General features: G+C 68.2%; 54 protein-coding genes and 4 pseudogenes. 33 read left to right on the top strand and 25 right to left on the bottom strand.

The features are described 5' to 3' along the window. The first annotated feature begins 513 nt into the window (after positions 1-513). The 4 genes from ACZ7L9_RS21530 (at position 514) to ACZ7L9_RS21515 (ending at position 6539) form a co-directional block, all read left to right on the top strand. Positions 514-1800 (top strand): ABC transporter substrate-binding protein, encoded by a 1287-nt coding sequence (locus tag ACZ7L9_RS21530; RefSeq protein ID WP_471417063.1) that lies wholly within the window; start codon positions 514-516, stop codon positions 1798-1800. A 74-nt stretch (positions 1801-1874) separates the two neighbouring features. Further along, entirely contained in the window at positions 1875-2777 is a 903-nt protein-coding gene (locus ACZ7L9_RS21525; RefSeq protein WP_471417061.1) for a carbohydrate ABC transporter permease, read from the top strand. Continuing rightward, on the top strand, positions 2777-3697 hold the full coding sequence (locus ACZ7L9_RS21520; protein WP_471417058.1) for a carbohydrate ABC transporter permease: 921 nt from the start codon (positions 2777-2779) through the stop codon (positions 3695-3697). Before ACZ7L9_RS21525 ends, ACZ7L9_RS21520 begins: the two co-directional genes overlap by 1 nt. 25 nt (positions 3698-3722) lie before the next feature. Continuing rightward, positions 3723-6539, top strand: coding sequence for a fibronectin type III domain-containing protein (locus tag ACZ7L9_RS21515; protein WP_471417056.1), 2817 nt, complete (start codon positions 3723-3725; stop codon positions 6537-6539). Positions 6540-7057: 518 nt separating this feature from the next. Here ACZ7L9_RS21515 and argG read toward each other — a convergent pair. Next, entirely contained in the window at positions 7058-8506 is a 1449-nt protein-coding gene (gene argG / locus ACZ7L9_RS21510; RefSeq protein WP_471417054.1) for an argininosuccinate synthase, read from the bottom strand. A gap of 150 nt (positions 8507-8656) precedes the next feature. Here argG and ACZ7L9_RS21505 point away from each other — a divergent pair, with 150 nt between their 5' ends. The 3 genes from ACZ7L9_RS21505 to ACZ7L9_RS21495 all read left to right on the top strand — a co-directional run bounded on the left by ACZ7L9_RS21505 (position 8657) and on the right by ACZ7L9_RS21495 (position 11828). Then, the gene (locus ACZ7L9_RS21505) at positions 8657-10267 is read left to right on the top strand and encodes a phosphodiester glycosidase family protein (protein ID WP_471417052.1); all 1611 of its coding nucleotides are present in this window, start codon (positions 8657-8659) and stop codon (positions 10265-10267) included. A 55-nt stretch (positions 10268-10322) separates the two neighbouring features. Then, entirely contained in the window at positions 10323-11351 is a 1029-nt protein-coding gene (locus ACZ7L9_RS21500) for an alpha/beta hydrolase (protein ID WP_471417050.1), read from the top strand. A 216-nt stretch (positions 11352-11567) separates the two neighbouring features. Then, positions 11568-11828 (top strand): hypothetical protein, encoded by a 261-nt coding sequence (locus tag ACZ7L9_RS21495; protein WP_471417048.1) that lies wholly within the window; start codon positions 11568-11570, stop codon positions 11826-11828. Between the two features lie 343 nt (positions 11829-12171). Here the strand turns inward: ACZ7L9_RS21495 and ACZ7L9_RS21490 are convergent, their stop codons facing one another. The 6 genes from ACZ7L9_RS21490 to ACZ7L9_RS21465 all read right to left on the bottom strand — a co-directional run bounded on the left by ACZ7L9_RS21490 (position 12172) and on the right by ACZ7L9_RS21465 (position 19210). Continuing rightward, positions 12172-13455 carry a glycosyltransferase gene (locus tag ACZ7L9_RS21490; protein WP_471417046.1) on the bottom strand — a complete coding sequence of 428 codons (1284 nt, stop codon included), beginning with the start codon at positions 13453-13455 and terminating at the stop codon, positions 12172-12174. After that, positions 13452-14453 (bottom strand): ABC transporter ATP-binding protein, encoded by a 1002-nt coding sequence (locus tag ACZ7L9_RS21485; protein WP_471417045.1) that lies wholly within the window; start codon positions 14451-14453, stop codon positions 13452-13454. The genes ACZ7L9_RS21490 and ACZ7L9_RS21485 overlap by 4 nt, the downstream gene beginning before the upstream one ends. Then, entirely contained in the window at positions 14450-15247 is a 798-nt protein-coding gene (locus ACZ7L9_RS21480) for an ABC transporter permease (protein WP_471417042.1), read from the bottom strand. The genes ACZ7L9_RS21485 and ACZ7L9_RS21480 overlap by 4 nt, the downstream gene beginning before the upstream one ends. Then, positions 15244-16068 carry an ABC transporter permease gene (locus tag ACZ7L9_RS21475; protein ID WP_471417040.1) on the bottom strand — a complete coding sequence of 275 codons (825 nt, stop codon included), beginning with the start codon at positions 16066-16068 and terminating at the stop codon, positions 15244-15246. The genes ACZ7L9_RS21480 and ACZ7L9_RS21475 overlap by 4 nt, the downstream gene beginning before the upstream one ends. Next, positions 16065-17144 (bottom strand): polyamine ABC transporter substrate-binding protein, encoded by a 1080-nt coding sequence (locus tag ACZ7L9_RS21470; protein WP_471417039.1) that lies wholly within the window; start codon positions 17142-17144, stop codon positions 16065-16067. The genes ACZ7L9_RS21475 and ACZ7L9_RS21470 overlap by 4 nt, the downstream gene beginning before the upstream one ends. A gap of 251 nt (positions 17145-17395) precedes the next feature. Then, positions 17396-19210: an ABC transporter ATP-binding protein gene (locus ACZ7L9_RS21465; protein WP_471417037.1), complete on the bottom strand. Its 1815-nt coding sequence runs from the start codon at positions 19208-19210 to the stop codon at positions 17396-17398. Between the two features lie 302 nt (positions 19211-19512). On the opposite strand from ACZ7L9_RS21465, the pseudogene ACZ7L9_RS21460 reads away from it, so the two are divergent. The 3 genes and pseudogenes from ACZ7L9_RS21460 to ACZ7L9_RS21450 form a co-directional block, all read left to right on the top strand. After that, a pseudogene (locus tag ACZ7L9_RS21460) lies at positions 19513-19713 on the top strand (NF041680 family putative transposase); the annotation flags it as partial. Positions 19714-19850: 137 nt separating this feature from the next. Next, positions 19851-20090, top strand: coding sequence for a hypothetical protein (locus ACZ7L9_RS21455; protein ID WP_471417325.1), 240 nt, complete (start codon positions 19851-19853; stop codon positions 20088-20090). 31 nt (positions 20091-20121) lie between these two features. Continuing rightward, complete coding sequence (locus ACZ7L9_RS21450) at positions 20122-20631, top strand: GNAT family N-acetyltransferase (protein ID WP_471417313.1); 510 nt, start codon at positions 20122-20124, stop codon at positions 20629-20631. A gap of 363 nt (positions 20632-20994) precedes the next feature. On the opposite strand, the gene ACZ7L9_RS21445 is transcribed toward ACZ7L9_RS21450, so the two are convergent. Together ACZ7L9_RS21445 and ACZ7L9_RS21440 are read right to left on the bottom strand one after the other, a co-directional pair. Then, complete coding sequence (locus tag ACZ7L9_RS21445; RefSeq protein ID WP_471417034.1) at positions 20995-21315, bottom strand: hypothetical protein; 321 nt, start codon at positions 21313-21315, stop codon at positions 20995-20997. 173 nt (positions 21316-21488) lie between these two features. Continuing rightward, positions 21489-22574 carry a DUF5937 family protein gene (locus ACZ7L9_RS21440; protein ID WP_471417033.1) on the bottom strand — a complete coding sequence of 362 codons (1086 nt, stop codon included), beginning with the start codon at positions 22572-22574 and terminating at the stop codon, positions 21489-21491. A gap of 100 nt (positions 22575-22674) precedes the next feature. On the opposite strand from ACZ7L9_RS21440, the gene ACZ7L9_RS21435 reads away from it, so the two are divergent. Next, positions 22675-23916 (top strand): MFS transporter, encoded by a 1242-nt coding sequence (locus ACZ7L9_RS21435; RefSeq protein WP_471417031.1) that lies wholly within the window; start codon positions 22675-22677, stop codon positions 23914-23916. 112 nt (positions 23917-24028) lie between these two features. Here the strand turns inward: ACZ7L9_RS21435 and ACZ7L9_RS21430 are convergent, their stop codons facing one another. Together ACZ7L9_RS21430 and ACZ7L9_RS21425 are read right to left on the bottom strand one after the other, a co-directional pair. Beyond that, positions 24029-25240 carry a hypothetical protein gene (locus tag ACZ7L9_RS21430; RefSeq protein ID WP_471417029.1) on the bottom strand — a complete coding sequence of 404 codons (1212 nt, stop codon included), beginning with the start codon at positions 25238-25240 and terminating at the stop codon, positions 24029-24031. Between the two features lie 733 nt (positions 25241-25973). Continuing rightward, positions 25974-26654: an HAD family hydrolase gene (locus ACZ7L9_RS21425; protein ID WP_471417027.1), complete on the bottom strand. Its 681-nt coding sequence runs from the start codon at positions 26652-26654 to the stop codon at positions 25974-25976. Positions 26655-27203: 549 nt separating this feature from the next. Here ACZ7L9_RS21425 and ACZ7L9_RS21420 point away from each other — a divergent pair. Beyond that, positions 27204-27878: a ScbR family autoregulator-binding transcription factor gene (locus tag ACZ7L9_RS21420; protein ID WP_471417025.1), complete on the top strand. Its 675-nt coding sequence runs from the start codon at positions 27204-27206 to the stop codon at positions 27876-27878. Between the two features lie 259 nt (positions 27879-28137). Here the strand turns inward: ACZ7L9_RS21420 and ACZ7L9_RS21415 are convergent. Both ACZ7L9_RS21415 and ACZ7L9_RS21410 read right to left on the bottom strand, forming a co-directional pair. Continuing rightward, a pseudogene (locus tag ACZ7L9_RS21415) lies at positions 28138-28386 on the bottom strand (AzlD domain-containing protein); the annotation flags it as partial. 111 nt (positions 28387-28497) lie between these two features. Further along, a complete protein-coding gene (locus tag ACZ7L9_RS21410; RefSeq protein ID WP_471417023.1) occupies positions 28498-28677 on the bottom strand; it encodes an AzlC family ABC transporter permease in 180 nt (59 codons plus the stop codon). Between the two features lie 242 nt (positions 28678-28919). Between ACZ7L9_RS21410 and ACZ7L9_RS21405 the strand changes: the two genes are divergently transcribed. The 3 genes from ACZ7L9_RS21405 (at position 28920) to ACZ7L9_RS21395 (ending at position 30751) form a co-directional block, all read left to right on the top strand. Continuing rightward, complete coding sequence (locus ACZ7L9_RS21405) at positions 28920-29351, top strand: Lrp/AsnC family transcriptional regulator (protein ID WP_471417311.1); 432 nt, start codon at positions 28920-28922, stop codon at positions 29349-29351. 329 nt (positions 29352-29680) lie between these two features. After that, complete coding sequence (locus ACZ7L9_RS21400; protein ID WP_471417022.1) at positions 29681-30109, top strand: SRPBCC family protein; 429 nt, start codon at positions 29681-29683, stop codon at positions 30107-30109. A gap of 459 nt (positions 30110-30568) precedes the next feature. Beyond that, complete coding sequence (locus tag ACZ7L9_RS21395) at positions 30569-30751, top strand: hypothetical protein (RefSeq protein WP_471417020.1); 183 nt, start codon at positions 30569-30571, stop codon at positions 30749-30751. A 317-nt stretch (positions 30752-31068) separates the two neighbouring features. Here ACZ7L9_RS21395 and ACZ7L9_RS21390 read toward each other — a convergent pair whose 3' ends face one another. After that, entirely contained in the window at positions 31069-31773 is a 705-nt protein-coding gene (locus ACZ7L9_RS21390) for a DUF998 domain-containing protein (RefSeq protein WP_471417018.1), read from the bottom strand. Between the two features lie 425 nt (positions 31774-32198). On the opposite strand from ACZ7L9_RS21390, the gene ACZ7L9_RS21385 reads away from it, so the two are divergent. From ACZ7L9_RS21385 to ACZ7L9_RS21375, 3 genes and pseudogenes are all read left to right on the top strand, one after another. Further along, positions 32199-33161, top strand: coding sequence for a LamG-like jellyroll fold domain-containing protein (locus ACZ7L9_RS21385; RefSeq protein WP_471417016.1), 963 nt, complete (start codon positions 32199-32201; stop codon positions 33159-33161). Between the two features lie 63 nt (positions 33162-33224). After that, a complete protein-coding gene (locus tag ACZ7L9_RS21380) occupies positions 33225-35342 on the top strand; it encodes a PQQ-dependent sugar dehydrogenase (RefSeq protein ID WP_471417014.1) in 2118 nt (705 codons plus the stop codon). A gap of 101 nt (positions 35343-35443) precedes the next feature. Next, positions 35444-35637 (top strand): annotated as a pseudogene (locus ACZ7L9_RS21375) (L-threonylcarbamoyladenylate synthase); the annotation flags it as partial. A gap of 130 nt (positions 35638-35767) precedes the next feature. On the opposite strand, the gene ACZ7L9_RS21370 reads toward ACZ7L9_RS21375, so the two are convergent. The 4 genes from ACZ7L9_RS21370 to ACZ7L9_RS21355 all read right to left on the bottom strand — a co-directional run bounded on the left by ACZ7L9_RS21370 (position 35768) and on the right by ACZ7L9_RS21355 (position 38723). Next, the gene (locus ACZ7L9_RS21370; RefSeq protein ID WP_471417012.1) at positions 35768-36097 is read right to left on the bottom strand and encodes an antibiotic biosynthesis monooxygenase family protein; all 330 of its coding nucleotides are present in this window, start codon (positions 36095-36097) and stop codon (positions 35768-35770) included. A 100-nt stretch (positions 36098-36197) separates the two neighbouring features. Then, positions 36198-36812 carry a GNAT family N-acetyltransferase gene (locus ACZ7L9_RS21365; RefSeq protein ID WP_471417010.1) on the bottom strand — a complete coding sequence of 205 codons (615 nt, stop codon included), beginning with the start codon at positions 36810-36812 and terminating at the stop codon, positions 36198-36200. Between the two features lie 350 nt (positions 36813-37162). After that, complete coding sequence (locus tag ACZ7L9_RS21360; RefSeq protein WP_471417008.1) at positions 37163-37951, bottom strand: PDC sensor domain-containing protein; 789 nt, start codon at positions 37949-37951, stop codon at positions 37163-37165. After that, the gene (locus ACZ7L9_RS21355; protein ID WP_471417006.1) at positions 37905-38723 is read right to left on the bottom strand and encodes a FadR/GntR family transcriptional regulator; all 819 of its coding nucleotides are present in this window, start codon (positions 38721-38723) and stop codon (positions 37905-37907) included. Before ACZ7L9_RS21355 ends, ACZ7L9_RS21360 begins: the two co-directional genes overlap by 47 nt. 113 nt (positions 38724-38836) lie before the next feature. Here ACZ7L9_RS21355 and ACZ7L9_RS21350 point away from each other — a divergent pair, with 113 nt between their 5' ends. The 4 genes from ACZ7L9_RS21350 to ACZ7L9_RS21335 are packed head-to-tail and all read left to right on the top strand — an operon-like array spanning position 38837 to position 42889. Beyond that, complete coding sequence (locus ACZ7L9_RS21350; protein ID WP_471417004.1) at positions 38837-39874, top strand: ABC transporter ATP-binding protein; 1038 nt, start codon at positions 38837-38839, stop codon at positions 39872-39874. Between the two features lie 55 nt (positions 39875-39929). After that, a complete protein-coding gene (locus ACZ7L9_RS21345; protein WP_471417002.1) occupies positions 39930-41132 on the top strand; it encodes an ABC transporter substrate-binding protein in 1203 nt (400 codons plus the stop codon). A gap of 13 nt (positions 41133-41145) precedes the next feature. Next, positions 41146-42030, top strand: a complete 885-nt coding sequence (locus ACZ7L9_RS21340) for an ABC transporter permease (RefSeq protein WP_471417000.1) — start codon at positions 41146-41148, stop codon at positions 42028-42030. A gap of 43 nt (positions 42031-42073) precedes the next feature. Beyond that, the gene (locus ACZ7L9_RS21335) at positions 42074-42889 is read left to right on the top strand and encodes an ABC transporter permease (RefSeq protein WP_471416998.1); all 816 of its coding nucleotides are present in this window, start codon (positions 42074-42076) and stop codon (positions 42887-42889) included. A gap of 262 nt (positions 42890-43151) precedes the next feature. Here the strand turns inward: ACZ7L9_RS21335 and ACZ7L9_RS21330 are convergent, their stop codons facing one another. After that, positions 43152-43277 carry a hypothetical protein gene (locus ACZ7L9_RS21330; protein WP_471416996.1) on the bottom strand — a complete coding sequence of 42 codons (126 nt, stop codon included), beginning with the start codon at positions 43275-43277 and terminating at the stop codon, positions 43152-43154. A 588-nt stretch (positions 43278-43865) separates the two neighbouring features. Between ACZ7L9_RS21330 and ACZ7L9_RS21325 the strand changes: the two genes are divergently transcribed. The 3 genes from ACZ7L9_RS21325 (at position 43866) to ACZ7L9_RS21315 (ending at position 45162) form a co-directional block, all read left to right on the top strand. Beyond that, positions 43866-44297, top strand: a complete 432-nt coding sequence (locus ACZ7L9_RS21325; RefSeq protein WP_471416995.1) for a hypothetical protein — start codon at positions 43866-43868, stop codon at positions 44295-44297. 113 nt (positions 44298-44410) lie between these two features. Continuing rightward, entirely contained in the window at positions 44411-44923 is a 513-nt protein-coding gene (locus ACZ7L9_RS21320) for an NUDIX domain-containing protein (protein WP_471416993.1), read from the top strand. A 113-nt stretch (positions 44924-45036) separates the two neighbouring features. Continuing rightward, positions 45037-45162, top strand: a complete 126-nt coding sequence (locus ACZ7L9_RS21315) for a hypothetical protein (RefSeq protein WP_471416991.1) — start codon at positions 45037-45039, stop codon at positions 45160-45162. A gap of 120 nt (positions 45163-45282) precedes the next feature. Here the strand turns inward: ACZ7L9_RS21315 and ACZ7L9_RS21310 are convergent, their stop codons facing one another. Beyond that, positions 45283-45726: a large conductance mechanosensitive channel protein MscL gene (locus ACZ7L9_RS21310; RefSeq protein WP_471416989.1), complete on the bottom strand. Its 444-nt coding sequence runs from the start codon at positions 45724-45726 to the stop codon at positions 45283-45285. 328 nt (positions 45727-46054) lie between these two features. Between ACZ7L9_RS21310 and ACZ7L9_RS21305 the strand changes: the two genes are divergently transcribed. Then, entirely contained in the window at positions 46055-46396 is a 342-nt protein-coding gene (locus ACZ7L9_RS21305; protein ID WP_471416987.1) for a hypothetical protein, read from the top strand. 419 nt (positions 46397-46815) lie between these two features. Here the strand turns inward: ACZ7L9_RS21305 and ACZ7L9_RS21300 are convergent, their stop codons facing one another. The 3 genes from ACZ7L9_RS21300 to ACZ7L9_RS21290 form a co-directional block, all read right to left on the bottom strand. After that, complete coding sequence (locus tag ACZ7L9_RS21300; RefSeq protein ID WP_471416986.1) at positions 46816-47289, bottom strand: hypothetical protein; 474 nt, start codon at positions 47287-47289, stop codon at positions 46816-46818. A gap of 154 nt (positions 47290-47443) precedes the next feature. Then, positions 47444-47749, bottom strand: coding sequence for a hypothetical protein (locus ACZ7L9_RS21295; protein ID WP_471416984.1), 306 nt, complete (start codon positions 47747-47749; stop codon positions 47444-47446). 506 nt (positions 47750-48255) lie between these two features. Then, entirely contained in the window at positions 48256-48507 is a 252-nt protein-coding gene (locus ACZ7L9_RS21290; protein ID WP_471416982.1) for a RipA family octameric membrane protein, read from the bottom strand. 184 nt (positions 48508-48691) lie between these two features. Here ACZ7L9_RS21290 and ACZ7L9_RS21285 point away from each other — a divergent pair, with 184 nt between their 5' ends. Together ACZ7L9_RS21285 and ACZ7L9_RS21280 are read left to right on the top strand one after the other, a co-directional pair. Continuing rightward, positions 48692-50791: a hypothetical protein gene (locus ACZ7L9_RS21285; protein WP_471416980.1), complete on the top strand. Its 2100-nt coding sequence runs from the start codon at positions 48692-48694 to the stop codon at positions 50789-50791. Positions 50792-50835: 44 nt separating this feature from the next. Continuing rightward, the gene (locus ACZ7L9_RS21280) at positions 50836-51708 is read left to right on the top strand and encodes a hypothetical protein (protein ID WP_471416978.1); all 873 of its coding nucleotides are present in this window, start codon (positions 50836-50838) and stop codon (positions 51706-51708) included. A 241-nt stretch (positions 51709-51949) separates the two neighbouring features. Here the strand turns inward: ACZ7L9_RS21280 and ACZ7L9_RS21275 are convergent, their stop codons facing one another. Beyond that, the gene (locus tag ACZ7L9_RS21275; RefSeq protein WP_471416976.1) at positions 51950-52258 is read right to left on the bottom strand and encodes a hypothetical protein; all 309 of its coding nucleotides are present in this window, start codon (positions 52256-52258) and stop codon (positions 51950-51952) included. A gap of 404 nt (positions 52259-52662) precedes the next feature. Here ACZ7L9_RS21275 and ACZ7L9_RS21270 point away from each other — a divergent pair, with 404 nt between their 5' ends. The 4 genes from ACZ7L9_RS21270 (at position 52663) to ACZ7L9_RS21255 (ending at position 54467) form a co-directional block, all read left to right on the top strand. Beyond that, on the top strand, positions 52663-53046 hold the full coding sequence (locus ACZ7L9_RS21270; RefSeq protein WP_471416974.1) for an RHS repeat-associated core domain-containing protein: 384 nt from the start codon (positions 52663-52665) through the stop codon (positions 53044-53046). A 34-nt stretch (positions 53047-53080) separates the two neighbouring features. Beyond that, complete coding sequence (locus ACZ7L9_RS21265) at positions 53081-53290, top strand: hypothetical protein (protein WP_471416972.1); 210 nt, start codon at positions 53081-53083, stop codon at positions 53288-53290. A gap of 10 nt (positions 53291-53300) precedes the next feature. Continuing rightward, a complete protein-coding gene (locus ACZ7L9_RS21260; protein WP_471416970.1) occupies positions 53301-53744 on the top strand; it encodes a hypothetical protein in 444 nt (147 codons plus the stop codon). A 63-nt stretch (positions 53745-53807) separates the two neighbouring features. Beyond that, positions 53808-54467, top strand: coding sequence for a hypothetical protein (locus ACZ7L9_RS21255; protein ID WP_471416968.1), 660 nt, complete (start codon positions 53808-53810; stop codon positions 54465-54467). Positions 54468-54600: 133 nt separating this feature from the next. On the opposite strand, the gene ACZ7L9_RS21250 is transcribed toward ACZ7L9_RS21255, so the two are convergent. After that, positions 54601-54879, bottom strand: a complete 279-nt coding sequence (locus ACZ7L9_RS21250) for a hypothetical protein (protein ID WP_471416966.1) — start codon at positions 54877-54879, stop codon at positions 54601-54603. Between the two features lie 179 nt (positions 54880-55058). On the opposite strand from ACZ7L9_RS21250, the pseudogene ACZ7L9_RS21245 reads away from it, so the two are divergent. After that, a pseudogene (locus ACZ7L9_RS21245) lies at positions 55059-55794 on the top strand (helix-turn-helix domain-containing protein); the annotation flags it as partial.

Below are 55794 nucleotides of genomic sequence, written 5' to 3'. Positions count from 1 at the left end.
TCCCTCAAATTCAACGGATGTGACGACAGGATCCGGGCCCCGCGCCCGTACGGGGCAGCAGCGTCACGGTCGCGACCGTGGACGAGCTCGGCGCCCCTGTCCCGTCAGCGCCGGGGAGCCGTGCCTCTCCGAGAGCCGCTTCCGCCGAGCTGCCGGAACGCGCGGACGATCGCAGTTCCGGTACGTCCCTCCGTCCCTCGTGGCGCGAACTCCCGGCGGGCCACCGTCCGTTGCCCGCTCCACCGGCATCGGAGTCCGAGCCGTCACTCGGCCCCCGCGGACGTCCCGTCCGCGCCCGGCCATGCGTCAGTACGTCCACCGCGCCCCTCCCGTCGGGCTTCGCAGCCACCCGCCCGGTACGGGGGCCAGGAACGAACCGACGAACTCGACGCCGGCCAGAGCATCCCGCAAGACCAGTCAGGCACGCAAATGGCTGTCCGCAAGGGCAGCCTCGATCCACTCAGTGACACGAACAACGTTGTTCAGAGCAGAAATTGAGAGGACGTCATGGTCATGCGCAGGGCGAGACTCGCCGCGGCGGCCATCATCGCCGCCACCGGCATCATGCTTTCCGGGTGCAGCGGCAGTACTGGAGCGAGCACCAGCGGCCCGGCCGAAATCACCTTCTGGGGGTGGGCGTCGGGCTACGAGAAGTCGGTCGAGCTGTGGAACAAGTCGCACCCCGACATCCACGTGAAGTACGAGGCGATAACCGACGGCGGCGCGGGCGGCTACGACAAGATGCTCACCGCCGCCAAGGCGGGCAAGGCCCCCTGCCTGGCACAGGTCGGCTACGAGACCTTCTCGAGCTTCCTCGCCGCCGGTGTCCTGCAGGACGTCAGCAGCTACGTCAAACCGCAGCAGGACGAGTTCGCCGACTGGGTGTGGGGCAACGTCGGCGTCAACGGCAAGGCCTACGGCGTCCCCGTCGACACCGCGCCGATGGCGATGTTCTACCGCGCCGACCTCTTCAAGAAGGCGCACATCGAAGTACCCAAGACCTGGGACGAGTTCACCTCCGCAGCCGCGGCGGTGAAGGCCGCCGACCAGTCGTCCCGCCTCATGAACCTCCCCGCCGACCCCTACCTCTACGCCGGATTCGCCTGGCAGGGCGGTGCACCCTGGTTCGGCGTCGAGGACGACGCCTGGTCCGTCTCGCTCGACAGCGCAGCGAACGGCAAGGTCGCCGATTACTGGCAGGGACTCTTCGACCGGGACCTCGTCACCTCCCACCCCGCCTTCGACGCCGCGCTGTACTCCGCGTGGAGCAAGGGCAAGGTCTGGGCGGAGGTCGGCCCGGTCTGGTCCGCCTCCCTCATCCGGGACAACGCCGCCGGCTCCGCGGGCAAGTGGGACATCGCGCCCATGCCCCGGTGGGGCGCACAGGACACCGTCGGCAACTCGGGCGGCTCGGCCACGGCCGTGATGAAGGACTGCGCGAGGCCGAAGGAGGCCACCGAGTTCGCCCTGTGGATGTCGACCGACTCCGGTTCGGTGTCGAACCTGATCGCCTCCGCAGCCATCCTCCCCGCCTCCAAGTCAGGGCTCGCCAACAAGGCACTGGACGCCCCCCAGAGCTACTACGGCGGCCGCCCCATCTACCAGCTGTTCCGTCAGGAGGCGGCCAAGGTGAACCCCGACTGGCGGTGGGGCCCGGTCATGTCCACCACGGCCACGGCGCTCGGTGACGGTCTCGGCAAGGTGCACACCAAGAAGGGAACCTTCCAGGACGCCCTGAGCAGCGCCCAGAAGGGCACGGTCTCCGCACTGCGGTCCCAGGGATTCTCCGTGAGCAAGTAGCCCCGCGCGGGGGCCGCGCGTCGACGCGGCCCCCACTGGATCCGCAATCCCGCCACTCCACGGAAGAGGTGACCGTGTCCTCCTCGACGATCCGGCGGCGCCGACTGCGCGAACTGAGGCGAGCCGCGCCCTTCGTCATGCCGTTCCTCCTGCTCTTCTTCGTCGTCTACCTGGTACCCACCGGGTACTCCGTGGGCCAGAGCTTCTTCGCCGAAAAACGCTCCGGCCTCGGCCTTTCCGGAGCCGAGTCCGTCTTCGCGGGCTTCGACAACTACGTCCGGGTGTTCCACGACACGGACTTCATCTCGTCCCTGGGCCGGGTGGCCTTCGTCGGCGTCATCCAGGTGCCACTGATGCTCGCCATCGCGCTCTTCCTCGCCCTGCTCATCGATTCGTCGGCCACGAAGGGGCGCAGGTTCTTCCGGATCGCCTACTTCATCCCCTACGGGTTGCCCGGCGTGATCGCCGGTCTGGTGTGGTCCTTCCTGTACGCGCCCTCGCTGAGCCCCATCACCAGGTACCTCGGGTCGATGGGCGTTCACTTCAGCTTCGTCACCGACGGCGCACTGCCCTTCTCGATAGCCAACATCCTGACCTGGGCATGGACCGGCTACAACACCATCCTGATCTTCGCGGCCCTGCAGGCAGTCCCCGAGGAGACCATGGAGGCCGCCGCGCTCGACGGCTGCTCCGGCTGGAAGGCCGCGCTGCTCATCAAGGTCCCGCAGATCCGGCCGGCCCTGCTGCTCACCCTCGTCTTCTCCATCATCGGCACGTTCCAGCTGTACAACGAGCCGGCCACCATGAAATCCGTGGCGCCGAACCTGTCGTCCACCTACACACCGATCATGGCCGCGCTGCGGTCGCTGTCCGCCAACGACTTCAACTACGCCGCCGCGCAGTCCGTGGTGCTCGGCGCGCTGATCTGCGTGCTGTCCATCCTTGTCTTCCGCGCATCGGCCAGGAGCGTCGACTGATGACCGCCACCCTGCAATCGCCCACCCGAACCACGTCCGTGGTCCGGGAACCGAGGCCGCGGCGCTCCCGGGCGGGCGCCCTCACAACGGTCAACCCGGCATCGCGCCTGTTCGTACTGGCCGTCATGACCCTCTTCGCCGTCTACTTCCTGCTCCCGGTGTGGTGGCTGGTCGTCTCCGCCACCAAGGGCACCGGAGAGATCTTCTCGGGCAACGGCTTCTGGTTCGGAAGGCACTTCGCCCTCTTCGACAACATCCGGACCTTGTTCGAGGCCCAGGGCGGCATCTACTCGCGCTGGCTGTTCAACTCGCTGCTGTACGCGGTCGGCGGCGGGATCGTCTCCACGCTCCTGGCGTCCATGTGCGGTTACGCGCTCGCCAAGTTCCCGTTCCCGGGTCGCGAGGCCGTCTTCGGCACGGTGCTCGCCGCCGTGCTGCTGCCCGCACCCGTGCTCGCCATCCCGCTCTACCTCGTGTTCAGTTACACGGGGACCATCAACACCTTCTGGGCCGTGTTCATCCCGAGCATCGTCAGTCCCTTCGGCGTGTACCTCAGCCGGATCTACGCAGCGTCCTCGATACCGGACGCCCTGATCGAGTCCGGGCGCATCGACGGAGCCGGCGAGCTGCGCATCTTCGCGATGTGCGCGCGGCTCATGGCACCCGCGATGGTCACGATCTTCCTGTTCCAGTTCGTCGCGATCTGGACGAACTTCCTCCTGCCCTCGCTCATGCTCGCCGACACCTCGCTCCAGCCGGTGACGGTGGGCCTCGTCGGCTGGCGTGAGCTCCAGGGCTATCCCATCAGCTACACCACCGTCGTCACCGGCGCGCTGGTGTCCGTCGTGCCCGTCGTCGCCATGTTCGTGTCGTTGCAGTCGTTCTGGAGCAAGGGCCTCGTCACGGGAGCCGTCAAGTAGCCCATCCACCCCGAAGGGATGATCCATGAACATCCTGATGCGAAGAGTGGCAGCGGTGTGTGTCGCTCTTCTGCTGGCGGTACCAGGCACCACCGCCGTAGCAGCCGACGACCCACCCACGAATCTGCTCGCCGCGGACCTCGACACCGGATTCGACAGCGGCAAGAGCCCGCTGACCATGTCCAGCCAGACATCGGGAGGCACCCAGCAGATCGTGCAGGTCGACGGCGACAACGCCCTCGAACTCCGCGACGCCTCCCAGGGCACCAACCTCTCCAGCTACTTCTACCACCGGTGGTCCACCGGCGTGCTGAAGGACCGCATCAACGCTGTCTACAACGAGCCGGTCGGCAGCCCCGCCCGGCAGTTCGTCCTCCAGTACGACCTGGCCCGGAGCGCGGCGAGCGACAAGCCCGTCGCCAAGGACATCTACGCACAGATCCAGTTCGGCAACTTCGACAACAACCTCGTGCCGCGATTCCCGGTGCCCGCGGTGAGCATCACCACCACCTCTGCGTACACCGGTACCTCCGGCGGCCTGTCGCGGGTCGACGACACCGCCCTCCCCCCGTACCGCTTCACGATCGTCCCCAACGGCGGGCAGCGGCTCATCTCCACGGTGGAGCTGGGCTTTGCGGTGCGCGTCGACACCGGCGGCACGGACGAGGCGATCACCGTCGACAACCTCGGCGTCTACGAGGTGCCCGGCGGCATCACCGACACGGAGCCGCCCACCGCCCCGACCTCACTGACCGCCGGCGTGACGTCAGGCAGTGTCTCGCTCGGCTGGACCGCCTCGACCGACAACCTCGGCGTGACCGGGTACGACGTCTTCCGCGACGGCTATCAGGTCGCCTCCGTCAGCGGCACCACCACCTCGGCCGTCGTCACCGGCCTGATGCCCGCCACGCGCTACGACTTCACGGTGCGGGCCAGGGACGCGAGCGGCAACATCAGCGCGCTGAGTACCCCGCTCAGGACATCGACCGGCCCGTACGTGCCCGAGTCGCCCGCCCCCTACCCCGGCACCCAGCAGACCCGGACACAGTGGCTGTGGAACAAGACGAAGGCCATGAAGGAGGAGAGCGGCGCCGTCAACGTGGCCCAGTACACCGCGCAGCTCGCCGACCACGAGAACGTGACGGCGAACCTCGCCAAGCTCGACGCCCAGTTCCGGAGCTACGACTACGAGCAGTACAAGACCATGGCGAAGATGTACTCCTACCTCATGGCCGGGGACCAGTTCAGCCCGGACATGCTGGCGCACGTGCGCAGCTACTTCGCCTCGTACGGCTACGCGAAACTCCCGCAGACCGAGAACCTGCGGATGAGCAACTACGCCACCGGATACCTCGTCGGCCAGTACTTCCCCGACCTCGCCGACCTCAACGGCAAATCCGGGGCACAGCTGAGGGATGCCAACAAGGCGAACATCCTTGAGATGGTGAACGCGGGCGTGCGCAGCGGATGGGCGGAGTACCAGAGCCCCGAGTACACCTTCATGACGTACTTCTGTCTCAACGCCCTCTATCAGTGGGCCGACGACGCCCAGTTGCGCCAGCAGGTGAGGATGGCGATGGACGTGATGTGGTTCGAGTGGGCGAACGACTGGATCGACGGCTACATGATCTCGTCGGAGAGCCGCGCCAAGGGCGACCTGTCCTCCGTCAACGATCCGACCTGGCGGCCCGCGGACCACTCGACGCTTGCCTGGACGTACTTCGGCGCCCACCGCGCACAGCGGGGTGTCGGCGAATCCGACAACCCGGCGCCCTCGGCGTACCGTCCGAACCTCGAGTACGCCGGTCTCGTGGCCTGGCCGGGGACGAAGTACACACCGCCCGGGGCGGCGGTGGAGATCGGCCGGAAGACCGACAAGTCCTACACCGCGCACAAGACCAACCTCCAGAACTCCAGTGGCCACGCGATGGACATCTACCGCACCAGCTACGTGCGTCCCACCTGGGGCCTGGGCACCGAGGTCCACTACCGGCGCGTCGACAACTGGATCGAGGATCTGCCGGTCGTGCTCCGCTGGCACTCCGACGCCGCGAATCCGCTGTTCCGGCTGTCGGTCGACCAGGGCAACGCTCCGATCGGCGCCTACGACCAGCCCGCCAATCAGCGGGTGATGCAGAACGGTCCCACGGCCGTGGGCGTCTACAAGTCGTCGGGCGACCAGACCTCGAACTACATCAACGCGCTGTTCCCCACCAACGGTTCGATTCGGGAACGGCGCGAGGTCGACGGATGGACGATCGTCGACACGGGACCGATGTACTTCGCATACAAGCTGGCGAAGCCCGGAACCTGGTACCACCAGACACCGAACGACCCGGCGAACAAGGTGAAGACGACGGCGCAGAACCACCCGACCGCCGGCCTCAGCTACAGCTATGACATTCTGCGCAGCCAGGCCGACAGCAACGGCTGGGTGCTGGAATCGGCGGATGCATCCACGTACGCCGGCCTCGACGCGTTCGCGAGCGCCCTCACCAGTGCCACGAGAATGGACGTGAGCCACATCGAGGATACGAACCCGCGGCTCGTGTATCACAGCCTGAGCGGGGACCACCTCGACATCACCTTCGACTCCGCGTCTCAGGCGCCCGGCGCCACCCAGCTCGTGAACGGCACGCCGATCGACTACGACGCGTACAAGCTGTTCGACACCCCGTGGCTGCAGCAGGACAAACGGGGCTCGACGTTCACCGCCTCGGTCGATGGCGCATCCGTCGTCTACGACTTCGACCACTGGACCGTGACCGCCGTGGACGACGAGGACCACGACCAGCGCAGCCGCCTCGGCCTGACGACGCGCAGTGGAGGGCACGGCCAGTGACCTGAGTCGGAGATTCGTTGTTGGTCCGGCATGACCGTCCTGGACCGAGGATTCCGCCGATCGCGGTAACCGGTGTCCACCGGGCCGTGCTTGAGAGGTGGGTGCGTCGGCGGTTCGGTTTGCCGCCATGGACCTCGTCACCGGCCACCCAGCGGGAATGGTGGCCGGTGTCGGGGAACCGGGCGATCACGCGCGCCCAGCTCCCCACCCATCACACCCGGCCAACAGCACACCCGATCAGACAGACGCGCCACCGGTGAGTGAACCTGGCAATTCCTGCCCCCGGCGAGGCCTGACGCCCTTGCCACGAGGGGATTTGGGGCCAGGGTAGGCTCTCTCCCGGAGCTGAAGCTCACCACCGGCGGAGACTGAAGCGCCTCGTGACGCGCGGCGTTCTCACCGCGTCCGTGCCCGGGTTGTACACCCGGGCCCGGAGGTAGCGATACCGGCACCTCCGTGATCAGCGGACCTCACGCAACGCCAACCACGAGAGGGACATGACCTCGTGAATCGCTGTCTCAGTCCGTGCCGGACTCCATCGCGGCGCGGTCCAGCATGGTCTCCTCGTCCGTGACCTCGCCGCGCGAGGCGATCGCCTGCGCGCCGCCCGCGTCCATGGCGCCGATCAGACCGGTCGAGGCCGCCTGCGCGGCGCCGATCAGGGTCGGGTGGTCGGTGCCGACCATGCCCAGACCCGCGTACTGCTCAAGCCGTGCGCGCGAGTCGGCGATGTCCAGGTTCCGCATGGTGAGCTGGCCGATCCGGTCCACCGGGCCGAACGCCGAGTCCTCGGTCCGCTCCATGGAGAGCTTGTCCGGGTGGTAGCTGAGCGTCGGGCCCCGGGTGTCGAGAACCGAGTAGTCCTCGCCGCGGCGCAGGCGGAGGGTGACCTCGCCGGTGATCGCGGCGCCGACCCAGCGCTGCAGCGACTCACGCACCATCAGCGCCTGCGGGTCCAGCCAGCGACCCTCGTAGAGGAGTCGGCCGAGGCGCCGCCCCTCGTTGTGGTACGCGGCCACGGTGTCCTCGTTGTGGATCGCGTTGACCAGGCGCTCGTAGACGATGTGCAGCAGTGCCATGCCGGGCGCCTCGTAGATGCCGCGGCTCTTGGCCTCGATCACCCGGTTCTCGATCTGGTCGGACATCCCCAGACCGTGCCGGCCACCGATCGCGTTGGCCTCCATGACGAGATCGACCGGGGTGGCGAACTCCTTGCCATTGATGGTGACCGGACGGCCCTGGTCGAAGCCGACCGTCACGTCCTCGGTCGCGATCTCCATCGACGGGTCCCAGAACCGTACGCCCATGATCGGGTCGACCGTCTCTACGCCGGTGTCGAGATGCTCCAGCGTCTTGGCCTCGTGGGTGGCACCCCAGATGTTGGCGTCCGTGGAGTACGCCTTCTCGGTGGAGTCACGGTACGGCAGTCCGTGCGCGAGCAGCCACTCGGACATCTCCTTGCGGCCGCCGAGCTCCGTGACGAAGTCCGCGTCCAGCCAGGGCTTGTAGATCCGCAGGTGCGGGTTGGCGAGCAGTCCGTACCGGTAGAACCGCTCGATGTCGTTGCCCTTGAAGGTGGAGCCGTCACCCCAGATCTGCACCTCGTCCTCGAGCATCGCCCGGACCAGCAGCGTGCCGGTCACGGCGCGCCCCAGAGGCGTGGTGTTGAAGTACGGGCGCCCGCCCGACTTGATGTGGAACGCGCCGCAGGCGAGTGCGGCCAGCCCTTCTTCGACCAGCGCGGCGCGGCAGTCGACGAGCCGGGTGATCTCGGCGCCGTACGCCGAGGCGCGGCCGGGGACGGAGGCGATGTCAGGCTCGTCGTACTGACCGATGTCGGCCGTGTACGTGCACGGAACGGCGCCCTTGTCGCGCATCCAGGCGACGGCGACCGAAGTGTCGAGCCCGCCGGAGAAGGCAATGCCGACGCGTTCGCCGGTGGGGAGGGAGGTGAGGACCTTGGACATGGGGAAAGTATGCACTATGTCGCATGATCATGCAACGATCGGTCCCTGCGATCCTCGTTCGGGCCGGACAGGAGATTGACGTGCACACATCTTGACTGGTGGTCGCTGCCGCACGCACCTTTGCTGGGCCATTCTTTCCAAGGGGGGTACGTGAACAGAAAGTTGCTCGGCGCGTCTACGGTCCTGGCCCTCTTGGCTGTGGTGGGCGCCTCGCCGGCGCCTGCCTCCTCTGAGCCGCGGCCGACGCGCGCCCTGCCGCTGGGCGCGCTCGACTTGACCGAGACCCGCAGCACGCGGACGCTGCAGCCCGGTGTCACCCTCACGCGGATCGTGCGCGGTGCCGACGCCCCGGCGCTCGCGTGGACGGTCGAGGTTTCCATACCCGGCGGTGCGACCTCGCCGGACCCCGACGCGCCGCCGACGGCGCTGAAGGACCGGGCGAGCGCCGACGAGCTGACTGCCGACGCTCAGGGGGACGGCTTCGACGCCCGGGTCGAGGAAGTCACGACTCCGGCCGTCGCCGACTACGCCGGCGGAACGCTCGGGTGGCGGGTCCGGGTCGGGCGGTTCGACTCGCAGTCCGCCGCGACGGCCGAGCTCACCCGGCTGAGAAGGGCCGGGCACGCCGGGTCCGCCGTGTACACCGGCTGGGACGGCAGCCCCGCGGACCGTGGCCCTTGGCGGATCGACGTGCTCACCATCGACCCGGACCGGTTCCGCGGCGGGCTCAAGGCGTCGTACGGTCCCGACCTGGAGAACCGCGAGAAGACCAGTGAGCTGGCGGCCGCCGACGGCGCGACCGCAGCGGTCAACGCCGGGTTCTTCGTCCTCGACCCGAGCGCCGGAGCACCGGGCGATCCGGCCGGCGTCGGCGTCTACGACGGCCGGCTGCTGAGCGAGCCGGTGAACGGGCGCCCCGGCCTGGTGATACGCGACTCCGGCCGGCACAGCAGGGTCGCCCGGTTCACCTGGAAGGGGCGGGTCGTCGGCCGGGACGCCTCACAACCCCTGGACGGCATCGACCGCGTACCGGGCTTGATCAGGAATTGCGGCGGCACCGCCGACGACACTCCGACCTCGCTGCCCCTGCACGACGTGACCTGCACCGACCGCGACGAACTCGTCGCCTTCACGCCTGAATACGGCCGACAGACGCCGCAGGGCGACGGCCTCGAGGCCGTACTCGACACCCGCGGACGGGTTCTGGAGCTGCGCTCACCACGCGGCGGACCGCTGCCGGCCGGCGGCAGCTCCGTGCAGGCGACCGGCACCCGCGTCGCCGAGCTGGCCGCCCTGGCGCAGGTCGGCCGGCCCTTGCGCGTCGAGGGGACATTGCGGGACGGCAGCGGCCGCAAGGTCTCCACGTCCCCGGCGACCAGCATCCTCAACGGCGGTCCCGAACTGGTCCGCGACGGACGCCTCCACGTCACGCCTGCGACCGACGGGATGGTGCAGCCCGGCAACCCGAGCTTCTACTACGGCTGGGTGCACAAGCGCAATCCACGCACGCTGGCCGGCGTGGACGCCGCCGGCAGGACCGTGCTCATCACGGCCGACGGACGCAGCACGGGCGCGCTCGGGCTGAGCATCCCCGAGAGCGCGGCCGTCGCCCGGGCACTTGGCCTGCGCAACGCGGTCAATCTTGACGGCGGCGGGTCGACCACCATGGTGGTCGACGGAGAAGTGATCAACGACCCGTCCGACGCGGCCGGTGAACGCCCCGTCGGGGACGCACTGCTGGTCCTGCCCGACCGGCGCTGACCCAGCCCGGTCCGAGAAGGCCCGAGCCAGCGAACACCCACCACCAGGAGCCGCCATGACCGCCAGCTCGATCCGCCGAGCCCGCCTCCTGCTCGTCCTTGCCGCGCTGCTGCTCACCCTGGCATCGACTCCGCCGGCGCCGGCCATCGCGTCGACAGTGTCACCCTCCGGGGAAGCCGGCGGACTCGGGCCCTCGTCCCGGGGCGCCGAAGTCGTCGCGGTCACCCAGGTCGCCGATCGGCAGGTCGACTTGTCGGTCCGTTCACCGGCCCTCGGCGACCGGACGGTGAACGTGCGTCTGCTCACGCCCGATGGCTGGGACCCGGGCGACCGGAGCCGGCACTGGCCGACCCTCTGGCTGCTGCACGGCTGCTGCGGGGACTACACGTCGTGGACCAGTCAAACCGACGTCGCCCGGACCGACAGCCTGCGCGACGTCCTCGTGGTCATGCCGGAGGCCGGCTGGAACGGCTGGTACAGCGACTGGTGGAACTACGGCCGGGGCAGTGACCCGGCGTGGGAGACCTTCCACACCAAGGAACTGCGCCTCCTGCTCGAGCAAGACTGGGGGGCGAGCAGGAACCGCGTCGTGGCGGGACTTTCGATGGGTGGCCAGGGCGCCCTGCTGTATGCCGCCCGACACCCCGGGATGTTCAGGGCGGCCGCGGCGTACTCCGGCTCCGTGCACCCGCTGCTCAACGACGAGTCGGTGAACCGCATCATGGGGTTCTTCGCCGGTCAGGGCAACGACCCGCTGAGGGTCTGGGGCGATCCGGTTGCGCAACGTGATGTCTGGGCGGCCCACGACCCGTTCCACCTGGCCGAGCGCCTCAAGCCGATCCCTGTCTACCTGTCCTGCGGTGACGGCACCACCGGCCCCTTGGACCCGCCGGGCAGCACCAGCGCGCTCGAGGCGGACTTCAACAGGCAGAACCAGGCCCTTGCGAGCGCGCTCGAACGCAGGGGCGCGAAGCACGTGACCACCCACTTCTACGGACCGGGGACCCACGGCTGGGCGTACTGGCAGCGTGAGCTGCACTCCTCGCTGCCGATGCTGCTCCACGCCTTGCGGGCCGACGGCTGAACGGCCACGTGCCGAGATCATCCGCCCGGGCATCCCTGTCGCGCCATGGCCGGCCGTGTCCGGGGCGAGCCCCCGTCCGGGCACGGGAGGTCGTGGGATCGTCACCGGTTACGGTGATCCCGTCCGCATGCTGTGTCAGTTCGACCACCGGCTTTGTCCGGGTGTCCCGCCCCCGAAACCGCCCGTCGTCCCGCCTCCGCTGGAAAGATTCGGTCCATGAACGACAGCACCCTCGGCGAGAAGGCCCGCGAGCTGCTCACCCAGGCATCCCAGCACCCGGTTGCCAGTCCTCAGCGCGACGCGCTGGTGGCCGAAGCCTCCGTCTGGGCACGGCTGGAGCACGCCGCCGTCACGGAGCATCACACGGCCGCAGCGGTCGACATCGAGTCCGCCCTGGCCTCCTTCGCCGACGCCGCGCAGAGACTCGGCAGCGAGGTCGGCAACCTGGCCAAGCGCATCAAGCTCAGCCAGAAGTGAGAAAGCACGCGGAGGGCGGGCATCGCGGTGGTCACGTGCTGCGATGACGATGAGGCGCTGGAGCGGGCCGCGCGGCCGGCTGCCCTTCGAAACCGCTGAACACGACTTGCGCAAGGCTCCGTCCCAGCGCTGTGCACCGACGGCCTCGTCCAGGCGCCGGACCGGGACGTCAACGCCGGGCTCGACCAGCAGCCCCGTACCGTGGCCGGTCCCGCACCCTGCCCAGGGTGCCGCGACGGCACCGCCCGGTCATGCCCGGGACGAGTCCGCGGTGGCACCGCCGCCCCGTGACGTGAGGCGGAGCTGCCCGGAGAAAGGCAGGCTCACCACCGACTCCTCATTGTCACGCCGTGGACGTAGCAGCTCCTTCGATGAGATCCGCCGCTTTACGCAGGCCGTCCCGGTGGCGGATCTTCTCGCCCACGCCGGCCAGCCGCTCCCGCAGCGCGTTGTCCGCGAGCAGCCGGTCCACCGTCCCTGTCAATTCCCCGTCCGTGAAGCGGTAGGTGTCCAGCCGGACGCCGAAGCCCAGCTCGTCCATCCGCTGGGCGTTGTCGTACTGGTCCCAGAACAGTGGCAGCAGCACCATCGGCTTGCCGAAGTGGAGGGCCTCGGTCGTCGTGTTGTTGCCGCCGTGCGTGATGACCAGATCGACGAGCGGCAGGATCGACGTCTGCGGCAGGAACTCGGCGCCCCACATGTTCGGCGCGAGCTCGATCTCCTCGTGCAGCGGGCCCTCGGACACGATGTAGCGGTGCGGGGTCCCGGCCAGCAAGCTGATGATGCGCCGCATCAGCTCCACGTCCGCCGAGCCGAGCGAACCCAGCGAGAAGTAGATCAACGCGCCGTCGCCGTTCCGCAGTTCCGCAGGCAGCTCGAACTTCTCGTCCGTCTCCCGCACCGAGGAGTCCAGCCGGTGCCAGGATGGGCCGAGCGCGCGCTCGTAGTCCGCGGCCTCCGGGTACACGTAGAGATTCGTGCCGCCTTCGTGGATGAAGTCCAGCTCCGGCAGGGCCGGAGCTCCCTGGTCCACCACCCACGCGTTGAACGCTTCCCAGAGCGCGCGGTGCGAGTGGTCGTAGGCCTCCCGGAACTCCGCCCAGCCGGTGCGGTCCGCCGAAGGATAGCCGGAGAAGGCGGGGGGCACGCCGCCCGTCCTCAGCTCAAGGGGGTTGCAGGACATGATGCGTACGAAGGGCTTGCCGGCGGTCAGCAGAGCGGGGAAGGAGACGACGTTGTCCTCGACGATCACATCGGGCCGGACCCGTTCGATGATCTGCCGCAGCCGCGGCTCGCAGTACTTGACGCCCGCGATGAGCTCCTCCCAGACCGGCTTGATCCAGGTCTCCAGCTGCTCGATGGTCGGCTTGCGGAACTCCGGGGCGGTGTCACGAATGAAGTCCTTCCAGAACTGACCCGCGTCCTGCTCGCCTTCTGGTGCGGGCGCGAGGTCGACCAGGTCCTCCTCGAAGCCGAGTGCCGTGAGCTTCCCCTTCCAGGAGGCCTCGGCGGCGAAGACGACCCGATGGCCCCGGCGGCGCAGGACATCGCCGATGCCGACGCAGTTGTTGGTGGGTCCGTACGCGCTCTCCGGTACGAACAGCACGGTGAGCCGACGCTCTGTCATGTTTCCCCCTCGATCGGTTCGGCAGGAATGCGGACGGCGGCCTCCGACGGCCAGGAGAGCGAGACCCGCTCGCCGGGCACGACACGGGACGGGCCCTGGACGGCGACGAGTACCGGCTGGTCCATGTGGGGGACGCGCACGGCGAGGTGCGACGTACCGCCATGGAAACTGACGTCGACGACCGTACCCGTGAGCCGGCTGCCCCCGATGTCGTCGCCGTGGCTGTCACCGGCGCCGATGTGGATGCGCTCCGGGCGCACGGCCGTGATGCCGTGCGGGCCCGGAAGGAGATTGTTCGCGCCGACGAAGCCCGCGACGAAAGCGGTGCGCGGCCGTTCGTACAGCGCCACCGGCGCATCGGTCTGCTCGATGCGGCCCGCGTTCATGACGGCGATCCGGTCGGCGAGCGACATCGCCTCCTCCTGGTCGTGCGTGACCACGAGGAAGGTGATGCCGACCTCGTTCTGCAGCCGCTTCAGCTCCAGCTGCATCTCAGCCCGCACCTGCTTGTCGAGCGCGGACAGCGGCTCGTCGAGCAGCAGCAGACGGGGCCGCTTCACGATCGCGCGGGCGAGCGCGACACGCTGGCGCTGTCCGCCGGAGAGCTCGTGCGGCCTGCGCCGGGCGTACGCGGTCAGACCGACGGTGGCCAGTACCGCGTCGACCCGTTCCCGTATCTCACGGCGCGGGAGCCGCTCCCGCTCCAGCCCGTACGCCACGTTCCGATCGACGGACATGTGCGGGAAGAGCGCGAACGACTGGAACATCAGATTGACGGGGCGCCGGTGCGGCGCCACGGCCAGCAGGTCCTTCCCGTCGAGCGTGACCGTGCCCGCGTCCGGGGTCTCGAAGCCGGCGAGGATTCGTAACAGGGTCGTCTTGCCGCAGCCGCTCGGCCCGAGCAGGGCACAGAACTCGCCCTCACCGATGTCCAGCGAGACGCCGTCCAGCGCCCGCGTCTGCCCGAAGCGGTGGTCGATCCCCTTGATCTTGATCAACTTGTCGCCTCCGGAGTGCCGGGGTGGGTCGTACGGGTGAGCCGCTGCGCGGCCACGACGGCGGTGAAGCTGACCGCCAGCAGCAGGGTCGCCAGCGCGTTGATCTCCGGGGTGACGCCGAAGCGAACCATCGAGTACACGACGATCGGGAGCGTCGGCTCGGTCGGAGCGGCGGTGAAGAACGCGATGACGAACTCGTCGACGGAGAGCGTGAAGGCGAGCAAAGCCCCAGCGACGATGCCCGGCGCGAGGGACGGCAGGGTGATGCGGACGAACGTCGCCGGCGGCGTCGCACCCAGGTCCCGGGAGGCCTCCTCCAGCGAGGGATCGGTGTGCGCCAGCCGGGTCCGTACGAGCGCGGCGACGAAGGCGGTGCCGAAGACGGTGTGCGCGAGCAGCACGCTGTGCACGCCGAGAGTGAACCGGACAGCTGCGTAGAAGACGAGCAGGCCGATGGCGAGCAGCAGATCGGGGACGACGGCGGGGAGCAGGGTCACCGCGTCCAGCAGCCGTGAACGGTTGTCACGGCCTGCGCCGACCGCGAGCAGGGTGCCGAGGACGGTGGACAGCGCCGCGGACCCCGCCGCGACGATCAGGGTGTTGACGAGCCCGTGCAGGATCTCGTCGTCGCCTGCCAGTTCGGCGTACCAGCGCAGGCTGAATCCCTCGAAGGCGTACGGAGAGCCGCCCGCGCTGAACGACATGGTGACGAGGACGACGACGGGCGCGTAGAGGAAGAGGTACGTCAGCCAGAACGGAAGGCGTGTCAGCAGCCGGTTCGGGGTGTTCGTCATCGGGTCGCGTACCTCCTCGCCGCCCACGCCTGCGCGAAGAGCAACAGCATCAGCACGGCCAGCAGTGCGAGCGCGAGCGCCGAGCCGAAGGGCCAGTCGCGTGCCTTGAGGAACTGGTCGCGGATGAGGTTGCCGACCATCACCGATCGTCCTCCGCCGAGCAGTTCTGGGACGACGAAGTTCCCGAAGCTCGGTACGAAGACGAAGAGGCAGCCGGTGAGGGCCCCGGGGAGGGTGAGGGGAAGCGTGACCGTACGGAAGGTGGTCCACGGTCCGGCGCCCAGGTTCGCGGCAGCCTCGCGCAGTTGCTGATCGAGCCGGCTGAGGGACGCGTACAGCGGGAGGATCATCAGCGGCAGATACGCGTACAGCAGACCGACGACGACGGCGCCGTCCGTGTAGAGGACATCCACCGGGCCCAGGCCGATCGCGCCCAGCGCCTTGTTGAGCCAGCCGGGGCCGCTCAGCAGCACGATCCAGGCGTAGACGCGGATGAGGAAGCTGGTCCAGAACGGCAGGACGACGGCGATCAGCGCGATCGTCCGGCGGCGGCGCGGGAGGCCGGCGATCACATACGCCGTCGGATAGCCGATCAGGAGGGCGAGGACGGTGGTGAGGCCGGCGATCCAGGTGGAGTGGAGGACGACGTCGGCGTAGAGGGGGTCGGCGAGGCGCGTGAGGTTTTCGGTGGTCGGCTCGTACACGACACCGCCGAAGCGGCCGCGCCGGAGGAAGGCGTAACTCAGCACCATGCCCAGAGGGATGACCATGAGAACGGCCAGAAAGGTCAGGCCGGGCCCGGTCAGCGGCCACCGCTTCATGAGCCGGCGGCTACCTCGGTCGACAGCCGGGTGTACTTCGTGGCCGCCTCGCCGACATCGACGATGGATTCGCCCTTCAGCAGCTCGGCCGGGGTCATGCGCAGTGGTGTGTTGGCCTCGACCACTTCAGGGTCGAGCCGTTCCATCGCCGCCTTGTTGGGCACCTTGTAGAGGATGTTCTCGGCGGCCCAGCTGTGGATCTCCGGGTCGAGGATGTAGTTGATGAGGGCGTGCGCGGCCTCTTTGTTCCTGGAGGACTTCAGCACGACCATCGTGTCGACCCAGAGATCGCTGCCCTCCTTCGGGACGGTGAACTTGATCTTCGGGTCGCTGGTGGGGCACCAGCCGTCCCAGGCCTCGGCCATCGCCGACTCGCCCTTGGTCAGCCGGTCACCGAAGGTGGTGTCGTCGTAGGCCAGCAGGTTCTTCTTGGCGTCGAGGAGCAAGGCGCGGGCGGCGGTGAACTCCTGGTCGCTGGTGGTGTTGACGGAGTGCCCGAGCACCTTGAGTGCGGGAAGGGCCAGCCAGCGCTCGGTGGTCATCATGGTGACCTTCTTCTTCAGCGCGGGCGGGGGCTTGAGGAGGTCGTTCCAGCTGGTCGGGGGCTGCTTCACGAGGTCGGTGCGGTAGCAGATCCCGGTCGTCCCCCAGGTGTAGGGGACGGAGAAAGTGTTGCCCTTGTCGTAGGCGAGCTGCCGGGCCTCGGGGTAGAGGTTCTTGAGGTTCGGGATCAGGTCCGGGTGGATGGGCTCGACAAGTCCGGCTTCGTTCAGGGCCTGGGCGTACTGGCCGGAGACGAAGGCGACATCGACACCGCTGTCGCTCCCTGCCGCGCCACCGGCCGTCAGCTTGGCCATGATCTCTTCGTTGGTGGCGTGGTGCGCGATCTTCACCGGGACGCCGAGGTCCTTCTTGACCCGCTCGGGGAGGTTCTCCGGGCTGTAGCCGTCCCAGATGGAGACGGTGAGGGACTGCTTGGTGATGTCGGCCTTCGGGTCGAGTGTCTCCGGGCCGTTGCCCCGGTTGCCGCCTTCCCCGCAGCCGGTGAGCAGTAACAGGGCAATGCCCGTAGCCACCGCACCCCCCACGCGCATACCTCTCATATCGCAACTCCCCCTTCCGTAGCCCCAGTTGCAGCGCGAGTCTCGCATTCCCGCCGCATCTTGCACAATGGGGCGTTGGTCGGGGCACGTCAGGCGGCATGCGCCGTTTCCATGGACAGACATGTGGCCGATCGACGCCTCGCGGACTCACGTGCCAGGCTCCGGGCGTTGATCATCCTTTGTCGCCGAAGGTGATCCGCGGGCTGTTGTCCTGCCGCTCGCGTTCAGTGCAGGTCGGCCCGCGCGGGGTTGTCTTCGAGGAAGCCGCCCGACTGGTGCTGCCACAGCTTCGCGTAGGCGCCGTCCGACGCGAGCAGTTCCTGGTGCGTGCCCTGCTCGACAATTCTTCCGCGGTCGAGGACGACGAGCCGGTCCATGGTGGCGACCGTGCTCAGCCGGTGCGCCACCACGAGTGCTGTCCGGCCCTCCATGAGCCGCCACAGCGCCTCCTGGACGAGGATCTCGCTCTCGGAGTCCAGGGCGCTGGTCGCCTCGTCGAGCAGCAGGATCGGCGCGTCGCGCAGGATCGCCCTGGCGAGGGCGACCCGCTGGCGCTGTCCGCCGGACAGCTTGACCCCGCGCTCGCCCACCATGGTGTCGAAGCCGTCCGGCAGCGCGTCGGCGAACTCCGTGACGTGCGCCGCCTCGGCCGCGCGGCGGATTTCGGCGTCGGTGGCGTCCGGCCGGGCGAACGCGATGTTGTCCCGCAGCGTGCGGTGGAACATCGCCGGGTCCTGCGGCACGTAGGCGATCAGGCTGCGCAGGTCGGCCTGGCGCAGCATGCTGATGTCCTGACCGCCGATCAGAATCCGTCCCGCGTCGATGTCCGTCATCCGCAGCAGCAGCCGGCTGAGCGTGGTCTTGCCCCCGCCGGACCGGCCGACGAGGCCGACTTTCGCTCCGCTGGGCACAGCCAGGTCGAGGCCGTCGAAGAGCGGCTCGGCGCCCGCGTGGGCAAAGGTCACGTGCTCGAAGCGGACGTCGGCGGCCCGGGACAGCAGCGGCTCCGGCGACGCCGGGTCGAGAACGGTCGGCGGCCTCAGCAGCAGTTCCGTGAACTGCGCGGCCTCCGTCATCGAGCTTTCCAGGCGGCGGTAGATCTGGTTGAACTCGAACATGATCCGCGTCGCGTTCGTGTAGTACGTGAAGGCGACCACGATCGCCTCCACGCCGTGCCCGCTCCCGCCGATCGCGACCGCGAGCAGCAGGCCCAGCGCGTTGGTCAGCACGGACATCGGTGCGACCAGTGTGTCGATGCGCAAGTTGCCGTAGTCCCACGACCGCAACGTGAGCCGCCGCGACACCGCGACGCGGGACCGGTGCTCGGCGGCCTCGCGCTCCTCGGCGGCGAACGCCCGGACCGTGTCCATGTTCATCAGGCTGTCCGCGACGTGGCCCGACACCCGGGCGATCGCCTCCTCACGCTGGTCGACGAGCGCCTGGCGGCGGCGGATGAGGGGCGTCACGCACAGCGCCGTCAGCGCGATCATCGCCAAGAGCCCGACAACGAGCATCGGTTCGTAGCGCCAGAGCACCACCGACCCGAACACCAGGGGCACGAAGCTGCCCACGACCGAGAACGTCAGCGTGTCGACGAACTCCTCGAAGCGGGAGGCGAAGCTCAGAACCCGCTTGGTCAGCGACCCGGCGAAGTTGTCGTGGAAGAACGTGGCGTCCTTGGCGAACAGCTCGTCCATGCCGATCACGTACAGGTGCTCGATACCGCGGGCGTCAAGGCGGTTCAGGCAGTGCAGACCGATGCGCCACAGCGTCTCCGCGAGCAGCAGGACGCCGGCGAAGCCGAGGATGTAGGGCAGCGCCGAGCCGATGGCGATTCCGGCGTCGCCGGCGATCCGGCCGACGAGCTTCGCGACGAGCAGCGGCGCGACGTAGTTGATACCGATGTTGCCCAACGCAGGCAGCAGCATCGCGGGCGCCGTCAGCCGCCGGAGCCGGGCCAACTCCCGCCCGTAGTGACGAAGGGCGAGGAGTACCGGGCCCCTGCCGGGCGGAACCTCGCGCGATTCAGGCAATCCCATCCCACCCCTGTGTTGTCGATGCGGCAGCCCGTGACGCGCTTCTCCGGGGAGAAGCCGCTGCCCCAAGGTCGTGCGGAGCTGCGGTTCGATTGAGTGCCTTCGCCCGGGTCGTCTTCCGAAGGCGGGGCACGACGGCGGAGCCCCCGCGCTGCTCGTGGCGGCGACGCGTCGGTGCGAGTGCGGGGAGGCCAGGAATCGCAGTGTCGCGCGGCGGCGCCCGCGGTGTCCAAGTGTTTTTCAGCCGACGGCAACCCCACAGCCACTGCCCAGGCGTCAGCGAGGCCGGCGACCCGCCACGGCCGCTCTACGACGGGCTGAACTGCGGCCGGACCGAGGTGACTCGGTTACGTGCTGAGCCGGCCGGTCTGCCGGTGCCCCGGACGGACGATGGGCGGATCTTGCTCGCGGTGGACGTCAGCCCTGTCGCGCTTGAGTCCGGGCGCACATCCTGGACCGGGGTGCTGGACGCGGTCCGGCTCGCACCTGGCGACGACGCCGGCGCCGGCGCAGTGACCGTCCGACCAACTGCGCTCCGTATCCACAACGGCGAACTGCCCGTCAGTGAAGGCACACTGATCCGCCTGGAGGTCGACGGCCTGCCCGGTGACCGTGGTCCCCGTGGTCACGACCCGGTGTGGCCATGGGCGAACGACTCCGTAAGCAGGGCATCCGCCTTGCGGAGACCCGCTCAACCGCGCTGTTCCAGCTCGCCACCGAGATGCCCGCCGCGGTCCTTGGCCGTACGCTGGGCATCGACATCACCGTCGCCGTCAAATGGCAGCGAGCCGCCGCCGAAGACTGGGGCCCCCGCGGCCGAGATCAGCCGCGGCCAGCCATGTCGTCCACCTCCAATGTCCTTCTGGAATGCTCGCGGGAGTAGCAAGAGGCCAGTGGACAGAGGAGCAACACAGATGCTGCTGCGTGAGGTTGAGTACGGCGACGTCGACGCTTACGTTCGGATGCGATGCGATACGGCCATGATGGCCGATCTCGGTGGCCCATTGCCTCGCGAGGGCATGGAGTCGAAGGTCCAACGTGATGTTCAACGGGCGGCGGCGGGCACGGACTGGATAAAGATGATCGTGCCCGATGAAGCCGAACCGGAAGTGGTCGCGGGAACCGTGACCTTGTGGTCGCACGGTACCGACGCCGAGCGCATCTCCGAGATCGGCTGGATGGTACTGCCGGAGTTTCAGGGGCGGGGACTCGGCAAGCAGGGCGTCCGCATGCTGCTTGAGCTGGCACGCGACGACGGCCGGTGGGGGCTTGTACACGCATTTCCGGCAACAACCAACGCCGCGTCAAACAGTATCTGCCGCTCCCTCGGTTTCAGGTCCCTGGGCGAGCAGGACGTGACCTTCGCCGGGCGAGTCCTGCGAACCAACCACTGGACCATCCACCCTCGCCCGGATCTGACCTGAGAGGTGGCCGCAGCACCTCGTGGACCCACGCGGAGCACACCGAAGGCAAAGACATTCGGACGGTTCCCGTGCCCGACTCCACCTGGCCGGCCTGCTGGAGCGGGCCAACCCGATCGAGAAGCGCCCGGACCCCGCGCTGCAGCGCGTTTCCGATCGGCATCGTCCGTTCATGGGACGGGCGAGTCGGCAGCGTCCCGTCCGGCGGGCCGTGCGCGTGCAGCGGGTGCCGCGCCCTCTGGGCGATGGTCCCGGCGCCACGATCGCCGGCCCCGCAGCCGAACAGACTCCTGGCCGACCTCGGCCAACCCGCTCACGCCGAAGCAGAGGCCGAATACCCCAGTGATTGATCACACCACGAAGCGGCTACCGGAGTGGCCCTCGCTCGTCGATGAACACGGTGGGCGCCGACAAGAACACATCTTCGGTCACTGGGCCGTAGGCGACGTTGAACGTGTCCAGCCAGTACGACCAGTCCCGCGCCCCCGCCGCACTGCTGAAACGGTAGTTGAGCTGCCAGCGGAGCCACTGCCCGGGGACTAGGCGCGCGGCCGGGCGCCGTCGCGGCCGAGGTGGTATGGCAAACAGGGGTTGCACTCGAGGAAGGACTCGCAACCGGCCGTCGGCTTCGCGAAGTTGGACGTCGACCTTGCGCAGGTCTGCGCGGCTTCCTGCCAGCACCGCCAACGCGTTCCGGACGACACACCGAAGGGAGATCAACTTGAACTGTCCACATAAACAGCGACATCGTCTTCGGCCTGCTCACCTTGGCGGGGTTCGCGTACGCGCCGCAGCTCGCTGACCTATCGGATGATGCTGCGAAGGCGGTGGTCGCCCGCGTTCTGATAGACCGAAGCCACTCAGCGCAGTACAGCCGCAAGCAGGTCGGCGCCCAGCGCCGTCAGATCGGGCAGATTGAGGGTGTAATGGACGTAACGACCGTGCCGTCGAGCCGTGAGCAGGCCCGCGCGGCGCAGGACGGCGAGGTGGCGGGACACCTCCGGGGGTGAGAGTTCCCAGAAGTGGGCCAGCTCGCCGGTGGTGTGCGGGCCGCGGGCCAGGGTGCGCAGCAGCCGCAGCCGTACCGGATGCGCGAGCGCCTCCAGCCGGAGGGTGACCGTCTCCAGAGAGACCGGCTCCGCCGGACTCGGCTCGGCGACGGGGTACTGCACCACCGGATGCCACCCGGGTGCGTGGACCGCCACCAGGTGCGGGCGGCCGAAGACGCTGGGGATGAAGGTGACCCCGGCGCCACGGGCGGCGGTCGCCTTGTCCTGCACCTTGTCCACGATGATGCAGTCGCCGTCCGGTGCCAGGGTGACCGCGCCGGAGACCGAGGCGAGTGCCGCCCCGATGCCGTGGCGCCGGAGCAGTTCGTTCTTCAGGCGCAAATCGGTGGCAAGCTGCACCGCGACGCCCGCCCAGGCGCCGTCGAAGAAGGCCTCGGCACATTCTTCGAGGGTGTGGCGCACCCGCGCCCGCACCGCGTCCGGGTCCGCGAGCAGCCGTTCCGCGAAGGCCTCCTGCAGCGCGCCGCGGGCCTGGGCCACGTCCAGGACCCGCTCGCGCGCGATCGTGTCGGTGAGCGGCGACGTCCCGGGGAAATGGACCCGGTTGCTGCCGCATGTGGTGACGAGCGCGGCGGTCACATACGTCTCGTCGTCGATTCGGTCCACGTCGTCCAGCTCCTCGGCGAGGGTCGGCCGGGGCCGCGCGGGGATCAGGAAGTCGGCCTGTGAGGAACGCCAGAGGAACTCCGCCTCCCTGAGCCGCTCGGCCAGCTCCGGCCGCAGCCCGGCCCAGACGTCCGCGGCCCAGTCGGCGAACTGCGGATGGTGACCGGGTTCGGCCAGCACGTGCAGCATCGCGGTCAGCTCGGCCAGCGGGGAGGCGGCGAACCGCACTCGCTCGGACGGCGGACCGCTGATGTCGATCCTCAGCGTCATCCCCTCATCATCACCGCCCGGTCGGCCGACGACGGCGTCGATTGACGTTGTGTGTCAACCGACGTGCCTGCCCCAGCGGCCGAACGCACCGTCTGACGCCATGGCAACCAGCACCAGAATCCAGCCCCGCGCCCTCGTCCGCGCCTCCGGAGGCCCCCGCTATGCCGTCGCCCTGGCCGTGGACGCGCTCGGCACCGGCCTGCTGCGGCCCTTTCTGCTGCTCTACGGCGTGACGGTACTGAGGCTGTCCGCGCCGGTCACCGGCACCGCCATGACGGTCGGCATCGTCGCGGGTCTGGTGTGCATGCCCGCGGTGGGCCGATGGCTGGACCGCGGCGCACGCAGCACAGTTGTGGCGGCGTCGATGCTGGTGCGGGTGCTGGGCGTGGCGCTGCTGCTGGCCGCCCCAGCGGGGCACGTCTGGCCTTTCGCGACGGCGGCACTCTTCCTCGGCATCGGCAACCAGGCCTGGCCGGCCGCCCACGCCGCGCTCGTGGCCACGGTCGCCCACGGCCGAGAACGCGACACCGCCCTCGCAGGGGCCCGCGCCCTGCGCAACGCCGCCCTGGGCGCGGGCGCGCTCATCGCCACCGTATGCCTGGCGGGCGGCACCACCGCACTGCGGGCATTGGCGGCCGTCACCGGGCTCGCCTACCTTGCCGCAGCCGCCTTGGCGTGGTCGGTCCAACTGCACGCACAGCCGGCCGCCGCCCCGGCCGAGGACAGGGACGACAAGCCCGCACCCCGGATGCGCGCGCTGCTGGCCGCCAACGTGGTCTACGTCTTCTGCCTCAACGTCCCCGAAATCGCGCTCCCCCTGGTCCTGGTGACACAGCTGCACGCATCCCCGGTGTGGCCGGCAGCCATCTTCGTGGCCAACACGGTGCTGGTCGTCACCCTGCAGGTTCCGGTCACCGTCCTCATGTCCCGCTTCTCGCGGCGGACCGTGCTGGCCCTCTCCGGCGTGGTCCTCGCGGTGTCCTACCTCGGCTTCCTCGCGGCCACCTCACTGGGACACGGCTGGGGTGCCCCGGCCGTCGCCACGGTGTCCGTGGTCTGCACCATCGGCGAGATCATCTACGCCGGCAGCGCCACCGCGCTCGTCACCGCACTCGCCCCGGCCCATGTCCTGGGACGCGCCCTCGCCCGCTTCGAGCTCTCCACGGGCTTCGGCCTCGCCATCTCCCCGGCGGTCATCACCGCTCTCGCACCCCACGGCTCGGCCGCCCTCTGGGGCAGCCTTGCCGCCGCGACGCTCCTCTCCGCCTCCGCCGTTGCCACCGAGAAGGATCAAGGAACGCGGCTCAGCGGTTGCTGTCCCCGGGGGCGAGCAGGCATGTGAGCTCGGCAATCGCCTCTGGCGACGGTTTGAAGTAGCGGCGGACGTTCTCCGTCTGCCTTGACGCGGCCGGGGAGTGACCGTGGTTCCATGCCTCGCGTTCACAAAGCACTCGTCAGGATGCCGCGCGACGGGCCCCCACCGGGGGCATGGTGTGCAGCAGCTCCAGTCGGCGCTGGACGGCTTCGACCGCTCCGGAGCGCCGGCCAGGAACGTGGCGGCGCAACGAGACCAGGAGCGGGCCGAGTTCCCGGGCCCGCTGCGGGTCGCGAAGTTCCTGCCACTGGTGATGGGCGCGGTCCACGGCGCCTTCTACGGCGGGGTCGTCCGGGGGCTGTTGCCGGGCAAGGCGGGCGTCGGCGGCAGCCATCCACAACTCGCAGCTGCGCGCCGGATCGTCGGCCAGACGAGCAAGGTCGGCCCGGACCTCCAGCCAGTGGGTGGCCTGTACGGACCCCGCGCCGTGGATACGCAGAGCCCACCCCTCCCACATGGCTGCGAGCGACGCAGCCTCGCCGTGCCGCCCGGCGTGGGCGGCGGCAAAGATCGCAGGCAGCGGATCCTCTTCGGCCACCTCGGTGTTTTCCGAAGACGGAGCAGGCGCCGTCGGAACAGGTGCAGGCTCCTGGTGTGGCCGGTTCTGTGCCTGGACAGTCGACGCCGCAAAGGCGGGGACGGTTGTGCCGTCGATGGCCAGGAACAGCGCGTCGTCGGGGCCGGCCTGGGCGGCGGCCTGTTCGTGGAGGTGGGCGAGCGGCGGGTTGATGCCGCTGCGCCAGGTGGTAGCGAGGGCCTTCAGGTAGGCCGGTTCTGCGATTCGGTGGCGGGGCGGTGACGAGGTGATCCGCCCGTATACGCGGATCCCATAGCCGAGAACAAGACCCTCGGTACGGAGCTGCTGCCAGGCGTCTGGGGCGGCGACCACGTCGGTGACGACGGTGGTGGTGCCCGGTCGGCGCAGTTTGAGTTCGCTGGCCAGCCAGTGCCAGGGCAATCCGGTGTAGCGCAGGGTGGTCGGCGTGGTCCGGGCGAGTGCGAGGTGGATCAGGCGCTGCTTGTGGTCGAGGTGGAATTGTCCGGCGATGTAGAGGGAGAGCGGGCCGGGTGCGGCGGCCGCGGCGCGGATGCGGGTGAGGACGGTCTGCGGGTCGGTCGGGTCGGCGAGTTCAACGATGGTGGCTGCCGTCGTGCCGGTCAGGATGCTGGGCGGCACCGCCGCGAGCGTGGGCAGGACGCTGGTCGCGTCGATGAGACAGCCCTTGCCGGCCGGGGCTGCCGCGATCAACAGCGCGGTCCCGGATGCCGTGTCCTCCCCGTTGATCACCACAACAGCACAGTAGCCGCTGCCCGGCTTGTGAACCTAGCCGGCGGCCAACTCCTTGGCTTCTCGGCGATCAACGACTTCGGCCGGGGCCCGCTTCGAGGCCGAACGCTGGGCGCAGAACAACGGCTACATCGCCCTGACCGGGGGAGAGTTCACCAGCCCGCTGCTCGGGCACACCCCTCAGCTGACGGGCAGGCAACCATCAATGGTGAGAAGACCCGGGTTCTTCGACGTCATTGCCATGGAATTCGTCAGCAGCCCGGGCCCCACCGGGCGCAGTGCCTTCCGCCTGCCCCGACGATGGTTTCTGGTGTCAACGACACTGATGATAGGTCGAGTTGGGGCGAAAGGTGGGGGTTCGTGCGGGTAGCGGGCCGCAGATCCGGACGGCGGTGCTGGGCGGCACGGACTCGGAGGATCCGCTGACAGTGCCGTTGGAGGCAATTGAGCTCGACGCCTTCCACCGACGGCACGAGCACGACACGTTGCGGAGCTTGGGGTGTTGTTCTGGTCCGCCCGGCTGACCGACTGGCTGTCACTACGGCCCCCGCCACATCTCGGTCGCACCGAACAGGACCCAGAGCGTGACCCCCGACGCACCCACCACCCACAGCACCGCCCGCAAAGCCGAACTTCCTCGAGTCGGAGGCGCACGCGGTGCCCTGGCCCCACCATGACCGCTCGCCGCGGCTCCGGACTGGGCAGAATCCGGTGGGTCGTCGAGCGCCTGAAACGATCAACCAGCGATCCAGGCGTTGGCCCAGGCCACCAGATCCGGGTCAGCCAGGGTGCTGACCCATAAATCGGCCCGGTCCGCTCCGTATCCGGCAGGGCGAGGGCCAGCACCCAGTGTGCGTAGGCCGGCGGCTCGCGCCGAGTCGATGCCGGTGACGGAGTCCTCGACCGCCAGTGCGTCCTGCGGCCGCACGCCGCAGAGATCTGCCGCGGCGGTGTAGACGTCGGGATGGGGCTTGGGACGCAATCCGGCGCCCGCGACGACGATGTGGCCGAAATGGCCCAGCAGCCCGGCCCGATCCAGGCTGGACTCCACCATGTCCAGCGGGCAGTTGCTGGCAACCGCGCAGGGCAGGTGACGGGCGGCCAGACGGACCAGCGCCGCCGCGCCCGGCATCGTGACAGGGTCTGCGGCGACCAACGCCGTGAAGTGTCGGAGAAGCGACTGGGTCATATCGCCGGTGAGGTCGGGCTTTCCGGTCTCCTTGGCCATGAGGCTCCCGCACTCGGTGTAGTGCACTCCCTTGGCTCGCTCGGCGAATCCGGCCGGGGGCTTGAGGCCGAACTCTCTGAAGACTCTGTTGCGTGCGTCCTGCCAGTGGCGTTCGGTGTCCATCAGGGTTCCGTCGCAATCGAAGACGACGGCGGCCGGGGACCAGCCAAAGAAGTCATGAGCTGTCATTTCTCTGCCGTTCTCGGAGAGAGCGCAAACCCCCGGTGTGTCGCCGAGTTCAGTGAGATGTCGGACTGCGGGAGAGACGCGCTCGACTGCTGGGACTGGGATGCCGAACGGTCTTTCTTGACCGCGCGCGAAGGCGGACGATTCGCCTCCGTGGGGCCCACCGTTACAGACGTCATCCGCCGCATGGGGCGAGCCCGAAAACATCGTGGTCACTACGTTAATTTTGTGAGAAGAGGTACGCAATCACTACTTCGAGTGTTTGACGGCAGGCCAGTTGCAGGCTAGGCGTGAGGGGTGCGGAGCGGCCGGAGCGTGGCCGCGAAGTGCCGTGGGCCTGGTCAACTGCACTACGAAGCAGGTCGGTTGGGGTAGTCGTGTCTTAGTGGCCGTACGAGGCAGTCCCGTTGGCGAAGCCATCGGGACCTGGCTGCGATTTCTCGATATCACCCACATGCACGCACAGTCGAAGATAATAAAAGTTCCGCGGCCAACGGCGTAGTACCGCCAGTGCGCGGGCGCACCACCTCCCTGCGTCAATTTATTGAATAAATGAACGAAGGTGGAACATACGTGCAAGACAGGGCGCGAGCGACCCGGAGATCTCTATTGGAAGCCGCAGCACATCTTTTTGTCGAACGGGGATACGCGGGCACCAGCATCAATGACATAAGTGACCGCTCGGGGAAGACCAGCGGAGCCATCTACTTTCACTACTCCAGCAAGGAAAAGCTCGCCCTCGCCGTCGTCCGCGAACAGTTCGCCGCATGGCCGCAATTGACCCGTTACTACACGACTCCGGACGTCCCGCCGCTTGAGAAACTTGTCGCTCTGAGCTTCGAAATCGCCAGAGTCCTGCGCGAGGACGTCGTAGCCCGCGCAGGTGCCCGCCTGTGGGCCGAGCGTCGCAGCATCGACGCGGCCGTGCCCGCACCGTTTGCCGCCTGGACCGTGGCCGTCACACGGCTTCTGGCCGAGGCCCGGTCCAAGGGTGAACTCGCCGAGGGGATCGAGCCATCGGGTGCAGCCACGACGCTCGTGTGCGCGCTTTACGGTCTGTACAACCTCACCGACGAGGTGGCGAGGGAGCAGGAACTCGGGTCCCGGCTGGACCAGTGGTGGCGACTGATCCTGAACGTGCTGCAGGCGCGCCCCGAGCCCACCGCCCTGATCGCACGAGCGCGAGCACGGATTCCGGTGAACGGCCCGTCCGCCTGGGCCGGGTGACAGCCCGGCGCCGGGCGGGAGAGCTGTTCGCTCGGCGCGGTCACGGCCTGTTCGAAGAGACTCCCGCTGGGAAGGCGGTGTACCTGTCGCGGCTGGGCATCTCCGCCATGGGTGGCCTGGCGACCGACAAGGTACCCGCTCCGGCGCAGCCTCCAGCTCCGCAGCGTCAGCCGGCCCCTGGGCCAGGGCCCAGGACGGTACCTCGTTACACGTGGACGGTGGCGCCGCCGAGGATGCTCAGCAAGGCGTTGCGGCGTCACAGGTGCAGTCCGATGGTGACGGCCAGGGCCATCACGGGGGCGATGGCCCTGGTTTCGGTCACGGGGAGTTCGCGCAGGCAGTAGACGAGCAGGATCACCATGACGCCGGCGGGCATGCGGCTACTGAGGTACTGGATGGTCCTGCTCCCGCGCAACGGGGTGAGGGCGGCGAAGGGCAGGGCGCGCAGGGCCCAGGTCACGGCGGCGGAGACGGCGATCGCGGCGATGAGGTAGGGAGTGTCAGGCATGGTTCGGCTTCCTGCCGGTGGTGAGGTGGCGGGCCAGGAGCCCGGCGGTGAAGAGGGCGAAGGCGGCCAGGAGCATCTGGTCAGGGAAGAGGAGCCGGGCTGTCAGGGTGCTCAGGAGAGCGCATGGAAGAGGGGCCGGATGTTCACCAGGAATGAGGTCAGGGCGATGCACGCCAGTGGGGCGACGGCGACGAACAGGCCGATGAGCAGGAACTCGAACGACCCGGCGTAGATCAGGGTCGTGAACGCGGTGGCCCACCACCAGTCGAGTCCGGCCTGCGTGATGAGCACGCCGAAGGCGAGGCCGAGCAGGACCAGGCTCAGGCCTACGGAGGGGGAGTCCTTGAACGCGGCCCGGGCCTCGAACGTCGTCCGGGGCGAGGAGACGGGAGCAGCGGGTCGGACAGAGCCGTCGATAGCTGCAGAAGGTGGGGTGTTCCTATGGGTGAAATTTTATGACGAAGCGGACCTTATTTGGTTGCGGATCGTGTCCCTGAGATGGGCGAGTGAGCAATCAAATCCAACTCGATGCAATCGATAGTGACATTTTGTTCCAACTTCGACAGGATGGTCGGCTGACCAACGTCGAGCTGGCCAAGCGGGTCGGCCTCACGCCACCGCCGTGCCTGCGCCGGGTCAAGCGCCTGGAGGAGGCAGGGATCATCTCCGGCTATCGCGCGGTCGTCGACCCCGCGGCAGTCGGACACGGCTTGGAGGTCCTCGTCGACGTCGAGGTCTACGCCACCGACCGCAAGACCGTCGAGGCGTTCGAGGAGACTGTCGCCTCCTATGAGGAGGTGATCGAGTTTCGCCGCTTCTTCGGCCGCCCGGACTACTTCCTCCGTGTCGCGGTCGCCGACCACGTCGCCTACGAAGCCTTTCTCACCGGCAAGCTCACCGGTCTGCCCGGCGTCCTGCGGACCGATTCCCACCTGACTATGAAGACGATCAAGACCAACTTCTGACCCGTCGCTCAGCCCTCAGCACGCACCCCGTGGACACTCCCGGGCGAGCGTCAAGGCGGCGGCGTCGTTCGACGAGGCGGCCAATTAGCGGTCCGAACGGCCAACTGCCGGCCGACTGACTGTGGCACGTGGTCATTTCTTGCTGTCACCGGATACGAAGATCGCTCCCGGCCCCCGGTGTCCCGTCCGGCTGTACGCCACCGCGGTCACGGGGCTTGACCGGATCGCGGAACGTGAAGAAAACCGTGCTGGGTGGCCGGAGGGCGGAGAGCAGAGCAGGCTGGAAGTACCGATGGCCCGGGCGGCCGGGCTGGGAAGCGAGGCTCCCGATGAGCAGGCTCGAAGAACAGATCAACGTCGATGTCCCGGCGCAGGAGGTCTGGGCGCAGCTGCATCGCGTCGATGAGTACCCGATGTTCATGGAGGGCGTGAAGAGCGTCGCTGCGCACGGCAGTAGCCGAGCCCATCTCGACGTCCGAATCGGGGATGCCGAGCAGGCTTTCGAGACTCGTATCGCCGATCGCGGCAAGGGTCAGGTGATGGACTGGACGGTGGACAGCCCGGAGCTGAAAGCCGCCTTCGCGGTGAACCCGCTGGACGACCAGCACACCCAGCTGCAAGTCCGGCTGGAGTACGACCCGGACACCGTGCGGGCGACCTTCGGCGGCCCGAAGGGATTCGCCCAGGTTCACGCGATCGAGGACACAGTCCGGACCGACCTGGAGAAGCTCAAGGACCTGCTGGAGAGCCGGCACTAAGAGGAGCTCACAAAATGGGAGTCCGATCAGCTCGCGGCGTCTGGTGCGTGCGATCGCAAGGCGCTGGAAGGTCCTTGTAGCGGAGCTACTAGGGCGTTTCGGCAACGCAGCGAGCGTGCGTGCCAGGCGTCGCGAGCCGGACGCCCATTTTGTGAGCTCCTCTAATCCCGACGTGCCGGTCGTGCTCGGGTAAGGACCGGCGTACTCGGTCCGTGTGACTGAGCGAGCCGGTTGGTCAGTCCGGCACCGGGGTTGGTACGCCCAACGGCACGCGGACGCCGGCATCGGCCCGGACGCGCTCATGGATTTGATGGATCATCGCGAGCTCTCCACAACTCAGGGGTGCTACCGGGGCAGCCAGGAGCGACGGCGTGAGGCCGTCGACCGGTCACCGCTCTGCAGTTCGACCGCGGCGGCAACCGCGTCCGGCGCAACGTACTCCACAGCCGCGAGCGGCTCATGTCGGCCTTCGAAGCCGACGACCGGGCCCGCAGCGGGGCCATGCCCTCCGAAGAGGAGATCCGCCGCGTCCGCCGCCCGGTCAACCGGGTCAAGGCGGACCTGGACGACCTGTCGAAGAGGAACGCGCTCAGATCGAGGAAGCCATCGCAGTGGTCCGCCGCAGCCGGGTACGGGTGGTGATGCTGGGCATGCCCCGCGTCGGCCAGCCGCTTCCCGATGTCAGGCCCTGGGGGCTGCCGCGATCCCCGCCATGCGAGACGGCCGCCAGGCCGACACCGAGCGCCGCCGCCAACGAGTGGCCGCGGCGGTCGAGAACGCCGCCAGGAACGCCACTCCGATCAGGGTCTCGGCCATCGCCCGGCAAGCCGGAGTGGACCGCAGCTTCCTCTACCGTCACCGCGGCATGCTCGAACTCGTCCGCGCCGCCGAACTCGAACCGGCAGGGACCCGGCCGGCGCTCACCGGTGAGCCGGGATTCACCTGCCGGAAGGCCGGGGTCAGCCGTCTTCAGGCCATTCATCACCTGCGAACGGCCTGCGCGATGTGCCTGCCGGCATCGCATCGTGCATACGGCTTGCCCGGCGGATGAGGCCACGAACGCCGACAGTCAGCGTCCACATCAGGAGGGGGAAGGCCGAGACCCGTTCCATGCCTCCCATACCGAGGCCCAGGTAGTGGTGGGAGAGAAAGAGCCCGAAGGCCGTAATTGCTGTGATTCCGAGCAGCCAGGTCACCCAGCGCAGTGGTCCCGGAATGTGGTCTGTCAGCCCGAATCCCGCCAGGAGAAGACCGAGGTTGCCCGTTCCCATGATGAGCAGAGCACCTAGGACGTGCTGGTTCTCGTTGACGTCCGCAGGGGCGAGCCCAGCCAACACGAATCCCACGCCGGCACCGGCCAACAGCGACCGGGCCACGGCCGCGACCGGGCCTCTGCGCCACAGAGTGCCACCGGTCAGGGCTGCGCCAATGACGAGCAGCGCTCCCAGAGCGATGAACGAAACGTTCATCAGGCCGTGTTCGGGCGAGCAGATATACCGCAGTTCGGGCTCCGACTGCATGGCGCAGTGAGCGTTCCCTAAGTCACTGATGTTGTTCCGCGCCCAACTGTACGGTCTCGACCAAGCCGACTCGGCAATCCCATGGATGACAAAGAACTGCACCACACCCACGATCCATGCGAAGTAACCGATCCGATCCTTCAACTGTCCACCTTCTGTCGCACGAACTCCGTGCGGACAGCCGATCACGCGGCGCCGGCCTCGGACACTCCGACAAGCCCCCTGGAACGGGGTGGGGTAGACCCCCCTTGGCCTCGCCGCAGGACTTCGCGGAACGTCGGCCAGGACCCGGCATCCACCCGCCGCCCCCGCCCGGACTGCGGGACGAGTCGCCCGTAAACCGCCGTGAGCTGCTTGGCGTCTGTGCCTTGATGGGCCGCTCCCGGGCAGCATCCTCGTCAGCGAGGAGGCCGCGCCGCAGCCGAAGGGCGCCCACAAAATTGGCGAGTACACGCCCATTGTCAGGGGCGTCGCGAGGGAGTTACATGGTCCCTGCCTGCGAACGAAAGCGCTTTCTGTCGGCCCGGAGACCCTGGTCGGCTGCCCCTTCGCTGCCGCTGGGAGGCTGTATGGCACCGCCCCGCACCAGACGCTACTCACTCGCCGTCGCCGCGCTCGCCGCGACCGCCTCGCTTGCCGCCGCCACGTTTCCGGCCCAGGCGGCCCGCCCCTCGACCGCCCACACTCCGCTGCGAGCCCAGGCCGTGGTGGCGTACGACTTCGGGCACCCGGACCCCGCGGACCCCGGTCGCGAGCAGGACATCGGACGCTCCGGCACCACGCTCAGCCTGATCAACGGCGGTTCCGCGATGCGCGTGGCCGACGAGGCGTACCCGGGCGCTGCGCCCGCCCTGCAGGTACGCCAGCAGAACCCGGCCACCACGGGCAACGACGACTGGAAGGCCGGGGCCTGGGACGCCGAGGGCATGTCGTCCCTCAGGGCCTTCCGCAGTGCCCGCGGTGCCACCGTCATGGGCTGGTTCAAGATGACGGGCGACAATCCCGCCCTCAACTCCAACACGCCCGACCCGAACGACCGTTACAACGCGATCGGACTGGCCGGCATACTGTCCGGAACCTCTGACGGTCACGCGGTGCGTGCGCTGCTCGAACTCATCCAGGTGAACGGCGAGTTGAAGCTGGTCGCGCTGGGGAGACGCCTGGACAGCGGCGCCTCCCAGACTTTCGCCGCCGAGGCCCCCTGGGAAGAACTGCTGCCCCGCGGTGAATGGGTCCACCTGGCCGCGACATTCGACTTCCGCGACGGCACCCTCGCGCTCTACCGCGACGGCAAGCCCCTGAACGGCTTCTACGTCACGCCGGGCGATCCCTGGGAACTCGCCACCACACCGGCGCCCCATCGCGCCTCGCCCACCGATCCCCGCGGCATCAAGATCGGCGGAAGCTTTCCCCAGAACACCCGGGAGAACAATGCCTGCGACTGCCGCATGGACGATCTCCTGTTCCTGAACCGGCCGGTGCCGGCCGGAGCGGTGGCGGCGGAATACCGGCACATGACTCGGGACCGCTGACCGTTCTCGTCCCTGGATCGTCCTTTCCCTACCTCTTTTTCGCGCCAGCCCGAAGGGACCCGCATGGCGTCACGACGTACATACCGAAAGAGCTGGGCGGCCTTGGCCGTCGTCGCAGGCCTCGCCCTGGGCGGTCTTGCCGCGCCCTCCCACGCCGACGAGCCCCCCGCAACGACAGCCGCCCTGACCGACCCCATTCCGCAGAAGCCCGTCCAGTCCAGGACGGGCCTCGTCCTGCAGGAATTCGCACAGTTCCCCAAGTCGGAACCCGTCCCGGCGCCGACGGATCCGCGTCTGATGCGCCACGCCCGGATCAACACCATCAATGAACTTCCCGACGGCTCCGGTCGGATGGCGACCCCCGACCTCAACGGCACCCTCTACCTCACCGACCCCGGCGCCGCGACACGGACGTCAGGCGGTACCCCACACGCCTACCTGGACGTCAAGGCGGCGTTCCCGCACTTCTTCTCGGGCCGCGGTCTCGGCCAGGGCCTCGGGTACGCCGCATTCCACCCGGAGTTCGCAGCGAACGGGCGCTTCTACACCGTCCACACCGAGCTCGCCTCGCAGGCCACCGAGACCCCCGATTACCAGCAGGCGGGCACGCTCACCTATCACGGCATCGTCACTGAGTGGACCGCCGACGACCCCTCCGCGGCCGTCTTCCACGGCACCCATCGCGAGGTGCTGCGTATCGGCTTCAGCGGCCAGGTCCACGGCATTCAGCAGATCGACTTCAACCCGACGGCCAAGCCTCACGACAAGGACTACGGCCTCCTCTACCTCGCGGTGGGCGACGGAGGGCAGGGTGTCGGCAACAGCGAGCCGCAGAACCTGACGCTCCCGCACGGCAAGCTTCTGCGGATCGACCCCGCGGGCCGTGACAGCGCCAACGGCCGGTACGGCATCCCCGCGTCCAACCCGTTCGTCGGTGAGCCCGGTTCCCTCGGGGAGATCTACGCCATAGGCATGCGGGACCCGCACCGCTTCAGCTGGGACACGGGCGGCAGTCACCGTATGTATCTCGGCCACATCGGCGAGCACGCCATCGAGTCGGTGTACGAGGTCAAGGCCGGTGACAACTTCGGCTGGAGCGAGCGCGAGGGTCCCTTCGCATTCGACAAGAAGACCACCGACCCGTGCGCCCGCATCCTCCCCCTGCCCGCCGACGACGCCCAGTACGGCTACACCTACCCGGTCGCCGCCTACGACCACGACCCGGGACCCGACTGGAACTGCCGGTCCGACGTGGGCCGCGCCATCGCCGGAGGCTCCGTCTACCGCGGCAAGGACGCTCCGGCGCTGCGCGGAAAGTACATCTTCGGCGACCTCGTGGACGGCCGGATCCTGGCCGCGGACACCCGCGACATGCGCCGCGGCACCGGCCTCGCGCCGCTCGAGCAGCTGATGCTCTTCGACAAGTCCACCGGGAAGACGGTCACCATGCGCGACCTCGCCGGTGACCAACGTGTCGACCTGCGCTTCGGCTCCGACCACAGCGGCGGCCTGTACATCGTCTCGAAGGCCAACGGCAAGGTCTGGAAAGTGACCGGGACCCGCACCTTCGCCGACTGCGAGATCGGCAATACCCCCACCACCCACACCACCGGGCCCGACAACTGGGCGCCGGTCACCCCGGCCAAGTGGGCGTACACCACACAGGAGACGATCATGACCGAGCCGGGCGTCGCCCGCCCGGGACCGCGTCGCCCCTTCGAGTACGCCGTGCTTGCCGCGGGCCCGCGCTACTCCTCCGTAACCGTCGAGGCGGAGGTGCGGATCGACACGCCCGTCGAGATCACCAACCGTGACGTCATTCTCATCTGGGACTATCAGTCGGACACCCGGTACCAGTACGCGCACTTGTCGAGCGACAACACGATCTACCCGCACAACGGTTTGTTCACAGTCAACGACGCCGACCGTTTGCGCATCGACGACCAGTGGAACGGAACCTTCGGCGCGCCTCCCGCGATCAAGGACGACGGATGGCACAAGGTGCGCCTCACCCACTGCGCCGACACCGGTGAGACCGCCGTCTACCTGGACGGCAGCCGCAACCCGCTGATCACGGCCACCGACCCGGTCTTCGCCTCGGGCCGGGTGGGCTTCGGATCCTTCGACAACGTGGGCCGCGTCCGTCACATGAAGGTTACGGGCACTCCGGCCGGCGACTGACCTTGCCGGAGCGGGCCGAGGTCTTCGGCCCGCTCCCGCACCGCCCCCACATCCGAATCCGCATCCGTTCCGCGAAGCCGACGCGGCGACAGGTCCGGTTATGCCGGCTGGGCAGCCGCGACGCCCTCAGCTGGATCGGATCGATCCGGAACTTCGACGATTGCCGCCTCCACCCTGGGGTGCCGGGACTTCGCGCAGCTCCGGGCAGTTCGTGCAGATCGACAACGACGTGTTCTGTGCGATGAAGGCTGCCACGTCAGCGGGATACACCTTGGTCCTTCCCGCGACACGGGAAGGGCGTTCGCGGCCTGTATACGGCCTGGTGACGCTCACACCACCCGGCAGGCGCGTTTCTTCGCGTATCTGGCCTGCCGGGCGGCGAAGCGCTCCCTGGCGCCACCGAAGCTGTTTGCACGGCGTCCTCTCTACGCGCTTGGCGGCGCCGCTTGCTGCACGACCTCGAATGACCACAGTGTGGACCCGGTCGCCGCCGGCTTGGGGCGCTCGCTGCTCTCCGCGTCACTGCTCCGGTGGGCCGTCTTCATGGGGCCCTCCAGCCAGGCTTGGAACGACTCTTCGTCACGCCACCGCGTGTAGACGAGATACTTGTCGGTGCCTTCGACGGGACGGAGGAGTTCGAACCACTCGAACCCGTCGGAGCTCTCCACGGCATGGGCACGGGAGGCGAAGCGCTTCTCCAGCGTCTCCCGCTGCTCGGCGGGGACGGTCAGTACGTTGATCTTGACTACGCTCATGGCCTCATCCTGCCGCACGGCGGTCGGCAGACGAGGAGCGGCTCGTGCATGTCGCGGATTCGCGGGGCGCCGCCTTGATCGGGACTGGGGCCGGTGCGCGTCACCGCGCGGCGTTGACCGGAGGACGCGGCTCGCGCCACATTGCCCACAGCACAGGCCCGTTCCCCGGTAGCCGTACCTCCTCACGCACGGTGAAGCCGAAGTGTTCGTAGAAAGGGAGGTTGGACGCTTTGGAGGACTCCAGATAGGCGGGCAGGCCCGCCGCATCGGCCTTGGCCAACCCCGAGCGCAGCAGAGCGGCCCCCTGGCCCTGGCCCCGGGCCGCGGGGTCGGCGCCGATCACCGCCAGGTACCAGTGCGGTTCCTGGGGTGTGTGCTCGGCCGCCGTCTCGACGGTGTCCCTGAACAACCCAGCCCGGTCGCCGAGAATGTTCTGCAGCTCCTGGATGGTTTCCGCGTCGGGAACAGCCTTGGCCTGCGCCTCCGGCGGTACCCAGAAGGCCGCCGCGGCCTCGGTGCACTCGCACACGCTGTTCTGGACGTACTGCCGGGTGAAGATCGTGGTGAAGTAACTGCCCAGTGAGGCCTCGCGCGAGGAGTCGTCGGGGAAGAACCAGCGCATCATCGGGTCGTCCTCGAAGGCACGGGCCAGGGAGCGACTGATAGGTGCGGCGTCGTCGATCGCTGCCGGCTTCGGCATGTTCGTTATCGGCATACGGACATTCTGCATCCGGTGATCTTCGATGGCGGGGCGGGGCCCTGGTCCGCTCACCGTGGCAACGGGACGCTCTGGTGCGGACAGTCATGAAGCGACGCAGCCAGACGATTCAGCAGCAGCCATGAGTTGTGCGGCCACGGTCTGCCCGATGGGACCTTCGCCCGACTCGTCGGACAGGCCCCCAGGGCGTGCGCGCAGCCTGTGGGGGAGGGGAACGGTTACGCATCGGAGGACCGAGCCCGTCCAGAACCTCGCGGAGCAGACGGCGCCGCTCGGTGTACGTCGGAGTCGGGTGAACTGGTCGCGCGGTCCAGTTGGCGTCGGGCAGAACCAGGCTTGCCGGCGTTTCACCGGGGTGGCGCCGTCACCAGGATGAGAGGGATTCCGTTGCAGGGCCGTAGTTGCTGCCCGCCGTGTTCGGTGCCGATTTCCGGTCCGGTCAGTACCGCCGCGAAGTCCGGGCCCTTGGTGAGCGATCCGACCAGGTGGTGGGGGTCGGTAGAGGCGGCGACCCGGCCGCGCGCGTTGACCAGGCGGGCAGGTCCTGGCAGGCGTTGGAGCAGGGGCATGACGACCGCTTCGAAGCGCCGCAGGTAGACGTCGGCGGCGGCCACTCCCATGAAGCGCCCCCCGATCGTTACTGGAAAGGAGAGAGTGAGGCTGTACTCGTCGGAGCAGAGATAGTCGACGTACGGTCCCGCCACCGCGCGCTGTCCGGTGTCGCGGGGCAGGGTGAACCAGTCCCAGTGGGTGTAGTCGGAGTATGCCGAGTGCTCAGGGTCCAGGTCGAGCAACAGCGGATGCACGGCACCGTCCACGGTGGTCTGCCACCACTCGAGCCACGCGGGCACGTCGTCGAGCAGTCCTGGCGCCACCACGAAGCCGAGCCCCGAGACCAGGTCGTACTGGGCGAGACAGGCGCGCAGGCCGGGGCGGAGCGCGGCCAGATCGGTCGAGAGCGGCCGACGGCCGGCTGTGACGGCCGAGGCGAGTACCGACTCCGTGTCCGTAGCGGTCCTGCCTACAGCGTCGAAGACTCCTTCGAGCGCGTCTCGGACACGGGCGGCGGCGTCGGCGACCGTCATCTCGTCAAGTACTGCCGATCCGGCGCTTGCGAGACGGGGACTGCTGCCCATCGGGGCCCTCCTTCGGACGGGGACCGCGCGCACCGTCGGCGGAGCCGAGGCGGAGTTCGATCAGGCGCGCCATGAAGGCCTGCACACTTTGTTCAGCCAGGGCCCTGGCGCGGTCATCCGCCCCATCATGCACGGCTGAGATCACGTCGCGGTGACGATCCGCTGCGTCCTTGAGGTGCCCGTCCTCGCAGAGTACGAGGCGCAGAAGTGCCCCCACTTCCGTCTGGAGAGTGACCTCTTCCCTGGTCAGCCGGGCGGACTGGGCGGCCGCGGCCAGCTCGACATGGAAGCGCCCGTAGATGCGGCTGCGCGCCCCCGAGTCCTCGGCTTCCACCAACTCTCCCAGAGACCTGTGCAGTTGCTGCAGATCCTCGGGCCCGGTGCGCTGGGCTGCGAGCCGCGCGGCGGCACCCGAGACGGCTGCCCAGTGGTCGGCGAGGTCGCGGAGTTCCTCGGTGCTCCAGTCAGAGAGTCGGGCAAGCAGTCGGTCCTCCGCAGGACCATCGGGCACGGTGACGAAGCTGCCTCCGCCACGACCCCTGCGGGTGGTGACCAGGCCCCTGTGCCGGAGTGCCACCAGTGCTTCCCGCAGGGTCACGGTGGAGACGCCGAGCTGGGCGGCGAGGTCGCTCTCGCCGGGCAGCTGCTCGCCGTCGGCGAGCAGTCCGAGGTCGATGGCGTCACCGAGCCGCCGCACGACGGCATCCACGCGGGCCAGCGTGTCGACGGGCGTGAAGACGACTCTGCGGGCGCCGGGTCTGTCTCGGTTCACGATCACCACCTTGCCAGTTGACCGAGCTTTTACCTCAACGGGGCCTTGAAATTAGAACTATGACTTCATAGGTTTACGGTCAACTCCCGACAGCACCAGAAAGGTTCCCGCCCATGGAGGGAATGGCCATCCGGTTGCAGAACCTGCGTAAGTCCTTCGGCCGGGCAGAGGCTGTGGCCGGAGTCGACCTGGAGATCGCAGACGGCGAGTTCTTCTCAATGCTGGGACCGTCCGGATCCGGCAAGACCACAGTGCTCCGGATGATCGCCGGCTTCGAGGCTCCCACCAGCGGAACCATCGAGCTCGCAGGCTCCGACGTCACCGGTCTGGCACCCTTCGAACGCGACGTGCACACCGTCTTCCAGGACTACGCGCTCTTCCCGCACATGACCCTGGAGCAGAACGTCGCCTACGGCCTCAAGGTCCGCAAGGTGCCCAAGGCCGAGCGTCTGAAGCAGGCCAGGGAGGCTCTGGCGAGCGTGCGCCTCGCGGACTTGGGCACGCGTCGCCCGTCCCAGCTCTCCGGAGGCCAGCGCCAGCGCGTGGCGCTGGCCCGCGCCCTGGTCGGCCGTCCGAAGGTGCTGCTGCTGGACGAGCCGCTGGGCGCCCTCGACCTCAAACTGCGCGAGCAGATGCAGGTCGAGCTCAAGGCGATCCAGCGCGAGGTCGGCATCACCTTCGTCTTCGTCACGCACGACCAGGAGGAAGCGCTGACAATGAGCGACCGGATCGCGGTCTTCAACCAGGGCCGCGTCGAACAGATCGGGACCCCGGCCCAGATATACGAACGTCCCGCCACCCCGTTCGTCGCGGGCTTCGTCGGTACGTCGAACCTGCTGACCGACGCCGCCGCGGAGCAGGTCGTGGGCGACCGGGGAACGTTCAGCATCCGGCCGGAGAAGATCCGCGTACTCAAGGAGTCCACCATCGCCGACGAGCCGCAGCACTCCAGTGCCACCGGCACCGTGGCGGAGGTCGTCTACCTGGGGGACGCCACCCGCTTCCTGGTGGACCTCGACGCAGGCGGCCGGCTCACCGCCCTCCAGCAGAACCTGGAGACCTCCTCCGAGGACGTCGCCGCCTTCCGCGGGTCCCGGGTCACGCTCCAGTGGCACCAACGGCACAACTTCCAGGTCCCTGACGCCCAGTGAGCGCACACACCCGCAAACCCCGTACCCGCCCCTTCCCTCTGCCACGGAGATCCCTGTGCGTCTGAACCGAACGTCCCGAGCCGCCGCCGCGATCGGCGCCCTGCTCCTCGCCACCGCCTGCGGTTCCTCGGACAACGCCGCCACGTCGCCCGGCGGCAGCGACTTCACTCCGCCCAAGCTCGCCGCGCAGAAGACCCTCGGTAAGACGGAGGGCCAGGTGAATCTGATCGCGTGGGCCGGATACGCCGAGGACGGCTCCAACGACCCGAAGGTCGACTGGGTCACCGACTTCGAGAAGCAGACCGGCTGTCAGGTCAACACCAAGACTGCGGGCACCTCCGACGAGATGGTCAGCCTGATGAAGACCGGCCAGTACGACGCGGTCTCCGCCTCCGGCGACGCGGCGCTGCGGCTGATCGCCTCCGGCGACGCCGCACCCGTCAACACCGAGCTGGTGCCCAACTACAAGGACGTCTTCTCGGGGCTGAAGAACCAGCAGTGGAACTCGGTCAAGGGCGTCTCCTACGGCATCCCGCACGGCCGCGGCGCCAATCTGCTGATGTACAACACGAAGAAGGTCTCCCCGGCGCCCGACTCCTGGTCCGCGGTCTTCGACAAGTCCTCGGCGTACAAGGGGAAGGTCACGGCGTACGACTCGCCGATCTACATCGCGGACGCCGCCCTGTACCTGATGAAGACCAAGCCGTCTCTCGGTATCAAGGACCCGTACGCCCTGGACCAGCAGCAGTTCGACGCCGCCGTCGACCTGCTCAAGGAGCAGAACGCCGACGTCGGTGAGTACTGGAGCGACTACCTGAAGGAGATCTCCGCCTTCAAGAGCGGTGACTCGGTGGTCGGCACCAGCTGGCAGGTGATCCTGAACACCGCCCAGGCCGAGAAGGTCCCGGTCAAGGCCGTCCTCCCCAGGGAGGGCGCCACCGGATGGTCCGACACATGGATGATCTCCGCCAAGGCCAAGCATCCCAACTGCGCCTACAACTGGATGAACTGGATCATCTCTCCGAAGGCGAACGCCCAGGTCGCCGAGTACTTCGGTGAGGCCCCGTCCAACGCGAAGGCCTGCACGCTGACCGCGGACAAGAACCACTGCACCACTTACCACGCCGCCGACGAGTCGTACTGGAAGGACGTCCACTTCTGGACCACGCCCATCGCGCAGTGTGTGGACGGACGTACCGGCACCAAGTGCGTGCCGTATGCGAAGTGGGTCCAGGCCTGGACCGAGATCAAGGGCTGAGGGCTACCTGTCCATGACCACCACCTCGCCTGCCGCCGGACCCGTCCGGCGGCTCGCCGGGACCCTGCACCGCCGCCCCCGGCTGCAGCTGTCCCTGTTGCTCTCCGCGCCAATGGCCTGGCTCGCGCTGGCCTACCTCGGCTCACTCACCGTGCTGTTCCTCTCCGCGTTCTGGACCACGGACTCCTTCACCTCCAACGTGGTGAAGATCTGGAACACGGACAACTTCACGGCACTGTTCACCACCGACGTCTACCGTCAGGTCGCCCTGCGCAGCATCGGCGTCGCCCTCGCGGTCACCGTGTTGTGTGTACTGATCGCCTTCCCGATCGCCTTCTACACCGCCCGCATCGCGAACCCCAAATGGCGGCCGCTACTCGTCGTGGCGATCCTCACCCCACTGTGGGCCAGCTATCTCGTCAAGGCATATGCCTGGCGGCTCATCCTCGCCCAGGGCGGCCTGCTCGACTGGGTACTGAAGCCACTGGGACTCGCAGGGCCCGGTTACGGACTGACCGCGACCGTCCTGGTGCTGACCTACCTGTGGCTGCCGTACATGATCCTGCCGATCCACGCCGGGCTCGAGCAGCTCCCGGCCAGCCTCCTGGACGCCTCCGCCGACCTCGGCGCCCGCACCGGGCGGACCTTCCGGTCCGTGGTGCTGCCGATGATTCTGCCGTCCATCGCGGCCGGCTCGGTCTTCACCTTCTCGCTCAGCCTCGGCGACTACATCGCCGTACAGATCGTCGGCGGCAAGACGCAGCTCATCGGCAACCTCATCTACTCCAATATCACCCTGGACCTCCCGCTGGCCGCCGCACTCGGCACTGTGCCCGTCGTGATCATCGTGCTCTATCTGCTCGCGGTGCGCCGTACCGGAGCCCTCAGCAGTCTCTGACCCCTCTCCTTCACCTCCGTATCACGCACAGCGAAGGCCCCCGATGAATCTCTCCCGCCCCGCGCGCGTCACACTGCGCATCGCCGCCGGGCTCGGTTTCGCGGTGATCTACGTCCCGCTGCTCCTGGTCCTCGTCAACTCCCTGAATCCGGATCGCAGTTCGGGATGGCCACCACCCGGCCTCACCTTCGACTGGTGGGTGGCCGCCTGGCACAGCTCAGGCGCCCGTGACGCGCTGTGGACCTCCGTGAGGGCCGGGCTCGGAGCGACCGCGATCGCGCTGGTCCTCGGTACGCTCATCGCGTTCGCCTGCCAGCGATACAAGTTCTTCGGACGCGAGGCCGTCTCCTTCGTGGTCGTCCTGCCGATCGCACTGCCGGGCATCGTCACCGGTGTCGCGCTCAACACGGCCTTCCGTACGGTCCTCGAACCGCTCGGAGTGGGCCTCGGAATGTTCACGGTGGTCGTCGGCCACGCCACCTTCTGCATCGTGGTCGTCTTCAACAACGTGATCGCCCGGCTGCGCCGGATGCCCGGATCGTACGAGGAGGCCGCCATGGACCTCGGGGCCCACACCTTCCGTACGTTCCTCGACATCACCTTCCCGCTGGTGCGCTCCGCGCTGGTGGCGGGCGGCCTCCTCGCCTTCGCCCTGTCCTTCGACGAGATCGTCGTGACGACGTTCACCGCCGGGCCCGGTGTCCAGACCCTCCCCGTCTGGATCTTCTCCAACATGGCCCGACCCCAACAGGCCCCCGTCGTCAACGTCGTTGCCGCCGTCCTCGTCCTGCTGTCCGTCATACCGATCTACCTCGCCCAGCGGCTGTCGTCGGACACTGCCTCCGGCAGTCGCATCTGATTGGGACAAACCCCTTGTCCCAAGAGAGGACTGACGTGCTCACCTCGGGCGGGGAGGTGCCGGACGACGTAGCACGGGCTTGGGCAGGTAGATCACGGTGAGTTTCGACGGGTCGTGCCGTGCGGGACGGTGTGGACGGAGACGGTCTTGTCCGCGCAGACTTCTCCGGTCAGGTCGGTGAGGTCGACGGTGGGCGGCATCGGCCCGCCCAGGACGGCGTAGTTGACCTTGTCGGCGAGCTCGGCCTTGTGGGCGGTGTCGGTCAGCCGAGGTAGTCGATGCCGGTGATCGGCCGGGCTTCTTCGGCGGGAGTCTCGGGCCGGGCTTTGGAGTGGGAGCGGCGGCTGACCCGGAAGGGCAGGGCGGCCTGCCGCGATGTGGCCGCCAAGCTTGCGACGACTGGATTGCGGGCCGCGGGCCGCACGGTTGGCCTCATCCCAGCCAATACGACACCGCCGCCCGTCCGGCTTCGCGGGCAACGTCCGCGATGACTCCGGCATCGTTCTGCGTGGAGCGTTGCCGAGGAGGCTCAGGTATCGGGGCGCCCAGCCAGCACATGTCCGCGCCGGGAGTGGCCAGCACCACCCTGAAACGCAGGTCACCACACACCCACACGGCTCCCATCCCGTCGATCATGCCGCGCCACACCTCGCCGGGGAGGAGAGCGACATAGCTGCGGGCCACCGAACCGTCAGGCCCAGCAACAGAACACGCGTGAACCTCGAATCAGGGATCGTGAGCCTGCCCGCCAAATCGAACGACGCCATCACGGGCCGCACGGCGTTGGCCTCCCACTCGGTGGCATCCTCCAGCCGACATGGCCACACCTGCCAGGGGTGTTCCCGCGCCGTGGACCGGCGAGGAGCGGGACCGGCGCCGTGCTGACGCCGAACAGGCGCTGGACGAAGCGCTGTTGACGGTCGACCGGCGAATGGCGACCGCGTCGCAGGGCAAGGGTGGGGCAGGGGGACGACCAATGTCTGATCAGGAGACGCCGCCCGCAGGGACGCCCGCCTGGACGGTGCCGTCCTTCCCTGCGGCGGACGAGGCGCGCAAGTGGCAGGAGATCGATCCGGGCCACCTCGCGTGGCGGCGGGACCTCAGCGTAGGTCAGTCCCTCGTGCAGTCCTGCGGCGATCTGCCGCCGGTCCTGGAGGGTGAGTCTGTCACCATCGGCACCGGGTCGACGATCGGGACCGGTGCGGCCGTTGCTCCTGGAGTCACCGTCGGCGCGCACGCCCTGGTCGCGGTCGGCTCGGTCGTGCTGCGCGACGTGCCGCCCACGGCCTGGTCATCGGCAACCCAGCCCGCCAGGTGGGCTGGGTATGCTGGTGCGGCCAGGCCCTGGACCCAGTGCTGCATTGCACCATCTGCCAGCGCGTCTACCGGTGCGACGGCGACGAACTGACCGGGCAGCAGGTTTCGCCGTTGGAGTGAGAATCACACCGGTTTGTCACTGGTCTGTGCCAAACCGTGGCTGCGTGACGGTCCCTGCGAGCGGCGCGGTTAGCGTCCCGCTCCATGAGCACCACGCACCTCCCTCCCGCGGAGTACTACGCCTCCCTGCCCAAGCACATCGCCGGCGCCGGGGCAATCATCCATGACTCCGACGGCCGCATTCTCCTGGTCCGGCCGTCCTACGGCCACGGCACCTGGGAGATCCCCGGCGGCGGACTGGACATGGGAGAGGACCCGCAGCGTGCGGTCCGGCGTGAGGTCAAGGAAGAGCTCGACTTCGACCTCACGCCGGGCCGGCTGCTCGCAGTCGACTGGGTACCGGAGCAGCCCGACGGCCGCCCGCCACTGGCCAACTACCTCTTCGACGGCGGCCCGATCACCCAGGAAGAGGCCGAGACTCGGATCCACCTCGACCCCGACGAGGTCACCGCCTGGCAGTTGGCCACTCCCGACCAATGGGACACCCTCCTCGTCCCGCACATGGCCCGCCGCCTGCACGCCTGCTCCCGCGCCCTGACCCAGAGCACGACCGTCTACCTGCATCACGGATTCGGACCCACCCGCCACCAGACCTGAGCCTGCTCCTGGCGGCCACGGCCGGCTGCTCGACCGACTCCCCTCCCCGGCACTCCGAACGGCTGCAGAAGGCCGCCGGCCCGAAGACCTTCCAGATCGATACGACCAAGGAGTTGTGGGAGAAGACCCCGGAGCAGATTCCCTACAACCAGACGGACCGCCCCATCAAGGCCAAGGTGACGTCACTGTCCAGCGGCCTGGCGCGGATCGAGCTCTCCAGGGTGAGCCTGGCCAACTAGCTGCGGGAGCTGGACAAACGATGTGCATGGAGGGCGGGGATCTTCCCTGGTTCCGGAAACGGGAAGCGACGGGGAACGCCGGGAAGTCGCCCGTAACGCGCAGGTCGCCATCTTGGAAGGTCAGGGCCGTGGCGTTCCGGTCGTCGGCGGCTGCTCCGCACCGCAGTACCGACATTTGGCAGCAGCGGCCGGCAGGTCCTCGGACAGGCAGGCCGGACACGTCTTGACAGGGCCTGGCTCTTTGAAGGCCACCACACCGTGCCGCAGCGAATATCGCTTGTACGGCACGACGATGAGGAAGTAGACGACGGCCATGAAGATGATGAAGTAAATGACTGCCGAGATGAAGGAACCGATATCAAGATACGTGGCCTTGTTGCCCGTTTGGCCGAGTTGCCATCCCAATCCGACCGAATGGCCGCCCTGGGCACGTGCAATGATGGGATTAATCACAAAATCGGTGAATGCCTTGATCAAGGTGCTGAAGGCCAATGCGACAATGAGGCCTACAGCTACGACGATGACATCGCCGCGCATCAGGAAGTTCTTGAACCCCTTGAGCATTTCTGGCTCCTCGCGACTGGGCCCCGGTCGGGGCCGGGCAGCACGCTACATTCTTCGGCGCAAAATGTGCATTACGGCGCGGGCGCGGGAGGCGCTTTCCCTCGGTTGCTGAACCCCTGGCAACCAGTACGCCAATCGGGCGCATAATTTTCATCTGAGAAAGAGCAGTTCACGGAATTCACCCAGTCAGCCAAAGAGTGATGCATGCGAGGTCATGGCGGGCAGCCGGTCGGCGGGACACAGGCAGGGGCGCTGAGGCCCTGGATACCAGCCTCTATGGCCCGTTGACCGATTCCTCCAGAGCTACGGATCAGAGGCGTTGCGGCACATGGCGTCGGTGACGCACACGGCCCCGCCGCTGACGCTTCTGGAGGTCCGGACCGTCATCGCCCCGGACGACCCGACCCACAATGCCCGCCTGCAGACCGTCGGCATCACGCTCACGGCAGACACCATCGAGGGCCCCGCCACCATCGAGGCCAACGACCTCGACAGCGACACCAAGAGCCACAGAAGCCCCGTCCAGCGCTGGGCAAGATCGCCGGGAAGGTGCTCGGCAGCAAGCCGGGAGTATTGCTCATCAGTCATGCAGTGCATCATCTCTGCCCCCACTGACAGCGCGGGCGTCAACCTCACGCGGCGCGACTGTCGTTGCAGCTCGTGTCGGTGAGGCCTTGAGCGGCGCGGCGGCGGTGGGGGAGCGGCGGGTGGTAGGACGCCCCCGTTCGGCTTCACGGCCGGGCGGGGGCGCTGGCGCGTGTCGCGGCCAGATGGGGGCTACTGGGCGACCTCTGCAGGACGGCCAGCTGGTGGCGCAGCGTCTCACCCGCCCAAGAGGGTCGAGTTGGAACACCTGCCGATGGCTGACCATTCAAGACCGCCCCGGCTGGCCTCCCCCGACCAGCCGGGGCATTCCCGTACACGAGCTGTGCACTGCGAATTCCCGCATTGCCGCGTGCACGAGTGCCCATCGAGCTGCTGGGTTCGTGGATTGCGGGGGCCGAGGGGAGGGCGCAGAGGAGGCTCAGAGCTGAAGGGCTGCCCCCCACCGCCGCGGACGGCAGAGCCGGCTGCGGATACCGGCAATCGCTATGACTGCTGCAGCAGATCCCACCGGTCGCGCCACTCGGCCACGTCCTTCGGGCGGACCGCGGTGTGTTTGGAGTCAGGATTGCGGGGGCGGGTTCCGCCTTGTTGCTGCAGGAACGCCTCGTGGCGCGCGCGTACGCCCGCCCGGAACGCGGGCCCTTCAGCCACATAGAAGTCACGACGCCCATCGGTCACATCGACCAGGATCACCCGCTCACACGTGAGGGCGGTGGTGGCATCGATATCGGCGATCATCCAGGCGCCCTGGGCGGCGACCATCACCTGCGCCACGGGCCCACCCACCTCGACGTAGGTGGCCGCTCCGCGCAGCTGCGAGGAAAGCCCTCGCAACAGGGCTTCCGCGAGCACGAGATGACGCCCGCCCTGGTGCTTCTGCGCGTTGGTAGGTTCCTTCGCCGGCATAGCGTCATGATGCCGGTCAACGAACGCTCCGCGCCGCAGGGCAATGAACATTCAGGACTGCTCGCGCCTGTCACCGACCGCCTGCTGGCGCCCGTCGTCCGGGCCACGATGCGGCGCGCCAACCGCACGGCCATGCGACGCCTGGCCGCCGAGTTGGCTCGTCACGTGTCGGCTGCCGGGTCCTGACGTTGGCGAATGCCGGCTCCTACTGCGAAGCAAGTACACGCAGATGCTGCGAAAGGTCTACGAAGTCGTTGGCAGGGATCAGGTCCTCGGCCTTCGCGACCTTCTTGTAGTCGGGCGTGAAGGTGATCTGCCGGAAGTCACAGACGAGGGTCGTGTCGCTGTGCCAGAACGACGGCTTGCAGGAGCTCTCGTCCAGTCCCGGCGTGGTGACGTCCTGCAGGTAGCCCTCCGTCCTGAAGTCGCCATCGCTCGTCCGCGATACGCGGGACAGCTGGAGAGGCACCAAGCCGTTGGCCGTCGCGATGATGTCGCCAGAAGGCGTCACCGGTGTGGTGCGATCTGTCGGTTTTGGGTCAGTGGTGTGAGAGACAGCTGACGTTGGAGTGTTGATGCTCGTTGGTGGCTGTGTCCGGCCGTGGGGTCACTGTCCTGAATGTGAGAGATCGATGTGGGATCGCTGTCGTGGGGTCTATCGCATGAGGGGTGCTGCTGTCTCAGTTTCGTGAGTTCTGATCCACTCGCTGGCTGGTGCTTGGTGTGCTCGGCGTGTGGATCAGGAAGAGCAGGGCCCGGCCTCGGAGTGGTCGGGTGGTGGTTCGGGTGCTGCTTTGCCAGCTGCGTCGGTTCGGGCGTTGCGGGGCCCGGCGTGCGGCGATTGCTGGTCCTGTGCCGGGAGGGGAAGCTTACGACTCGGCATGTGAGGTCGGCGGCGGATGTGCTGGGGGTGCGGGAGCGCGCGGTCCCCCTTCCGGCCCGGGCGATGTGGCCGTCACTCTATCCGGTGGCGGTCACCGATTGATCCGATCGAGCGGTATGGACCATTTGTGGGCTTCACAGAGCCATGACGAAGGTCACCTGGCGGTGGTCTCCCTGGGACAACCAGGCGCCGAGGAAGGCGAGCAGGCCGGTGTGGAGGGTCAGGAAGAAGGTGTTGGCGAGGTTGCGCCGGGCGCTGACCCGGTCGGCCATCTCCACACACAGCTTGTATTGCTCGAAGTTCGCGGCGTGATACGTGGCCTTCGCGTCGCGATAGTCTTCCGCGCCGATCCCGTCGTTCCACAGTGAGTCACTGATGTCGGCCATGGCGGCATCTCCCCGTAGTCGTTACGCTCACCAACCCTGTGGAAAAGATACGTGCTTTGATCGCAAGGACGTGCATAAGTCCCCTGGAAGGAAGGTGAGTTGCTTGTCTCGGAGCGAACCTTCGGCCGATGATACCGAGGCTCTGCTGTCGATCCCGCCGGAAAAGTTACGCAGGCATCCCAGGTTGCTGTACGCCCGGCGCGCGAGCGAGGCGGCCGCCAAGGCGCTGGCCTATGCCCGGGGCGGGGCCGAGCGGACGTACGACGACATCGCGTATCGCTATCTGTGCGCGTGCCCGCAGGTGCCGTTCCTCGGTGTCGAGACCCTGGCCGCCCGCGCCGAGCAGGAGCGACGGCAGCAGCGGGCGGGACTGCCCGCGGACCTGGCCCGGCTCGCGAGGCAGCGTGACTTCCTGGCCCACCGGCACCTTGCCATGCCCGACGGGGAGTTCCGCGTCGGCATTCAGCGGGGGCTGCTGTACGCCATGGCCGAACCCGGCGGCGAGATCGTGGGCAGGTTTCCCCTGACCGTTCGCCACCGCATGCTGGACGGGCTCAGCAAGCCGCAGGACGTGACTCCTCAGCCCACCATGTCGATCTGGACGCACCTGACCGAGTCGCGCTGGCTGCCCCTGGACGAGCTCATCCGGTACACCCGCTTCCCCCGGATGCAAGAGGCGTCCCGGCTGGTGCGCGGTGTCTTCCCCAAGCGGCACCATGTGTTCGTCTCGCATCGCTGGCTGGACACCGGACAGCCCGACCCGGACGGCACGCAGGCGCGCCTGGTCGCATGGCATCTGGTCGCCTCGATGTGCGAGGCGGTCCGGGTCGCCCACCGGCGCGGCCTGCACACCCCTCGTCAGGTGGCTCCCGCCGCGATGCACATGCCGGTCGGCATGGCCGGATCGGATCTGGCGGAGTGTCTGCTCGTCGGGGTCCTGCGCGAAGTGCTGGACGACACCTCGCTCGCGCCGGTGGCCCAGGAACTGGAGCGGGTAGGCATGGACGCGGTCGAACTCGGCGCGGCCGAGGCGTCCGAGGACATCGGCCTGGAGCGCCTGAGCGCCCTGCTCGATGCCCTGCCCGCACTCCGGCCGCTGCTGGAGCGCATCCATATCTGGTACGACTACACCTGCGTACCGCAGGCTCCAAGAACCCCCGAGGAACAGGGGCTGTTCCGCAGGACCCTCGAATCGCTGTTCCTGCTGCAGTTCGCTGGGCGCACCCTCGTGCTGCTGGACGACGTCGCCGACTACCTGGGCCGGGCCTGGTGCAGCCTGGAGGCGGCGGCCGCGCAGGTGGCCACGGCGGGTGGGCGTCCGGACATCCTGTACACCGGTGGACCGGCGCGTTCGTCGGGCCCCGCGACAGACGCGGAGTCGCTGCGCAGCCTGGTGCACGACCGCCAGCTCGTCATCTGGCGCGGGCTGCTGGACACCGAACTGTTCCGGCTGCAGACCCGCGAGGAGTGCCTGCGCCGGCTCGGACTGTCCATGGCGGAGCCGGATGACCTTCCCTACCTCTACGACCGCATGCTCTCCTTCGCGGTGCCGAACGGCCGGATGAGCCGGCAGGCCCTGGTCACTGGTGTGGTTCCGCTACCGGACATGGGGGACGGCAAGATCTTGATCCCGATGCCGGACTACTCGGGGTCACAACCGGTCGACGGCGGACGGCCGGTCCGCGTGATCGGCACTTTCGACGGGTGGGGCGGCCTGAACCTGCGGGGCCACGTCGAGGAGAGACAGGCCGACGCCGGTCCGCCCGACGTGACGCCGTACTGGCGTGTCTCCGGTCCGGACGCCGCCGGCACCACGCCGACCTGCCATGTCGCGGTCGTCGGCGAGTGCGAGGGGGAAGCCGTGCTCATCTCGTCCTGGATCCGACGGCACCGGGCGGAGCTGGAGAAGCAGCTGCAGGTCACGGTCGTCTCGGGGAGCTGGACCGCGGTGGACCCCGTCCCCGTCGGGCATCTGCCGCACGGGCGGCTGCGGGCGCAGCCCGTCCGGGCCGACGTGTGGGTGGTGGTGGGGAAGTCCGGCCTGGTGGCGAACGACGTGGGCCAGGCGCTGTGCCGCGTGGTGCACGAGGCCCGCCTCCCGGCCATCACCGTATCCCTGGACCATGCCAAGGAGAACGTGCAACGGGTCGTCGACGACGTAGCGCCCGGCGCACCGCGCAGCGGCCTGCTGTCCGGGTGGGGCTCCGGCTACGAGCACCCGTTCGGGCTGCTGTACATGCACCTGTACCGCCATCTGCTGCAGTGGGGGGTTCCGGTCCATTGAAGGTTCCACATCTGGGGGAGTACGTCGAAGGGGAGCTCGGACGTGTGCTGCGCGCCCTCAGCGCGGCCGACCGGGGCGGGGATCACGCCGGTTTCCGCGAGCTGTGCGAACGGCACGCCGCGGAACTCGACGCCGACCGGGACGTGTGGCTGAGCGTGCCCCGGGAACTGCGGGAGAGCTTCCGCAGCAACATGGAGGCCATGCGGCCGTTCATGCTGACGGCTCAGCGGATCGCGCGCGACCTGGATGGGTTGGGCCATCCCGCCGCGCTGCGCCAACTGGCGGGCGCCGACGAGCGGGACAACCCCATGGAGAAGCTCCACGAGGCGGATGCCCTCGCCGAGCACGGGGAGTTCGAGGCTGCGGACGCGCTGCTCCGCGCAGAACTCGGCGCGGGGCCGGCCGACGACGGCTGGGTGGCGCTCATCCACTCCCGTCTGGCCACCAACGCGGCCAAACGGAACGACCTCGACACCGCCATCGAGCATGCCCGCCGTGCGCACGAACTCGCCCAGCGTTCGGGCCATCGGAGCGTGGCGCTAGCCGCCGAAGTCCTCGACGAACTGCTCACCGTCCGCGAAATACGCCGCGACACCACCGACGGACGCCGCCTCAACGCCTGCCGCGAGGCCCTGACACACGCGCAACAACTGAGCGACCGCGCCCTGTTCGTGGAAAGCAACCGAGCGCTGCTCCGCCTCCTCGACGAACTGGACACCTACCCCGATGACTCACCCACCCACCACTTCCTCGCCAAGCTCTGCGGCCTGCTGGGCCTGAACCACTTCCACCTCGACAACCGCGCCGAGTCCCGCGCCTGGACCCGCAAGGCCCTGCACGAGTGCCGCCTGCGCGGGGACCGAATCGGTGAGGATGTCTACGAGGCCAACCTGATGGAGATCGCCCGTAGGGAGTAGTCAGCATTACCCCAGGATGCCGAGCGCTTCATGAGCAGCGTCCGTGATAGCGGATCTTCATCACGATGCGGCCGGTTATCCCTGCCACTCGACCGCCCTCCTGCGGACCCTGCTCGTCCTGATGAGCGGCGAACAGCGGTGACGGACGATACTCCCGAAACGATCAACACCCTGACCGCAACGAGCTCTCAGCCGCCACCCACACCAGCTCCGTAACCAGCATTTTCAAGACGAAACCTCCTCATTGGTGTTGCCGGCAGCGGCTGCTCACGTCGGCGGCGTAGGCGGCCCAGTCCCCGCCTGATGCCTGTTGCCACTGGACGGCCACTTTGATGTGGACCCCGAGCGTCCGAGCGAGGATCGCGGCGGGCACTTCGGTGGCGAGGGTGAACAGCGCGGTGGAGCGGTCCTGCTTGGGCCGGATCCCGATCTTGTGGAGGCGCTGGCCGATCTGGTCGTCGCCGAGGGGGCGTCCCGGCTGACCTCCGGGGAAAAGCCAGGGGGTGCTCTCCGAGGTGCCGATCTTGGCCTTGCCGCGGCGGGTCGCCACGAGCTCGCGGACCAGGCTGGCCAGTGGCGCGGGGAAGACGAACGGCGAGGTGCCAAAGGTGATGGAGACGCTGTCGCCATCGACGGTGAGTTGGCTGATGGTGGCGATCTTCTGTGCGTAGAGGATCAGCAGCAGTCCTGCGACGCGGTCCGGGGTCGGCAGCGTGTCGTCGTTGAGGAGGCGGCGGGCGTCGGCCCATCGCCTCTCGCTGTCGATGGTGCCGAGTGGCCCGGTCCAACGGACGGTGCCGTAGGTCAGGGCGCGGGCATGCCGGTGCTGTACCGACCAGCGGACGAAGTGGCCTGTCTCGTCGCGGTAGCTGATGACCGCCCGGGACAGTGCGACCTGTACCTGGGACCACGCCCCGGAGACTCACCGCCCCCTGACCCAGACCGGTCGGCGAAGTGGGAACCTCACGCTTCCGTGTCGTGGTCACGGATGCCACGGGGACGCCCACCGAACCGCTCACCACGGACGGCGAGGTGACGTGGCAGCACCGGACCACCCTCTGGGGAACCCCTGTCCCCGCCCCCTCCGACGTGGAGATCTGCCCCCTCCGCTTCCCGGGCCAGTACGCCGACCCCGAGAGCGGCCTTCACTACAACTACTTCAGGTACTACGACCCGGAAACGGCTCGATTCCTCACCCCCAGACCCGCTCGGTGTCACCCCTTCGGACAACCACCATGCGTACCCTCGAAACCCGATCCGGCTGACCGACCCGCTCGGACTGGCTCCCTACGACCTCGAACCCGAGTCGGAGAAGATCGCGGACCACGCCAACGGTGAAGCGCTCCGCCCCGACGGCAACGGAACGCACTACGTGCGAGGAGTCGACCCCAAGGCCCTGAAGTTCTACGTCGACGGAGTGATCAACGAGCGCATACCCGACATCGAACCGAAATACGGACTGCGAAATGGTCGAGAGGCCTTCTGGGACCCGGACAAGGAGGCCGTGGTCATCGTGGACGGTGACGGGGGCACCGTGTTCACCCCCAAGCAGGGATACTCCTACTTCGAGGACCTGGAATAAGAGGAGCGGTATGTCCGAGCAAACCAGCCGCCGCGTCAGTCTCTCCCACTCGGAGTTCACGAGGCTTTACTTCCTGACAGGCGAACTCAACGAGTTCCCCGCCGAGAGGCTGCAGGGTTTCGGATGCGATGCCGAAGAACTGGAAGATCTGTTGTCACGGCTCAGGAGCGCTCGTCGGCAGTCCAAAGAGCATGGGGAAGCTCACCTTTTGACACTTGTCTTCTCGACGACGCTCCCCGAATCGCACGCCGCACCAGCTCTTGCCCGCGACGGAGACAACCACACTCGGGCGGCGCCCGCCCACATCACCGTCACCGTTCCCGCGAGCGTCGCGCAGTGGTGGGCCCCCGCTGCGCGCTGGGTCCTCCATACTCACAGTCCCGGGGAGAATTTCCTACGCACTGGATACTCAACCGATGAGCTGCGCGAAGCACTGGCAACCTTGCCGGACTGAGACCGATTCGTGCCTCGCCTCCTCAAGGAGCGGTATTGGCGGCGGGCGAGGCGGTCATGGAGGGTGATCAGCACGGCGGGCGAGGCCGACATCAAGCCCGTCATGGTGGCTGCCACTCTGAAGCGGCTTCGCGAGGACGTGCGGGGAGCCTTCGATGTGGCCTGGGACAAGCGCGGTGCGGTCTTCGCCGAGCGGAGGATCAGGGCCCTGCCCCGGCAAGGTATGAGTCGCCAAGAGGAACAGGTCTTCCAGACAGCGATCGTCTATAACCTCGTGGTTCTCTTCGGCAAGCACCCCACGAAGACGGTTATGGAGCGCTTCGGAGGCTCCGAGGCGACGGCCAGGCGCTGGGTGGGCAAGGCGCGCGACTTGAACCTCATCAAGGAGCACGAGGAGCTCAACGACATGGGCTTTCCCGAGGACCAGATTCCCTGGCTCGAAGAAGACGATTCTCAGTTCATGGAGAACTTCATCAAGGTCATGGACGAGATGGCCGTGATCATGCCGCCCCGGATATACCACCTGGTCCGAGGAGCGATGTTCTTCGAAATGCTCGGTCAGGTTATGGACGGAGAGGGGAGCGGAGGCGACGGTGCCGACGAAGGCGTGCGCTCAGCCGCCCGGGAGCTGCTGTATGCGATGACGGGCAGCACGACGCTCGGCGGCGCGGACGACTCGTCCCCAGCGCTGCAGGACGCGCCGACAGCGCCGAGTCAGACGTAGGCGGCCCTCGGGCCGTCCGTCGCGTACCAGTAAACGTACTCAGTCGTGTATGACTCCGTCGTACACCATCGCGTACGGACCTATGTGCCCAACCGCCTGTTCGAGCCGGGGACGGCTGAGCACGGCCGTCGGTTCAGTCGGTGGGCGGACGGAACGGGATGACGTTGTCCGGTGTCGGGACGGGTTCCGTCGGTGTCTCCGGCCCCCGGATGAGGACGGCGCTGGCGAGAGTCAGGCTGGTCACCAGCTGGCGGAGCTCTTCGAGCTCGGCTCGCTGGTTCGCGATGGTCTTCTTGAGCTTGGCAACGGTCGCCCGCAGATGCTTCTCCGTCTCCGGGATCTGCTTGGTCTCCGTGCGGATGCGCTCGTCGAACTCGTTCTTCAAGTCCGCGTGCCGCTTGTAGAGGGCCATGCGGCACGCCGGACTCGGCGGCGAGGGCGGCGGCGGTGAGGCTTGCTCTTGCCGAATACCTCATCCGTGCAGGTGAGATGGGGTATTCGGTGTCAGTCGTGGTTGCTCACATCGGTGTTGTCGCGTGGTGGCGGGTGGGTGCGGCATGATGATCGGTCGCGCTGTTGAGGCTGGCGTACATGGGTGTGACGAACGCGTTCGCGTTGCTGCGGCTGCTGCCGACGAGCGACCGCGAGAAAGACGTCGAGATCCTGGCCCTGCGCCATCAGATCACCGTCCTGGAACGACAACTGAACGGGCAGCGGGTACGGTTCCACGCCATCGACAGGGCGTTCCTGGCGTCGCTGCTCCAGGGCCTGCCGCAGGAAGCGCTGCGCCGGATGCGGCTCCTGGTACGGCCCGACACGGTCCTGCGTTGGCACCGCGATCTGGTCGCCCGTCGGCACGCCGCCCGGTCCAAACCCAAGCGCGGAGGCCGGCCCCGCACCGTGCACTCGATCCGCGCCCTGGTACTGCGCCTGGCCAGGGAGAACCCGAACTGGGGCTACCGGCGCCTGCACGGTGAGCTGCTCGTGCTCGGGGTGCGAGTGGCCGCGTCCACGGTCTGGGAGATCCTGAAGGAGGCCGGCATCGATCCGGCGACAGCGGGCATCGAGCACCTGGGCGGCCTTCCTGCGCCCCCAGGTCGACGCGCTCCTGGCGTGCGACTTCTTCGAGACCGTCACCCTGTCCGGGGCTCGTCTATAGGTGTTCGCCGTGATCGAGCATGCGAACCGACGGATCCGGGTCCTGGGCGCGACCGCGCACCCGACCGCATCCTGGGTGGTGCAGGCCGCGAGGAATCTCGTCATGGACCTCGAGGACTCCGGCTGCCGGGCACGCTACTTGGTCAGGGACCGGGACGGGAAGTTCCCG

The sequence above is a fragment of the Streptomyces sp. NPDC111516 genome (genome assembly GCF_055635345.1).
Note: the sequence above shows the minus strand (reverse complement) of the source record. Positions and strands in the feature narration are given on the sequence as shown.

What these genes read in the sequence shown, in the direction of transcription:
- ACZ7L9_RS21530 (WP_471417063.1), top strand. Translation starts at nt 514, where the DNA reads ATGCGCAGGGCGAGACTCGCCGCGGCGGCCATCATCGCCGCCACCGGC.
- ACZ7L9_RS21520 (WP_471417058.1), top strand. Translation starts at nt 2,777, where the DNA reads ATGACCGCCACCCTGCAATCGCCCACCCGAACCACGTCCGTGGTCCGG.
- ACZ7L9_RS21515 (WP_471417056.1), top strand. Translation starts at nt 3,723, where the DNA reads ATGAACATCCTGATGCGAAGAGTGGCAGCGGTGTGTGTCGCTCTTCTG.
- argG (WP_471417054.1), bottom strand. Translation starts at nt 8,506, where the DNA reads ATGTCCAAGGTCCTCACCTCCCTCCCCACCGGCGAACGCGTCGGCATT.
- ACZ7L9_RS21500 (WP_471417050.1), top strand. Translation starts at nt 10,323, where the DNA reads ATGACCGCCAGCTCGATCCGCCGAGCCCGCCTCCTGCTCGTCCTTGCC.
- ACZ7L9_RS21495 (WP_471417048.1), top strand. Translation starts at nt 11,568, where the DNA reads ATGAACGACAGCACCCTCGGCGAGAAGGCCCGCGAGCTGCTCACCCAG.
- ACZ7L9_RS21490 (WP_471417046.1), bottom strand. Translation starts at nt 13,455, where the DNA reads ATGACAGAGCGTCGGCTCACCGTGCTGTTCGTACCGGAGAGCGCGTAC.
- ACZ7L9_RS21480 (WP_471417042.1), bottom strand. Translation starts at nt 15,247, where the DNA reads ATGACGAACACCCCGAACCGGCTGCTGACACGCCTTCCGTTCTGGCTG.
- ACZ7L9_RS21475 (WP_471417040.1), bottom strand. Translation starts at nt 16,068, where the DNA reads ATGAAGCGGTGGCCGCTGACCGGGCCCGGCCTGACCTTTCTGGCCGTT.
- ACZ7L9_RS21465 (WP_471417037.1), bottom strand. Translation starts at nt 19,210, where the DNA reads ATGGGATTGCCTGAATCGCGCGAGGTTCCGCCCGGCAGGGGCCCGGTA.
- ACZ7L9_RS21455 (WP_471417325.1), top strand. Translation starts at nt 19,851, where the DNA reads ATGGGCGAACGACTCCGTAAGCAGGGCATCCGCCTTGCGGAGACCCGC.
- ACZ7L9_RS21450 (WP_471417313.1), top strand. Translation starts at nt 20,122, where the DNA reads ATGCTGCTGCGTGAGGTTGAGTACGGCGACGTCGACGCTTACGTTCGG.
- ACZ7L9_RS21440 (WP_471417033.1), bottom strand. Translation starts at nt 22,574, where the DNA reads ATGACGCTGAGGATCGACATCAGCGGTCCGCCGTCCGAGCGAGTGCGG.
- ACZ7L9_RS21435 (WP_471417031.1), top strand. Translation starts at nt 22,675, where the DNA reads ATGGCAACCAGCACCAGAATCCAGCCCCGCGCCCTCGTCCGCGCCTCC.
- ACZ7L9_RS21425 (WP_471417027.1), bottom strand. Translation starts at nt 26,654, where the DNA reads ATGACAGCTCATGACTTCTTTGGCTGGTCCCCGGCCGCCGTCGTCTTC.
- ACZ7L9_RS21420 (WP_471417025.1), top strand. Translation starts at nt 27,204, where the DNA reads ATGAACGAAGGTGGAACATACGTGCAAGACAGGGCGCGAGCGACCCGG.
- ACZ7L9_RS21400 (WP_471417022.1), top strand. Translation starts at nt 29,681, where the DNA reads ATGAGCAGGCTCGAAGAACAGATCAACGTCGATGTCCCGGCGCAGGAG.
- ACZ7L9_RS21395 (WP_471417020.1), top strand. Translation starts at nt 30,569, where the DNA reads ATGTCGGCCTTCGAAGCCGACGACCGGGCCCGCAGCGGGGCCATGCCC.
- ACZ7L9_RS21385 (WP_471417016.1), top strand. Translation starts at nt 32,199, where the DNA reads ATGGCACCGCCCCGCACCAGACGCTACTCACTCGCCGTCGCCGCGCTC.
- ACZ7L9_RS21380 (WP_471417014.1), top strand. Translation starts at nt 33,225, where the DNA reads ATGGCGTCACGACGTACATACCGAAAGAGCTGGGCGGCCTTGGCCGTC.
- ACZ7L9_RS21370 (WP_471417012.1), bottom strand. Translation starts at nt 36,097, where the DNA reads ATGAGCGTAGTCAAGATCAACGTACTGACCGTCCCCGCCGAGCAGCGG.
- ACZ7L9_RS21365 (WP_471417010.1), bottom strand. Translation starts at nt 36,812, where the DNA reads ATGCCGATAACGAACATGCCGAAGCCGGCAGCGATCGACGACGCCGCA.
- ACZ7L9_RS21360 (WP_471417008.1), bottom strand. Translation starts at nt 37,951, where the DNA reads ATGGGCAGCAGTCCCCGTCTCGCAAGCGCCGGATCGGCAGTACTTGAC.
- ACZ7L9_RS21350 (WP_471417004.1), top strand. Translation starts at nt 38,837, where the DNA reads ATGGAGGGAATGGCCATCCGGTTGCAGAACCTGCGTAAGTCCTTCGGC.
- ACZ7L9_RS21340 (WP_471417000.1), top strand. Translation starts at nt 41,146, where the DNA reads ATGACCACCACCTCGCCTGCCGCCGGACCCGTCCGGCGGCTCGCCGGG.
- ACZ7L9_RS21335 (WP_471416998.1), top strand. Translation starts at nt 42,074, where the DNA reads ATGAATCTCTCCCGCCCCGCGCGCGTCACACTGCGCATCGCCGCCGGG.
- ACZ7L9_RS21325 (WP_471416995.1), top strand. Translation starts at nt 43,866, where the DNA reads ATGTCTGATCAGGAGACGCCGCCCGCAGGGACGCCCGCCTGGACGGTG.
- ACZ7L9_RS21320 (WP_471416993.1), top strand. Translation starts at nt 44,411, where the DNA reads ATGAGCACCACGCACCTCCCTCCCGCGGAGTACTACGCCTCCCTGCCC.
- ACZ7L9_RS21310 (WP_471416989.1), bottom strand. Translation starts at nt 45,726, where the DNA reads ATGCTCAAGGGGTTCAAGAACTTCCTGATGCGCGGCGATGTCATCGTC.
- ACZ7L9_RS21305 (WP_471416987.1), top strand. Translation starts at nt 46,055, where the DNA reads ATGGCGTCGGTGACGCACACGGCCCCGCCGCTGACGCTTCTGGAGGTC.
- ACZ7L9_RS21300 (WP_471416986.1), bottom strand. Translation starts at nt 47,289, where the DNA reads ATGTTCATTGCCCTGCGGCGCGGAGCGTTCGTTGACCGGCATCATGAC.
- ACZ7L9_RS21290 (WP_471416982.1), bottom strand. Translation starts at nt 48,507, where the DNA reads ATGGCCGACATCAGTGACTCACTGTGGAACGACGGGATCGGCGCGGAA.
- ACZ7L9_RS21260 (WP_471416970.1), top strand. Translation starts at nt 53,301, where the DNA reads ATGTCCGAGCAAACCAGCCGCCGCGTCAGTCTCTCCCACTCGGAGTTC.
- ACZ7L9_RS21250 (WP_471416966.1), bottom strand. Translation starts at nt 54,879, where the DNA reads ATGGCCCTCTACAAGCGGCACGCGGACTTGAAGAACGAGTTCGACGAG.